Consider the following 55,513-nt stretch of genomic DNA (forward strand, 5'->3'; position numbering starts at 1 on the left):
TGCGCCGAACGACTTGTCGATGACGACGTTGCGGCCCTTGGGGCCGAGCGTGACCTTCACTGCGTCGGCGAGGATGTTGACGCCGCGCAGCATGCGCTCACGGGCATCACGGGAAAATTTTACGTCTTTGGCAGCCATTTTTAGCTCCTGGCAGGGGCTTGAATTGAGCCCGAAGATTTAAGTGACGGTGAGGCCGATATTCAGCCGATGATGCCCATGATGTCGGATTCCTTCATGATCAGAAGGTCTTCGCCATTGAGCTTGACTTCGGTGCCCGACCACTTGCCGAACAGGATGCGGTCGCCGGCCTTGACGTCCAGCGGGACGAGCTTGCCGGCTTCGTCACGGGCGCCGGAACCAACGGCGATGATCTCGCCTTCCTGCGGCTTTTCCTTCGCCGTATCGGGGATGATGATCCCGCCGGCAGTCTTGGATTCGGATTCAACCCGGCGTACGACCACGCGGTCATGAAGCGGGCGGAACTTCGACTTTGCCATTTTTTATTCCTCGATGAGAATGGTGAGAACAGTTCCTCCGTCCGGCGGCGCCGGACCTGGTTAGCACTCACCAATGGCGAGTGCTAACGTGGCGGTGAGATAAGCCGGTGGCTTGCGAGAGTCAAGGCGCCGAGTGAGCCGATCGACGCCCGGCGACGAACTATTGGCGCCTCGGAGAACCAAGCACCAGAAGCGGGCATCGTTCCGCCAGCGGATAGGATCCGCTCGGCACGACGCGCACTTCGTCGAACCAGTCGTTCGCCTGGTCGACGAGCATGGCAAGCGTCGCGAAGCAATAAGTCGTTTGGGAACCCGCATAGACGTCGATGGTGCCGATGGAGGCCATGCTCCACCCCGTCCGCGCGGCAAGGGCGGCGCGGTCCGGGAATATCTCGTCAAAAGCGTCGCGGATCACCTGCACATTTATGGCGCGATCGGAATCGCTGGTCGTACTCGCCATAGCGATCCGCCATTTGAGCGCATGGAAATTCTCAATTCCGCCGGCCAAGGCTTGGGCCTTGATGTCCTGCAAATCCTCGAACGTCTCAGGGCCGGCGAAAACGCGGATCGCCGCGCGGCTGCCGGGCTTCAGCACTCTGGCAACCTCGCCCAGGAGGGCGCGGCGAGCGCGTGCGGAATCGACGACCGTCAGACAACCGTCGCCTATGACCGCGCCGACGCTGGCGCGGCCGAGCGGAAGGTCCAGCCAGTTCCCGGTCGTTGCCTTGCGGCAGGCGCTGTCGCCCGGCCATACGCCCGAAACCATGGCGGCGGATCCGTCGACGGCCAGCATCGTCTTGCCGAGGCCGGCCAGTTCCGGGGTAACGCCCAGCAGGAGAACATCGGCCTCGTCCAGATCAAGCTCGCGCTCGACAATGCCAACTGTCTCCGGAGTTGGCCGGAGCGGCGCCTCCAGGAGCATCCAGTGACGGTGATAACTGTCCCAATGATTGGTCATGTGTGCCCGTCGGACCTAAAAAGGCTGGCGTCAACTGCTCATAGCCGCTTAATGGAAGTGGGTATGGAAGCCAAGGGGGTAGCCGTGGCGCGTATCGTCGTCATAACGCATGAGCACGATCAGTTCCTTGGCAAGCGCGATATCCTGCTGCGCAGGGGCAGTCCCTATTTGCTTTTCGACGTTCTGGGAGAATTGAAAAGGCGCGGCCATTCGGTCCGGATTCAGCAAGGTCTGTCGAAGACACACAGCGCCGACGTCGCGGTTCTGCATGTCGATGCGACGATAACGCCCGCAGACTATCTCGACTATGCACGGAGTTTCCCATTCTGCCTCAATGTCGGGACGGCCGACATATCCAAACGACGGATCAGCGGAGTGTTGGTGAACGAGGGAGACGCCTGGCCAGGCCCGGTCATCGTCAAAAGCAATCTCAACAATCAGGGCATTCCGGAGAGGTTCCTCAATCGGCGAGCGCGGCGCGCGAGGAAACCACCGCCTTTTCCGGACATGCCAGTCCTGCAGCCCTATGAGGTCTACGGATCTCTCGGCGATGTTCCGGATGGCGTCTTCGAACGCGACGATCTGGTCGTGGACAAGTTCATTCCGGAGAAAGAACCCGATGGTTTCGCGGCGCGGTTCTGGGTGTTTTGCGGAGAGAGCGAACGTTGCACCCGCTACGTCTCGCCAAACGCCCTGGTCAAGGCGTCCGAGACGATCCGTCGTGAGCCCGTGCCTGTTCCCCAGGAAATGCGCCAGCTGCGACGCGAACTCGGTTTTGACTACGGCAAGTTCGATTTCGTCATACATGAGGGCAGGGCGGTGCTGCTGGATGCCAACAAGACCCCCGGCCGCCCAAAAAACCTCGTGAAGATGTTCTCGGCCGGAGCCTCTCATCTCGCAAACGGCTTCGAGGATCTGATCCGGCGAGTCTGATGCCTGGATACTTGACTAAGTCAAATAAATGATTGATCGTGTGCGGGCAGGAGGATGCCATGACGATTCATCATCAACCCGGCAAGGAGCGGATCGATGCGGTGCGGGGCTTCAACCGCTTCTACACCCGCCAGATCGGCCTGCTCGACGAAGGCCTGCTGGAAAGCGCCTTCTCGCTGACCGAGGCTCGGGTGCTCTATGAGCTGGCGCATCGCGACGGGCTGACCGCCACCGATCTTGCGCGCGATCTCGGCCTCGACCCCGGCTATCTCAGCCGGTTGTTGAAAAAGTTCGAGGAGCGCGGCCTGGTGGAGCGCGCAGCGACTGAAGCCGATGCGCGGCGCTCGTCGATCGCGCTGACGCCGGCGGGAAGGACGGCCTTCGCGCCGCTGAACCAGGGTTCGCACGATCAGGTCGCGGCCTTGCTCGACCGGCTTTCCGCTCCGGAACAGGACAGGCTGGTCAAGGCGATGCAGACGGTGCAGCGGCTGCTGGGCGAATGTACGGAGCCCAAAATTCCCTACATGCTGCGGCCTTTGCAGGTCGGCGACATCGGCTGGATCATCCATCGCCAGGGCCTGCTCTACGCGCAGGAGTATGGCTGGGACGAAACCTATGAGGCGCTGGTCGCCGAAATCCTTGGCGCCTTCGTCAAATCCTTCGATCCGAAATGGGAGCGCAGCTGGATCGCCGAGCGGGACGGGGACGTCGTTGGCTCGGTCTTCGTCGTGCGCAATTCGGACGCGGTGGCGAAGCTGCGCCTGCTCTATGTCGAACCCTCGGCGCGCGGTCTCGGAATCGGCAAGCGACTGGTCGAGGAATGCATCGGCTTTGCCCGTGCGAAGGGATACAAGACGCTGACACTGTGGACCAACGACGTGCTCACCTCAGCGCGCCGCATCTACGAGGCATCAGGATTCAAGCTGGCCGACGAGGAGCGCCACCACGCCTTCGGCAAGGATCTGGTCGGCCAGAACTGGAACCTGGAGCTGTAACGTCTTTCCCTTCTCCCCTTGTGGGAGAAGGTGGATCGGCGCGCAGCGCCGAGGACGGTTGAGGGGTGCTGGACGGAACGCCATCGGCGCCAGGCTGGAGCACCCCTCATCCGTCGCCTTCGGCGACACCTTCTCCCACAAGGGGAGAAGGCAAAAACCGGGCGGAGCGCGCCTCGACAATGATCTCCAACACAAGCTGGAAGCATCATTTGTCTGAAGCAATTGCCCTTGGCTGGCCGCGCTTCACCCCTTCACCGGTATCCAGATTTCAAGCCCGCCATTGCCGCTGCGCGGATCGAATTCGGGGCCGTAGCGCTCGAATTCGGGCGCATCGGCGATCTCGTGCCCGGAGGCCGGCAGCCATTTGTTCCAGATCGTGTTGACCGTGCGGCGGATGGTCGAGATGTGGTCACGATGGGCGAACACGGCGTATTTCTGCGCCGGCACGCGCACGCGCGAAAACTCCCTCGGCAGGTCCGAAAAATCGGACACCTCGACGCCGGCGATGTAGTCGAAATTGCCGGCGTCGTCGCCGTTGACGCAGACGCCATAGGCGACGTCGCCGATCTCGCCTGGAATGTTGCCGATATAGGGGCCAAACCGCTGCCACAGCATCGGGATGCCGGCGCTGGTCTCGCAGCTGTAGCGTTCGCCGAGACCAGCGATGAGAAACGGCCGGCTGGTCTCAAAGCGCGGCGGCTCGAGATTGGTGAGGAAGGACTGGTCCATCAGGATCGGCTCCACGAGAGCGAGATTGTCGAGCGAGCCTTGCGCGCGCACCAGTTCCGGCGTGGTGCCGAATTGGTCGCGGAAGGCACGGGTGAAGGCCTCATGCGAAGCATAGCCGGTGTCGAGCGCGAGCGAGAGGATGTCGGGTGCGCCGGCGGCGAGCTTGCGCGCCGCTTCGGTCAGCCGGCGAGAACGCATGTAGCCCATCACCGAACGGCCGGTCGCCGCACCGAAAGCCCGCGTCACGTGAAAGCGCGACACCCCGCTGCTCTTGGCGACATCGTCGAGCGAGACGGATTCCGGCAGATGGCTTTCGACGAACCACAGCGCTTTCTCGGTCGGATTCATATGGCTCCTCGCAGTTGGCCCAGTCTTCGCATTTGGCCCAGTCTTCGCATTTGGCAAAGTCATGTTGCCGCTTCCTGGTGGAGGCAGTTTGATCGAAATTGCGCACTGCGCAAATCGACAGCGATGTGGTCGGCAACTCGAAGGCTTCGGGCGAAAGAGCTTGACAGCAGCAAGCGGCGTCTTTTAAGAGTAACGTTATTACATAACTAGACTCATATGGCCCTCCTGATAAGACCTTTGCTCTCGCGGTTTTCCGTATCCCCGGAAATTTATTGCGCTGCGGTCGGCGGAAACCTAGGGTGGCTGACTGATGGTCCCCGAGTCGAAAGGCAAGGGGTGAAAAGGGAACACGGTGAGATCTTCGGATCGAGGCCGTGGCTGCCCCCGCAACTGTAAGCGGTTAGCAAAATCCGAAATGCCACTGGCCGGCAAGGCTGGGAAGGCAGGATGGCGCAAAGACCCGCGAGCCAGGAGACCTGCCATCAGCATGAGTTGACCGGACGGGGTGTGCCGGGAGGAGACGTGGGCATCGGTCTTGTCGGCCGGTCCGTCCAGCTTCCTTCCGTCGCCATTGAGAAAGTGACGGTAAGTTGGACGCCTCCCAGCCTCTTCTTGAAGCGCGTGAGCTGAGCGCGACGGCGAATGGCCAATGCCTGGTCAGCGCGGTCAGCCTTTCGGTGGCGGCGGGCGATCGCCTCGCAATCATCGGTCCCAACGGCGCCGGCAAGACGACGCTGTTGCGCATGCTATGTGGCACCCTGCGGCCAAGCGCGGGAGATGTGAGATTTTCCGGACGCCGGCTGGAGACGTTTTCGGCCGCCGAGCGGGCGCTGCACATGGCTGTCGTCGGCCAGACCGATCAGCCTGATCCGCGGCTTGCCGTGATCGACTACGTCGAGCTTGGCCGCGTCCCGCATGCCGGCTTGCGACGGAGGAGCGAGCAACGCGACATCGCCGTCGAAGCGCTTCGCAGAACCGGTCTGCTGCCGCTGCTCGGCCGCACGATCGGCTCGCTGTCCGGTGGTGAGCGGCAACGCGCCCAGCTGGCACGCGCCGTTGCCCAGGAGCCAAAAATCCTGTTCCTCGATGAACCGACCAATCATCTCGATCCGCGCGCCCGCAGCGAGCTTCTCGAACTCGTGTCGCAGTTTGGCATGACCGTCGTGGCGGTGCTTCATGATCTGTCGCTGGTCACGCCATTTGCCACCAGGGTCGCGGTGATGAACGAGGCCCGCCTGCAGGCGTTTGCCGGTCCGCGCGAGGCGCTGACCAAGCAGTTGATCCGCCAGATTTTCGGCGTCGACGTGCTTCGGCTGCGCCATCCCACCGAAGACCGCGAACTCACGGTATTCGACGTTCCGAACCGTGCCTCTTCACATTCCGATTTGACCAAGGAGCAATATTCGTGAAACGCCTCGCATTGTCTTTCGCCTCCCTCCTGTTTGCCCAGACCGCCTTCGCTTTCCCGGTGACCGCCTTTGCTTTCCCGGTAACAGTTGACAGCTGCGGCACGCCGCTGACGTTCGACGCCGCGCCGAAGCGCGCCGTCATCCAGGATCTGAACATGGCCGAGATGGCCTTCGCGCTGGGGCTGCAACCGTCGATCGTCGGCCTGACCGGCATCACCGGATGGTACGAGGTCGGTCCGGAATTCAAGGCCGAGCAGGGCTCGATCCCGGAACTCGCGCCGAAATATCCGACACTTGAAAACCTCGTCGCCGTCGAGCCCGATTTCTTCTTCGCCGGCTGGTATTACGGCATGAAGCCGGGCGGCGAGGTGACGCCCGATACGTTGGCGCCGCACGGTATCAAGACGCTGGTGCTGACGGAAAGCTGCGTCCATCTCGACAACAACCGCCCTGCCGCCTCGATGGACCTGCTCTACGACGACGTCGAAAAGCTGGGCAGGATTTTCGACAAGGAAGCCGAGGCGAAGAAACTTGTTTCGGACTGGAAAGCGCAACTCGCCGATATCACGGCGAAGGTTGGCGACCACAAGGGAACGCGCGTATTTCTTTACGACTCCGGCGAAGACAAACCCTTCACATCAGGCAAGTTCGCCATCCCCAGCGCCATGATCGCCGCTGCCGGCGGCGACAACATCATGGCCGACATGCAGACGAGCTGGGGCAACACGGATTGGGAAACGGTCGCTTCCCGCAATCCGCAGTTCCTGATCCTGCTCGACTACCAGGAGGGTGGCGGCTACAGGAAACTGCTCGATTTCCTCAAAGTTCATCCGGCGATGAAGGAGACCGACGCGGTCAGGAATGAGCGCTTCGTCGCGCTGCGGTATGCCGAACTGACGCCCGGGCCTGCCAACATCGAGGCGATCGGCAAGATCGCCAGGGCGATGCACCCGGAAGCTTTCTGAGCTTGCGCCACAGGGCGTTCGAATTGGCCATGACAGCAGGAGCAGCAGCGATCGCCGCTCTTGCTCTGCTGTCGATCGCCTATGGATCGACGGTCATAGCGTTGAGCGACGTGGTTGCTGCGCTCGGACATGCGGCCGGAGTGGCCGCAGACATCGTGCCCGGCCCGGTCGGCAAAATCGTTGTCGATCTCAGGCTGCCGCGCACGATCATGGCCATCTGTGTCGGCGCCGGGCTGGGCGTCATCGGCGCGCTGCTGCAGACGGTAACGCGCAACGACCTCGCCGATCCGTTCCTGTTCGGCCTGTCGTCCGGTGCCGCGGCCGGCGCGGTTTCCGTTATCACCATTTTTGGCGACCATTTCGGCATCTGGACGTTGCCGGTCGCTGCCTTCACCGGCGGCATTTTGGCCGCCGGCATCGTGCTGTTGCTGGTTTCGCGGGTGAGGGGGCAAGGCCCCGAACGGCTGATACTGGCCGGGCTTGCCGTCTCGTTCATGTTCACCGCCTTGACCAACTATCTCGTCTTTGCCGGCGACCAGCGCGCCGCTCACTCGGTGCTGTTCTGGACGATGGGCGGGCTCGGGCTGGCGCGGTGGGACAATGTCGGACTGGCTGCTCTGGGCGCAGGCACCATCCTAGTCTTCGGACTTTGGAACCACCGTCGGCTCGACGCTTTCCTGGCCGGCGAAAATGCCGCCGAAACCCTCGGCGTGCCGGTTGCGCGGATGCGCAGGACGACATTTTTCGTCGCCGCTTTCTCGACGGCGATCCTCGTCTCGGTGGCAGGCGTCATAGGTTTCGTCGGCCTGATGATCCCGCATCTGTCCCGGCCCCTGGCCGGCCCGTTGCATCTGCGCCTGATTGCAAGCTGCGCCCTCTTTGGAGCGGTGCTGTTGCTGGCAAGCGACCTTCTCGCCCGCACGCTGCTGCCGCCGCAGGAACTGCCGATCGGCATCATCACCAGCTCGGTCGGCGCTTTTTTCGTGGTCACGATGCTCATTCGCAATCGTTCCTGATGTGACTGCCATCCACACTTGCCGGCTTCTGGCATAATGCCGCATCTTGAATAGTAAGCACGCTTATAATATATGCCGCTCATGGTTTCCGACGGCATCGATAGATTGGGCTTTTTGATCCACGACGTGCAGCGCCTGATGCGCAAGCGCTTCGAGGCGAAGGCCAGCGGGCTCGGCCTTTCCTCGGCGCAATGGCGGCTGATGGTCCGCGTCGCCAAGGAAGAAGGCATCACGCAAGCGCGGCTCGCCGAGCTTCTCGAGATCGAGCCGATCAGCGTGTCGCGCCTGGTCGACCGCATGGAGGAGAGCGGCTGGATCGAGCGCCGTTCCGACGCCACCGATCGCCGCGTCCGCATGATCTTCCCGACCGCCAAAGCGAGCGAGGCCTACGCAGAGATCAAGAGCCTTGCTGGCGAAGTCTATGAGGAATCGCTTACCGGCGTGTCGCTCGAAGATCGCCGCATCCTGATCAAGGGTCTGGAGGCGATGGCCAAGAACCTGGCGGACGGCGAGACGGCGTCCGGCGAAAAAGTCAAAGGTGCAGAAGGCGCAGCAGCATGAACGCGGTAGCCAAGGTAGATGAGAATGCAACCAAGCTGGAGGTGGAAGCTCCGGCGCAGCCGGCGGCGGCTCCGGTGGCGGTCGCTCCGCAGCTAGCACCGGCGCCGGTGGTGCCGAAGAAGAAGCGCCGTGTCGGCCGCTTCCTATTGATGTTTGCGCTCCCCGTGGCACTGATCGCCGGCGGCAGCTACGTCTGGGTGACCGGCGGCCGCTACCAGGAGACCGAAAACGCCAATCTGCAGCAGGCCAAGGTCTCGATAGCCGCCGATACGGCGGGTCGCATCGTTCAGGTCGATATTTTCGACAACCAGTCCGTCAAGCAGGGCGACGTGCTGTTCGCCATCGATCCCGAGCCCTACCGGATCGCATTGGCCCAGGCCGACGCGGCGGTGGCCGGCGCGCGCCTCAATGTCGAGCAGCTGCGTGCGGCCTACAGCCAGGCGCTGGCGCAGGAGAAGTCCGACGCCAGCCAGGTCGACTACGCGCAGTCGCAATACGACCGAGCCGCCGACCTTGCCCGCAAGGGCATCAATGCCAAGTCCTCGCTCGACGAGGCCAGGAACGATCTCGACAAAGCCAAGCAGCAACTGGCCGTGGCCGAGCAGGGCATCCTCAGCGCCAAGGCGGGCCTTGGCGGCAATCCCGATATCGAGACCGATAAGCATCCGACCGTGATGGCGGCGCTCGCCGCGCGCGACAAGGCTGCCTACGATTTGGCGCAGACCACTGTCAGGGCGCCGGCTGACGGCATCGTCAGCCAGGCTGCCTCGTTCAAGGTCGGCCAGTATGTCGGCTCTGGCACGCCGCTGTTTTCGCTGGTCGAGACCGGCGACACCTGGATCGATGCCAATTTCAAGGAAACGCAGCTCACCCACATGAAGCCGGGCCAGAAGGCCGAAATCGTGGTCGAGACCTATCCAGGCAAGACGTTCGAGGCCACCGTCAAGGCGATCGGCGCCGGCACGGGAGCCGAGTTCTCGCTGTTGCCCGCCCAGAACGCCACCGGCAATTGGGTCAAAGTCACCCAGCGCATTCCGGTGCGCCTGGAACTGGCCGATGCCGACGCCAAGATGGCGCTGCGCACCGGCATGAGCGCGACCGTCACGGTGGACACCGGCGTTTCCCGCGGGCTTCCCAGCATCTTCGGCCACGCCACGGCGAGTGAGGCACAATAGACCGCCTCGTTCCATTGGACGATGAGGTCTGAGACGCAACAAGTAGAATGCAGGCCGCGCACGGAGAGGAACGCAGCTGACAGGATTGGTCCGACGGGAGATGCACCAGGGGTTAGGGTTTGGATCGGGCTGCGTTGCGGCCTGAGCGAAGCCTGAACAACGCGACGCAGACTCGTTTCGGTCCTCAGGTTTCCGGGCGGCAGGCGCCGTTTTATCGAGACGCTCGGTCGATGTAACCCCCACATCGATAGTCGCGTCCCACCCCGATGAGGGTCTCTCCATACGGAAGGCCGCGCCGCCCGGAAACCTCGCGCATCGGCCCGAAAATCGGAATCGATTTTCGGAAAGCACGATGCGCTGACTCAAAGTACTAGAGCGTACTTTGTGCGTCCAAATGGACGCACGTCGCTCTAGTGTACATTTTTTTGTTACCTGCCGGAAGTTCCACATCATGAGCACGCCAGAACCCTTTCGCGAAGTGCCGCACCGCGGCCTGATCACCGTGGCGCTCATGCTGGCGACGATCATGCAGGCGCTCGACACCACGATCGCCAACGTCGCGCTGCCGACCATGACCGGCGATCTCGGCGCGTCCCCCGACAACATCAACTGGGTGCTGACCTCCTACATCGTTGCCGCGGCAATCATGACGCCGGTGACCGGCTGGCTGGCCGACCGCTTCGGCCGCAAGGAGCTGTTCCTGACGTCGGTGGTCGGCTTCACCATATTCTCCATGCTGTGCGGCATCGCCTGGAGCCTGGAGACCATGGTGTTCTTCCGGTTGATGCAGGGCGTGTTCGGCGCGGCAATCGTGCCGCTGTCACAGACCTTCCTGCTCGACATCAACCCGAAGGAGCGCCACGGCCAGGCCATGGCCATCTGGGGCGCCGGCATCATGCTGGGGCCGATCCTGGGCCCGACGCTCGGTGGCTGGCTGACCGAGAATTTCAACTGGCGCTGGGTGTTCTTCATCAACCTGCCGGTCGGCATCATCGCCTTCCTTGGCATGGCCGCCTACTTGCCGGCCGTTGCAAGGCGGATACGCAGCTTCGATTTCTTCGGCTTCGCCATGCTCTCGCTCGGCGTCGGAGCGCTGCAGCTGATGCTGGATCGCGGCGGCGAGGTCGACTGGTTTTCCTCGGTCGAGATCTGGATCGAGCTCGGTCTTTCGCTGACCGGCTTCTGGGTGTTTATCATTCACACGGTGACGGCGGAACACCCCTTCATCGATCCCAAGATATTCCTCGACCGCAATTTCGTGACCGGGCTGGCGTTTATCTTCGTCATGGGCGTGCTCATTTTGGCGAGCATGTCGCTGCTGCCGCCAATGCTGGCGACCATCTTCGGCTATCCGACCCTCACAATCGGCATCGTCTTGGGGCCACGCGGTGTTGGCACGATGATTGCGATGCTCCTGGTCGGCCGCATCATGCACAAGGTCGATGCCAGGATCCTGGTCGTCATCGGCTTTTTGCTGACGGCGCAGTCGCTCTACACCATGTCCAGCTTCTCGCCGCAGATGGACAACTGGCTGATCCTCAGCTCCGGCGTCATCCAGGGGCTGGGAATGGGCATGGTATTCGTGCCGCTGTCGACCGTGGCCTTCGCCACGCTCGACGTGCGCTATCGCACCGATGCCACGGCGTTGTTCAGCCTGGTGCGCAATCTTGGCTCATCGATCGGCGTGTCGGTGGTGACGGTTCTGCTGGTGCGCAACACCCAGGTCAACCATGCCGAGCTTTCGGCCTACATCAATCCGTTCAATCCCAACCTCTGGGCGGCATCGCCGGCAGCGGCGGGCGGCGATCCGACGGCGCTTTCCCAGATGGATGGCATGGTCAATATCCAAGCGATGATGATCTCTTACGTCAATGACTTCAAGCTGCTGATGATGATGACGCTGCTTGCCATACCGTTCGTTTTCCTGCTGCGCAAACCAAAGGCTGGTCCGACCGCCGGTCCCGCCGCGCATATGGATTGACGGCTGGTCGACGTGCCGGTCACGCCTCCTACTTGCCCAGAACAAGGCTCCAGTAGCGCAACGAGCTGTCGCGGCCGTCCCGCACATAGGCCAGACCGAAGCGGGTGAAGCGCGGGTCGAGCATGTTGCGGCGGTGGCCGGCCGAATGCATCCAGATATCGAACAGCTTCTGCTGATCGAAGCGACCTTCGGCGATGTTTTCGGCGGCCGCACCGGTGATGCCGTTGCCCTTGACGCGCGAGGCAAATCCCTTGCCCCAGCCGGTGGTGTGGGTCATGCGGCCGCCTCGTGCCATATAGCCGGCCTGCTGCAGGGCTGCCTGTTCGAGCTGAGGATCGGGGACAAGCGGCCCGAGGCCGGCTGAGGCGCGAATGCTGGTCAGGGTGCCGCCGGCGGAAGCAGAGACACCGGCGCCTTCGCCGGTGGACAGGACAGTGGCGCAAGCGGCAAGGCCGGCCAGCGCGGCAAGACCGGCAGCTCCAAGCAGCATTCGCCTGTTAAGGTTTGATCGGACTTCGCAATTTTCGATTTTCGCAATGGTCATGTCCGCTGACATAGCGGTGATCATGGCTTTTTGGCGGGCAGCGCAAAAATATCGCTTAGTGGTGAAATCTGATGCGTGGTGCCGACACGGAATATCAGTTTGCCCCATCGCTGACCTCCGTAAATGGCCAAGCGTTGGAAAGGAGTGCCTCTCAGTTTAAGGTTCTATCGTTCCCTGCCGCGCCGCCCAGTCGAACGGGTAAAGGCAATAGAAATAGCCGGCGCGTTCGGTGGCGATATATTTCAGATGGGTGCCGTTGGGCAGCCAGACGATGTCGCCGGGATTGCACTCATAGCGGCCGTCGTCCAGTTCGATCGTCAAGGTGCCTTCGTGGATGAACAGCACCTCGTCGTAGGTCACGGTCCAGTCGATCGAGGCGTTCTCGAGATATTCGATGCCGCCGCCCATGGTCCGACTGATCTCGGCATTGATGACGCGGGCAATCGAGGATGTGCCGGTCGGCGTTACCGATGGCTTCAGGGTCAATTCGCTGTGCTTGAAGATCTTGGCCTTGGACATCGTTCATCCTTTCCTTGCGCGGAGGTTGGCTTTCGAAGGGGTGACGCCGGACGGGGCCAGTCCCGCGAGCCATCTGGTCACGAGGTCCGGCTTGCGGCCGGCATGTTCGAGATCGTCGCGCCGCCGCACCGCGCCACGGACGAAATGCGCGCCGACGAAACGGAATGGTTCGGGAGGGAAGCCTCGCGTCACCGGGCGCACGAGCGCTGAATGGGTGAGTTCGGATTCGCCGCCGGTCAACAGGCTGGTCAGGATCTTGCCGCCGAGATAGGCCATCGTCGTGCCGTTGCCGGAAAAGCCGTAGCCGTAGACGATGTCGCGGTTGGCGGGCAGGGCGCCGAACAGCGGCACGCCGCTGACGGTCCGATCGATCGGGCCGTTCCACGATGTCTCGAGCGGAAACTCGGCGAGCGCCGGGTGACCGTCCCGCAACGCGCGGCGCATGTCGGCGACCCTTGGCGACAAACCATGAAAACGCTGGTCGACGATGCCGCCGAGGCCGATGAAGCCGCCACTGACGCCGACGGATAGCCGGCCATCGCGCGTCGGCGACCAACCACCAACGAAGACGCGGGAGTCGATCATCAGCGGCGCGCGGCGGTAGCCGACCTTTTCGAGAAGGTCTGGAATGGGTTTCGACATGGCGTCGTCGCTGGAGATGTTGAAGATTGCCGGGGCCAGTTCCGGAATGGCGCCAGACCACGCATTCAGGGCAAGCACGATCTTGCCGCAGGACACAGTGCCTTTCGCCGTTTCCACCTTGAGTTTGCCGCCTCGTAAAAACCGCGTCATCGGCGACTTTTCATAGATGCGCACGCCGCGTTTTAGCGCTGCCCGGCGCAGGCCGCGCACCAGGAATCCCGGATGCACGGTTGCCGACGAAGCATCGAACGCGCCGCCGAGGTGGCTCGTCGTGCCGGTCATCGCCGCGATCTCGTCGCGCGAAACGCGCCGCGCCGGCACGTAGCCATGCGCTACCAGCTTGTTCAACGCGTCGTCCCAGGCACCAAGCTGGGCTTGGCACGTCGCGCCCCAGATCCAGCCGATACGATCGAACCAGCCGTCGATTCCTTCGGCCTTGCAAAAAGCCTCTATGCCGCCAATTGCGGCTTCGGATGCTTTGATGATCGAAAGCGCATCGTTTCCGCCGCGCAGGGCTGCAAGCGCGCTGTATTTCGTCCATGCCGAAAGCACCATGCCGGAATTGCGGCCGCTCGGGCCACCACCACAAATGTCGCGCTCAATAATGACAATGTCGAAGCCCGGATTGTGCTCCTTGAGGCGAATGGCGGTCCACAGTCCGAGATAGCCGCCGCCGACGATGCAGATGTCGGCCTGCGTCGCCTCTTCGAGCGGAGGCGCAAGGTCCGGGTCCTCCGCCAGCGCCTGCCGCAGCCAGTGGCTGCGCCAGCCGATGTCCTTTTCCGGCAGCTGCATCACGATGCGCCTCCCGCGGACAGGCGGCGCTCCACCAGCCTGACCCAAAGGCTCGCGCCGATCGGCAGGATCGCGTCGTTGAAATCGTAATTGGTGTCGTGCGCGGCGGCCTGGTGCGAATCGTCGGCCTGGCCGAGTAGGAAATAGCAGCCGGGCCGCTGCTGCAGCATGTAGCAGAAATCTTCCGAGCCCATCTCGGGAGGCGGATCGACGACGAGACGTTCCGGTCCCATCACCTCGCTGGCAATCGCGATCATCGCATCGGCTTGCGCCGGAGTGTTGATCGTCGGCGCGAAGGGCGACTCGTAGCGGATGTCGACGCTAGCGCCAAAAGCTTCGGCCTCGTTTTTCGCGATGCGGCGGATTGCCGTCTCCAGCGTCATTTGAACCTTATGGTCGAAGGTGCGCACGGTGCCGGTCAGAAACGCAGTGTCGGGGATGGTGTTGAAGGCTTCGCCGGCGCGCAGGCTGCCAACGGTGACGATTGCCGGAGAGTGCACATCGGTCAGGCGGCCGGGCAGAGCTTCTATCGCCAGCAGGATGCGCGCGGCGCTGGGAAGTGGATTGATCGCAAGATGCGGCATCGCCGCATGGCTGCCCCTTCCGTGCACGACGATCTCGAAGCGATCGGCCGCCGCGGCCACCGTCCCGCGGTGGACGGCGATCTCGCCGAGCGGCCGTTCGGAATTGTGCAGCGCGTAGACTTCGTCGCAGGGGAAACGCTCGAAAAGGCCTTCGTTCAGCATGGCGACCGCCCCACCTCGGCCCTCCTCGGCCGGCTGAAAGATGAAATGCACCGTGCCGGCGAAGTCAGGCGAGCGGGCAAGCGCCGAGGCTGCGCCGAGCAGCATCGTCGTGTGACCGTCATGGCCGCAGCCATGCATCTTTCCGGGAATGCGGGACGCATGCGGCAGCGGCCGGGCCTCGGTCATCGGCAGGGCGTCCATGTCGGCGCGGATGCCAAGGCTGCGACCGGTGCCGAGCCTGCCCCGGAGCGTGCCGACGACGCCTGTCCGGCCGACGCCTTCGGTCGTCTCGATGCCCCACGACCGCAGTTTGTCCGCCACGAAACACGCCGTCTCGAACTCCTCGAAGCCGAGTTCGGGATTGGCATGCAGATGCCGCCGCCACGCCGTCATCTCGGTCTCGAGTTGCTGCACCGACGGAACGAGTTTCATGCCGAGACCTTTGCGCGGAGAGTTTGTGAGCGGCTCTGCAGGATGGCAATGACACCAAGCAGGACCGCTGAGAAAGCGATCAGCAGCACGGCAACGGCCGCAATGGCAGGACTGATGGACTCGCGAACGCCGGAGAAGATCATGCGAGGCAAGGTTCGCTCCGCGCCCGTCGAGAGGAAGCTTGCGACGACGACTTCGTCGAAAGAGATGATGAAGGCGATGATGGCCCCCGTAATGACGCCCGGCGCTATCAGCGGCAGCACCACCTTGAAGAAGGTGCGCATGGTGCCGGCGCCGAGCGATGCCGCAGCGCGAAGCAGCGTCCGGTCGAAGGTCGAAAGGCTGGCGACGACGGTCGTCAGCATCACAGGCACGGCCATCGCCGTATGCACCAGAATGATCGATAGCTTGTTGCCAACGAGTCCGAGCGTGGCGAAGAATGAGAAGGCAGCGACGCCGACGATGACGACCGGTGTCACCAAGGGCGCGGCGATGATCGCGTAGATGATGCGCTTGCCGGCAAAATCGCTCCACGCGAGCCCGATCGCCGCCGGTATGCCGAGCAGCGACGCCAGGACCGTGGTGGATAGCCCAATGACGACCGAGTTCCACAGCGCGTTCGGCCACCGCTGGTCGACCCACAGTTCGGCATACCAGCGCAGCGACCAGCCCGGCGTCGGAAACGCCAGCGAATTGCTTGATGTCAGCGACATAGGGACCACGATCAGCAGTGGCAGGATGATGAACGCCAGCAACGTCGCCGCATAGGCATACATCAGCCATTTCCGGAAGCGATCGGCGCTCATGCGACATGCGCCTTGCGGCGGAAGAGGGCGGACGCCGTCCAGAAGAGGAACGCGAACAGCACGAGGATCATCAGCAGTTGCAGCGAAAGCGCCGCGCCCATGCCCCAGTTCAGAGTGTTGTTTGTGTAGAAAGCGATGTAGCTGGAGATCATCTGGTCGGTCGGCCCGCCGACAAGCGTCGGGGTAATGTAGTAGCCGAGCGCGAAGACAAAAACGATCGCCCCGCCGGACAGGATTCCGGGCAGGATCAACGGCAACTGGACGCGGCGCCATGCCGTGAGCCACGGCGCGCCCAGCGACAGCGCCGCGCGCATGTAGGTGGTCGGGACCCGCCGCATGACGGCTACGACCGAGAGGACCATCATGGGCAGCAGAACCTGAACCATCGCCAGGTAGAGCGAAAAGCGGGTGTAGATGAGGTCGAGGGGTTCGCCGACGATGCCCAGTGCGAGCAGCGTGGAATTCACGGGGCCGTTCTTCTGCAGCACGATGATCCAGATGACGGTACGCACCAGCAGCGATGTCCAGAGCGGAAACAGGATCAGCGCGAACATCAGCTTCGACCAGACTTGCGGCGCGCTGACGATCGCTTGCGCCAGCGGCACGGCGAGCACCGCGCAGATGACGGTCACCACGATGCTGATCCAGATCGTGCGCAGCAGCGCGTCGACGAAGATGGCGCGGTCGTCAGAAACGGCCTCGATCGTATTGTCTGCCCCTCGCTTCAGGTCGAGGCTCGCAAGCAGATAATAGTCCGTTCGCGCGCTTTGCTGACGCGCTATGACCTGCCAGAGATCGACATTTTTCCAGCCAGCCTGTTTGGAGAGCACCTCGTCGCGCACGGGGCGCATGTCGAGCTTGCCGTCGGCCGCATCCTTTGCCGTCTTGATGACGAGGAAACGGCTGCCGACGACGCGCTGGTTGACGAGTTGCGCAAGGACGCCTTCCTTCCCGGCGCGCCGAGCGTCGGCGAGGTCCTCGACGAGTGCTGCAAAGACAGGTTCGTCAGGCAGGCCGCTCTCCGCTTTCCAGTCGGCCAGAGCGGCAATTGTGCGCGGCAGGTTGTTCGAGAAATCCGAGTTGTCCACGGCCAGAGCGAGGAAGCGCGCCACGGGCCACAGAAACAGAATGACGACGAACAGAACAAGCGGAGCCGTCAACAGGGCCAGCATGCCGCCCCGTTGGCGCCGCTTCATAGCCGGCTTTGTCCCGACCACCATGCTTGGCTTACTTCGCGAGCCAGGCCTTGAAGCGTTCTTCCAGCGCTTCCTTGTGCTCGGTCCAGAAGTCGTTGTCATAGGATGCCCCGTGCTGCAGGTGCTCCGGCGACGTCGGCAGGTTGGCTTTCCAATCCGCGGGAATGAGATCGGCGGCTTCCTTGCGGCCGGTGCCATAGGCATAGAGCTTCGAGAAGCCGGCCTGATTTTCCGGGATGGAAAACCACTTGAGGAGATCCAGCCCGCCCTGCTGGTGCGGCGCGCCCTTCACCACGGCCCAGTAGTCGGTGCCGTAGAAGAAGCCGGCGTCCCATGCGATCGCGTAGGGCTTCTTCTCGTTGATGACTTCGTTGGTGATGCGCGCATTGAACCCATCGCTGAGAGCCACTTCGCCGCTGTCGAGGTTCTGGATGCCCTGCGTTGTGGTGGACCACCAGACGGCGTGCGGCTTGATCTTGTCGAGCATGGCGAAAGCCCGGTCGACGCCTTCCGGCGTGCCTAGCACCTTGTACATGTCCTCGCGCTTCACGCCGTCGGCCATTAGCGCATTTTCAAGCGTGAACTGCGCCTGCTGGTAGAGGCCGCGCTTTCCCGGAAATTTCTCGACGTTCCAGAAATCCGCCCAACTCTTCGGCGCGGCGTCGCCCTTGTAGACATCCGTGTTGTAGGCGAGGATCGTTGCCCATGTGTCGGACGCGACGCCGCATTCGTGCAGGGTGCCCGGCAGATAATTGGCCGCGTCGCCTGTGATTTCCGGCGTCAGCGGAACGAACAGGCCTTCGGCGCAGCCGACTTCCATGGCGGGCGCTTCGACCGAGACGACGTCATAGGTGATGTTGCCCGCCTGCACCTGGGCGCGAACCTTGGCGACTTCGCCGCCCCATTCTTCCATGACGATCGGAGTTCCGGTCTGCTCGGTGTACTTGTCCCAGACCCCGTCCTTGTAGGCCTTGTCCCATGTACCACCCCAGCCGACCACTGTGACGGGATCGGCCGCGGACGCGGCAAAAGTCGAGGTCGCGAAGCAGATCGCGGCGGCAGATACGATTTGCAGATAAGTCCTCATTGCAGTTCCCCTTTCTTATGGTTGTGGATTTGATCAAATTTCAAACGCAAAATGGATTGATTAGCAACAGGAATTTGCGATAATGTCCGAGATAGTTGAAAATTTATCAGGATTTGATCGAATGCTGCAAGGCAACAGAGACGTGCGCTCCAATGTCAGCCTCGCAGCCGTTCTGGACGAGGCGCGACAGCGTTTTGCGGATGCCAACCCGAACAGCCTGGCGCGTCAGAATGAGGCCGCGGCATCCTTGCCGGGCGGCAATACGAGGGCTGTGCTCTGGTATCCGCCATTTCCCGTCTCGTTTGTTTCCGGCGAAGGCTGCAGGGTCACGGATTTCGACGGCCATACCTATGTCGACCTGGTTTCGGAATACAGCGCCGGCTTCTACGGCCACTCCGACAAGGCGATTTCTGCAGCTCTTGTGGACGTTATCCAGGGCGGCATCCTGCTTGGTGCGCCCAACCGCTACGAGGCGCGCCTTGCAGCGGCCGTGGTCGACCGTTTTCCCGCCATCGAGCGCGTGCGCTTCTGCAATTCCGGCACTGAAGCCAACGTCATGGCGATTTCGGCGGCCCGCGCCATCACGCAACGCTCGAACATACTCGCCTTCCGCGAGGGCTATCATGGCGGCGTATTGACCTTTGCGCATGGCGGCTCGCCGCTCAATCTGCCGTTCCCCTTCATTTTCGCCGACTATAACGACATTGCCGGTGCCGCGGCGCTTGTCAGGGAGCAGGGCAGCGACCTTGCCGCCGTCATCGTCGAGCCGATGTTGGGCGGCGGCGGCTGCATCCCGGCGACGCGTGAGTTCCTGGAGGCGCTGCGTGCGGCGACGAAAGAAACTGGCGCGCTGCTGATTTTCGACGAGGTGATGACCTCGCGGCTCGACTATCGCGCGCTCCATGGCGCGCACGGAGTTTTTCCCGATTTCGTGACGCTCGGAAAATATATCGGCGGCGGTGCCAGTTTTGGCGCCTTCGGCGGGCGCGCCGACCTCATCGATCGCTTCGATCCGGCCTCGCCTGGTGCGTTCTCGCATGGCGGGACTTTCAACAACAACATTCTGAGCATGGCTGCTGGCTACACCGGCTTGACGCAGGTGCTGACGCAAGAGGCGAGCCGCGCGATCAACGCGCGCGGCGACAGGTTGCGTGAAGCGATGAACGTCTCACTTGAAAGGCAAGGCGTCGAAGGTATCGTCATTGGGCGCGGGTCGTTGATGAACCTGCATTTCGTCAAGGGGCCCGTTGAGACGCCGGCGCCGCTCGACAACGCCGATCCATCGGTGATTGCCCTGTGGCATGTCGAGATGTTGTTGCGCGGATACTACGTGACCCCGCGCGGCATGCTGGCGCTGTCGCTACCATTCGGAGACGCCGAACTCGCCGGCTTTACCGCCGCCTTCGACGATTTCCTGTCGAGCAACCTCAAAGTACTGCCGCGCCGGACCAACTGATGCTCGATCGCAAGAACATCGACGTGGGCTCCGCCGCGCAAAAGACCGCTCATGTTCGTGTGCATGCGGGCTTGAAGGAAGCGCTAATGAACGGCGATTTCCTGCCCGGCCAAAGGCTGGTCGTGCGTCGGCTCGCCGAGCAATACCGGACCAGCGCCATGCCGGTGCGCGAGGCCTTGCGGCAACTCGTCAGCGACGAGGCGATGTTCGACCACCCAAACCGGGGCGTCATCGTCCCTGAGGCCACGGTGGCACGTATCTCGGATCTGGTGCGTGTGCGCTGCAGCGTCGAGGGCACGGCGGCCGAGTGGGCGGCGACGACCATCACGCCCAACGAGCTTGATGAATTGGCGAAGCTGAACAGCCTGATGCGCGACTGCGTCGAGAGGAACGTCATGGCTGACTATCTCGGCTTGAACAGGCGCTTCCATTTCACCATGTACCACGCCGCGCGATCGCCTGTCGTCCAGCAGATCATCGAGAAATTGTGGCTGCAGGCAGGACCGTTCCTGAACATCGTCCGCTCGGACGTGACCTATGGACTGGGCCTGGACCATCACGACGACATGCTCGCCGCCTTGCGCCGCGCCGATGGCGCAGCTGCGCGTAAAGCCTTGGTAGCCGATCTGCGCGAAGCCGCCGACATCATTCTTCGCGCCGCGGCAGCGGCTGAGGCTCAGCCTGCCCGCCTGCGCCGGACATCGGCCCGTCGTGAGCCGAAGGCGCAGGCCCGGTGATGGACGAATCTCAGCGTGGCCCGGTTCATGTCGAGTTTCGCGGCGTCAGCAAGCGCTACGGGCAGACGGTCCAGGCGGTGCGCCAGCTCGACCTCGAAATCATGCGCGGCGAATTCCTGACGCTGCTAGGGCCTTCCGGGTCTGGCAAGACGACCGCGTTGATGATGCTGGCGGGGTTCGAGGATACGACCGAGGGCGAAATCCTCATCGATGGGCAGCGCATCGACAATGTTCCTGCCAATCGTCGCGGCATCGGCATGGTATTCCAGAACTACGCGCTGTTCCCGCACATGACGGTCGCCGAAAACCTGGCTTTCCCGCTCGAAGTCCGCAAGCTCGGCCGCGAGCAGGTCACGCGACGCGTCAGGAACGTTCTGGACATGGTTCAGCTGCCCGAATTCGGCAATCGGCGTCCGGCGCAGCTTTCGGGTGGACAGCAACAGCGCGTCGCCGTTGCCCGCGCTTTGATTTTCGAGCCAAACCTTGTCTTGATGGACGAACCGCTCGGCGCCCTCGACAAGCAGCTGCGCGAGCAGATGCAGTTCGAGATCAAGGACATCCATGCCCGGCTTGGCGTCACTTTCGTTTATGTGACACACGACCAGACCGAAGCGCTTACCATGTCGGACCGGATCGCCGTGTTCAGCGCCGGCCGCATCGAGCAACTTTCGACGCCGCGCGAACTGTATGAGCGTCCGGCGGCCAGCTTTGTCGCAAGCTTCATCGGTGAGAGCAACCGCATGTCCGGCACCGTGCTTACCGGCGGTGAAAATGGTGGCGTGGCCGTCCATCTCGATGACAGCGATGTGGTGTTGAACGCCATGTCCTACGGCGCGACGCTCTCCGCGGGCGCCAGGGTGACGCTGTCGATCAGGCCGGAGCGCATGTCCATGTTGCAGGATGGCGCCACCGCCCTCAACGTGATTGCGGCGACCGTCGTCCAATCCGTCTATGTCGGCGATCACATCCGGCTCGTCGCTGTGACGGCGAGCGGCCTGAAATTCATTGTCAAGCTTGCCGCATCGTCGTCTCAGCTCGAACTCAATGCGGGCGAGGCGGTTCGGTTGGGCTGTGGTCGCGAGGATTGCCTCGCGCTCGATAGATAACAACAAAAGGCAGACAAGGGAGACTCCAACCATGAAGAAATCGCCGAAAGTCGTCATCACCTGTGCGGTCACCGGCTCGATCCACACACCGACGATGAGCCCGTATCTGCCGATAACGCCGTCCGAGATCGTCGATGCGGCCGTCGGCGCCGCCGAAGCCGGCGCCTCGGTGATCCATCTGCATGCCCGCGACCCCGAGACGGGCAAACCGACGCCCAATCCCAAGCTCTTCATGGACTTCCTGCCGCGCATCAAGCAGCAGACCGACGCCGTGATGAACATCTCCACCGGCGGCGGGCTGAAGATGACCCTTGAAGAGCGCCTTGAGGCCGCGCACGCTTCGAAGCCGGAACTCTGCTCGCTCAACATGGGATCGATGAATTTCGCCCTGCACCACATCGCGCCGAAATATACCGAATGGAAGTACGACTGGGAGAAGGGCTACCTGGAAGATACGAAGAAGGGCATCGTCTCCAATACGTTCGAGCAGATCGAGCGCATCATCGTCGAGGTCGGCCAAGCCTATGGCACGAAGTTCGAGTTCGAGTGCTATGATGTCAGTCACCTCTACACGCTTGCGCACTTTCTCGACCGGAAGCTGCTGAAACCGCCGCTTTTCGTTCAGACGATCTTCGGACTTCTGGGTGGAATCGGCGCCGACCCAGAAGACATGATGCATATGCGCAGGACGGCGGAGCGACTGTTCGGAGACGACTATCTCTGGTCGATCCTTGCCGCAGGCAAGCACCAGATGAGCCTCTGCACGATGGGCGCGATCATGGGCGGCAATGTGCGCGTCGGTTTGGAAGACAGCCTTTATGTCGGCAAGGGCGCGCTCGCCAGGAGCAATGCCGAGCAGGTTGCCAAGATAAAGCGGATCCTCAACGAATTGTCGCTTGAAATCGCAACGCCGGACGAAGCTCGTCAGCTGCTGGATCTCAAGGGCGCAAACGAGGTCGGGTTTTGACGGCCCCCGGCATCGAAACCTATGTCGGCGTGGTGCATCCTTGGATGTGCGACGCCATGGGCCACCTCAACGTCCGTCACTACGTTGCCATGTTCGACGACGCCAGCTTCCAGCTGCTCGGCAGGATTGCCGATCCCCGCCTGACGCCGACACTCGGCTGGGCGGATGTCAGGATGGAGATCGACTACGCGCACGAAACCGCGGTGGGAACGCTGGTCACCGTCCGCACCGTTGTCGAAAAGGTCGGGAAGTCGTCGCTGACCTATCTGCATGAAATGCGCGGTACGCTGGACGAAGTACTGCATGCGCGCTCGTTGACCATTACGGTACGATTCGATCTGAAGTCACGCAGCAAGATCGACCTGGATGCGGATGCGCGTCATGCGGCCACGAAACTCCTGAGGGTTGAAGGCGATACACGCCGGTGACGGTGAGCAAAGTGTCGTGACGGCACAGTTCGGCAATGACGGCCTCTGGCGCTACCCGCGCTTCTGGCGCTGCCTGCGCATTCCGGTATCCGACCCGGCCGGCAGATCCTACCCAAAGCGGTTGCCCAGCCTCAGGCTATCAAGCGTCAGATTTTCACCACTAGGCCGCCTTCACCAGCCTGGCTTCCGCCGCCGACCCGACCCGGCCGGCCCGATCGTCCTCGGTAACTTCCCACCAGTCGCCCAGCGCGTCGATGAGCGGCACAAGCTTCAGGCCGGGCGCCGTGAGGTCGTAGTCCACGCGTAGCGGATAGCCGGCATGCGCCGTTCGCCGCACGATCCCGGCCTCTTCCAGCTTGCGCAGTTCCAGCGCCAGAATGCGGTGCGATACGGTCGGGTTGTCCCGCCTCAGATCGCTGAAGCGCTTGGTCCCGTCTTTCAGATAGTAAAGCAGCAAAGTGGGCCAGCGACCGCTGAGCACACGCATGGTTTCTTCGATCGGGCAGCGTGAGACGACATCTTTCATGGCGGGGACCTGGTTACAGAATAGTGCGTAATTTACATGGGGCGACCAGCGTTTAGGGTCAAGTTTCGCTGCGCAGCGTGATCCCTAAATCATGGAAGAGATAAAGAAATGGAACCTATCCTCCTTTACGGCATCCCGGCGGGAAGTTCGATGGGGCTTGTCGCTGCTTTTGAACGCGTCGGACAGCCCTACCGCCTGTGCCGCGTCGACATGCTCGCTGAAATGAAGAACGACGCCTATGCCAGCATCAACGGCCGTCAGGAAACGCCGGTGTTGATCACGGACCAAGGCAAGGTGCTCACCGAGACCATGGCGATTGCCGCTTGGCTCGAAGCCCGCGACACGCAACGTCGTATCAGCTTCGACCCTCGCTCGCCGGAAGCCGACCGGATGCATCAGCTGATGGCTTTCGTGAACACCGGCTTCACCGCCGCTTTCACCCCACTCTGGGCCGCATATGAAATGGAATCGGCCGAGCCTGTCCTGCTGGCGACCTTGCGCGACTTCGGCCGCAAGGCCGTTACCGAACGCCATGACCGGCTTGAGGCGATGATCGCCGACACCGACTTTCTGGTCGGCGACCGCCTGACGCTTGCCGACACCACGCTGATTGGCGTGGCACGTTGGGCGGGATTCCACCAGGCCGTCGACGCGACGAGCTACCCCAAGCTGGCTGCGTTGCGCGGCAGGATCGAAGCCGATCCGGCCGTGCGATATGCGCAAGCCATCGAGGATGGCGAAAAGCTCGCTGGTTCGGGCGCCTGCCTCGGCCATGTTCCATTGGCCGAGGGGATCGAACGCTTCGCTGCCTAGTTTTGTCACGCGTCTCACCGCGCGGCGCCAAAGTGTGGCGCCGCGCGGTGACCGGCTGTGGCTTGGTCGGGCAGGGTGGAGAATCCGTCAAGTCAGGTGATCAGGTGGGATGCGTTGACACGCATCCAGTGGGCCAGCGAATCCAGCGTGCCGCGCAAGGTTCTGCCCAACGGCGTTATCTCATACTCCACGCGCGGCGGCATCTCGGCATAGACCCTCCGATAGACCAGGCCGCGATGTTCGAACAGGCGCAGCTGCCGCGTGAGCTCCTTTTGCGTAATCGGCGCGACGGCCCGCTGGAGCTCGCCGAAGCGGATCGGGCAACCGGTGACGATCAGGCGATAAAGAATGGGAATGGCCCATTTTCCCGAAACCAGATTGACGAAATCGATCATCGGGCAACGATCGGTCGCGCCATTTCCGCCTTCGATTGGCGGGACCTCGATGGCTTTTGCCTGTGCCATGAAATTATTTCCTTTAGTACCCATTCGGTGCCTACTATACAAAGCATACTATCATGCAAACAATGCCGTTCTCATCTCATTGGGAAGGCAAATCATGGGTCGCTTAAAAGGCAAATATGCCCTCATCACCGGGGCAACCAGCGGCATCGGTCTCGAAACCGCGCGCCAGTTTCTGGCCGAGGGCGCTACGGTGGCAATCACTGGCAGAAACCCGTCCGGGCTCGACGCTGCGCAGCGCGAGCTGGGCGGATCGGCGCAGGTGATCAGGAATGATGCCGGCAATCTCGCCGATCAGCGTGCGCTTGCCGCCGAGCTTGCGCAGCGCTGGCCTCGGCTCGATATACTCAACGTCAACGCCGGCGATGTGATGCACCAGCCGCTGCAGGATTGGGACGAGGTGGTCTACGACCGTCTGATGCAGACCAACCTGAAGGGGCCGTTCTTTCTGATCCAGGCCCTGTTGCCGATGTTTTCCAACCCGTCGTCGATCATTCTGTGCGGCTCGGTCAGTGCCCATATCGGCCTGCCCCAGAGCAGCGCCTACGCCGCCAGCAAGGCGGGTCTCCTGTCATTGGCGCGCACCCTCTCGGGGGAGATGATCGAGCGCGGTATTCGCGTCAATGGCCTCAGCCCCGGCCCGACCGAGACGCCGGCCCTGGGCAAGCTGGGTCTGCCCGAAGCGGAAGAGAAGGCGCTGGGCGATCGGATACGCGCGCTGGTGCCGATCGGCCGGATGGGCAAACCCTGGGAGCTCGCCAAGGCGGCGGTGTTTCTGGCCTCGGATGAGTCGAGCTTCGTCGTCGGCACGGAACTGCTCGTCGATGGCGGCGTCGGAAATCTCTAGAGCATTTTGCAGCCAAGTGGTTACACTTGGCGTCGCACAAATGCGGCTGAAACACAGATAAAGCGGGATGCCCCGTTCAACCCAAATGCATCCCGCTCTAGCCGGATTTACCATCGCGACCGTCGACTTGGCGACAATCACCCCTAAATCGACTATCATAGTGCTTGTACGAGAAGTGGCAGCTACGGGCGGCCATCCTGGCGGTGACCGCCCCGACACACGGGAGAATGGTCATGGCAAGCTTTCATGTCATGTCGGACGCACGTGGAATGCACGTGCAGCCCACGGTGCGCCGCATCACGACGGCGGACCTGATGGATGTGCTGCGGCTCGGCGTCGAGGATTTCTGGGCCAAGCCATCGCATTACGTGTTCCTGTGCCTGATCTATCCGGTGGTCGGATTGATCCTGGCGCAGTGGACGACATCCGGGTCCTATGCCGTCCAGCTCCTCTACCCGCTGATGTCCGGCTTCGCCCTGCTTGGACCCTTCGCCGCGATCGGGCTCTACGAGATCAGCCGCCGCCGCGAACTCGGCATGGACACGTCCTGGTGGCACGCGCTCGATGTGCGTCACTCGCCGGCGCTGCCCGCGATCGCGGTCATCGGCGTCATGCTGGTGGCACTGTTCCTGCTCTGGCTGTTCACCGCGCAATCGATCTACACCAGCCTGTTTGGCAATCAGCCGCCCGCCTCGATCGGCGGCTTTGTGCGCGAGGTGCTGACGACGACCAAAGGCTGGACGCTGATCCTGCTCGGCAATGCGGCTGGGTTCGTTTTCGCCGTGATCGTGCTGGCGACGACCGTCATCGCCTTTCCGCTGCTGCTTGACCGCGATGTCGGCGCTGTCTCGGCAATCGAGACCTCGGCACGGGCGGTGATGGCTAACCCGCTGCAGATGGCGCTGTGGGGCTTGATAGTCGCCGTGCTGCTGGTCATCGGCTCGATCCCGCTGTTTGCCGGACTCGCCGTCGTCATGCCCGTGCTTGGCCATGCGACGTGGCATCTCTATCGCAGGGTGGTCGAGCCGGAGCGGGTGCAGCAGGACCGGCGGCCGATGTAAGCAAGCGCAGCGGTGCCGCCGCTCTATCTTTTTGTTTGAGCATCGGATTTTCCCAAAACCGGTATCCACCCTCGGGTCAGGCCCGAGGGCATGCTTTTGGATCCGATGCTCAAGTCAACGCTGCGCGTCGGTCGCCATCTTCAGGGCCAGCACGGTCAGCACCGTGCCCATCATCCAGCGTTGGATCACCAGCCACAGCGGCCGGCCGGCGAGGAAGACGGCGATCGAGCCGGCGGTGACCGCGATGATCGCGTTGACGGTGAGGCTTATCGCGATCTGGGTGGTGCCGAGCACCAGAAGCTGCGACAGCACGTGGCCCTTACCGGGGCTGATGAACTGCGGCAGCAGCGACAGATAAAGCACCGCCACCTTCGGGTTGAGCAGATTGGTCATCAGGCCCATGGCGAACAGTTTGCGCGGCCTGTCCTTCGGCAGTTCCCGAACCTGGAACGGCGAGCGTCCGCCTGGCCTCACTGCTTGCCAGGCAAGCCACAAGAGGTAGAGCGCGCCGGCAACGCGCAGCACGTCATAGGCGTATGGCACGGCAAGCAGCAGCGCGGTGATGCCGAATGCCGCCGACAACACGTAGAAGACAAAGCCGAGCGCCACGCCACCGAGCGAAATCAGGCCGGCCTTCGGCCCCTGTGACAGCGACCGCGAGATCAAATAGATCATGTTCGGGCCAGGCGTCAGCACCATGCCAAGGCAGACCAGCGCGAAGGCGAGATGGTTGGCGGCGTCGGGCACGGGCGCATCTCCGGTGGCGGTGGGGACACTCACCATGTCCGTTCGACCGCCGCAAGGGCAAGGTGGCGATAGCCTTTGCGCCAGCGTTGACAATTGGCGAAAGGGGCAATGTTGCCGATCTCCCCCCGTGCGGGGGAGATGCCCGGCAGGGCAGAGGGGGGTGCTGTCCCGCCGGCCTATCAGGCAATCGCATCAACGCCACAAGGCCGGTCTCCAGTTGGAAATGGATTCCACAAAAAGTCTGTGATCCTTCCCACCCCCTCTGGCCTGCCGGCCATCTCCCCCGCAAGGGGGGAGATCGGCAGCTTCGGCGAAGTCATCCTCAGCCGACGATACGCAGGTTCGACAATTCGTTGGCGATTTCCTTGAAATTGTCTGACAGAGTCGCCCCGGTAGCGTTCCAGAACAGCTTGGCCGGCTTGGTCGGATCGGTGGGATCCTTGCGGAAGCGCGAGTCCGAGGAGCATGCCTTCAGGGCGTCGAGCGCTTTCTTGTCGCCGGCGTCGGTGGTCGACAGGTCGAGCGCAACGGTCATGACGAGAACGTTCGAATTCTTTGCATTGGCGCAAAGGGTCTGCATCTGCTCGTCCAGCGCGGCCGTGTAGTTGCCGCCAGTAAAGGTCGTCTTGCCGATGTCGGTGCTTGTGTTCATGAACAGGCGCGTCACGCTTCCCGACCCTGGATATGTGAGGCCGGTGTAGCCGTAAGCGGCATAGGTCGACCTGTTATTGGCATAGTCGCTGTCGCTGACGGCGCTGTAGGTGTTGGCGCCGTCGGTCAGCACGATGACCACTTTGTCGTTGCCCTTTTCGGCGTTCGGTCGGCCTTCCGTGAAAGGTTCGTTGCTCGACACCGTCCGCCAGCCCCAGGCAAGGCCTTCCGGCACGTTGGTGTTGCCGTTCGGTGCCATGGCGTCGATGGCGTCGTTGATCTCCTCTTTCTGGGCAAGCTGGCTTACGTCTTTGAGCGTCGTGACCGGGTTGGTCGTGCAGGACGCATTCGGGCCGTCGCCCGCGGCAGCCGACTTCGAACCGTAAGGCTTCACCAGGAAATATTTGCGCATGTCCGACTGCCGCTGCGAGGCGGTTGGGCTATCGCTGTAATACGGCCAGTCGGCCCACCAGTTGTTGCCGTAGCTATAGGACAGGTAGGTCGCGTCGTTGACACCGTCTCGGTCGAAATCGAGCCAGAGGGTGCCAGCTTCGTCCGGCGCAAACATCGGCACGAACAGCGTGGCAGGCGCGGCGGTGGTCGGCGTCGTGTCGTCGTTATTATACGGGTACGGCCTCGCCTCCACGCAACCCTGCCAGCTCGCATAGCGGCTGGTGGTGTAGATGTATTCCGGGGTGGTCCAATGGCCGCTGCTGCAGTTGCCTTTTTTGTTATAGGTGTCGCAGATGTACTGTTTCGTGTTAGGCACTTCTTCGCGGCCGGACTCGACCGTGATGTCGGCGTAAAGGCTGAAGCGGGTCAGTGGTTGATCCTGGGTGTCGCCCCAGCCGGTGCCGCGCTTGTACCAGACGCCGTTGAGCTTCTCGGCGTATTTGTCCGGATTGTTGGCGGGGGTCATCGTCGTCCAATCGAAATCCTCGTGCTGGATCGGGGAGATGCCGTCCTGATCCATCCAGCCTTCTTGGTCATGGGTGGGCCCGACATTGACCGAAGCAGCGAACGGCACGAGGGAGAACTGCACCGGTTTGCTGACCTGCTTCATCTGCTGTGCCTGCAGCGCCAGCGTGTCGACAAGCTGCTTGGCGGCAGTCTTCAGCAGGTCTATTCGCTTCACGCCGGTGCCGGAACCGAGGTTGTTCATCGAGCCGGAATTGTCGAGCACAAGGGCTACTTCCAGCGTGTTCTTGAGGCGGATTTCCGAGCAAGCCGTGAAGGCTGTGCCGCTCCCACCCGTCAGCATGGCGGCAGCCGGTAGAAAATAAGGCGTATACGTCAGGGCGCTGCACAGCTTCAGCGTGCCGCCACCCGCATTGTTGTTGGGCAGGGTGACGGTAAGCGACGTATTCGCCGGATCGACGGGACCAAGATTGGCTTCGAAGAAGGTCTTGGCAAAGGCCACGGTGTCGGCGTCGCTTGCGCCGGCGACGATGTGCTGAGCGGTGGCGAGGCCGGCGGCGTCAAGGGCGTTCAACGTACCGTGCTTCTGGCGGAGCAGTTCCGAGTAATCGACGCTGAGCGCCAAGCCCCCCATGAGCGGCACAATCGTGATGGCCGTCATGAGCGTATAGTTGCCACGCCGGTCCCTACCGAATTTACGGAACATTGCCTTCAGAACCCCGCCAGAACCCTTTGTCGGCGAACGATGCCACCAATAGTTAAATTTCAGATTGCTAAAATATGTCCAAGATCGGCACAGTTTTTTAAAGCTCGTTAACCATGCCGCAGATGGCGGCAGTGCTGCCCACGATTGGACCCCGGGGAAGACTCCGCAATGGGCTAAACCTCTGGAAAGAGGCGGCTTTTATGCTTTGTGCGCCTGCCTTGATCATCGCCAGGCAATCCTGAACGTTGCGAAAGCTGGTGACAGGATCAAGCGCTTCGGTTAATGCGGGCCTGCCGCACGGACCGTCGGTAGCGGCCGATCATGACTTGGGAAAAATAGTATGGCGGATTCACCCGACATCATCGGCTCGCTCGCAGATTTGTCGGGAGCCTATTCGGCCATCCTGTGCGATGTCTGGGGCGTGGTTCACAATGGCGAACGGCATTTTCCGGCCGCGGCTCTGGCGCTGGCCACTGCGCGCGAGGCGAAAATACCTGTCGTGCTGATCACCAATTCGCCGCGGCGAAGCACCGACGTGGTGGCGCAGATGAATGCGATCGGTGTTCCCCCAAGCGCCTATGACCGCGTCGTCACGTCCGGCGACGTGACACGCGACCTGATCATCGAGGGGCCGCGAAAAATCTTCCACATCGGCGGTGATCGCGATCTCACGCTCTATGACGGTCTTGATGTCGAGCTCGTCGGGGAGTTCGAGGCGTCCGGCGTGGTCTGCACCGGGTTGTTCGACGACGAGGTGGAGAAGCCGGAAGACTACACCGAACTTCTGCGGCGGTTGCGCGCCAGGAACCTGCCGTTCATCTGCGCCAATCCCGACATCGTGGTCGAGCGCGGCGAGCGGATGATCTGGTGCGCGGGGGCCTTGGCCCGCGACTATGCCCAGCTCGGCGGGCGCACGCTGATCGCCGGAAAACCATATGCCCCGGTCTATGACGTCGCGATGAAGGAGATCGCCGAACTGCTCGGCGGCCCGATCGAGCGCTCGGACGTGCTGGCCATCGGCGATGGCATGATGACCGACATCAAAGGTGCTGCCGACAACGGCTTCGACGTGCTCTACGTATCGGGCGGCATCCATGCCCGCGACTATGGCGATCCGCTACAACCGGATCCGGCCAGGCTAATTGCCTTTCTGGAAAAGCACGGCTACCGGCCGGTCGCGGTCATTCCGAGACTGCGGTAGGGTCGCTCGATGACGGAAGCCTCGAAATGACGCAAGCCTTCGAACGCGTTTCTGCAATCTCGCCGCTGCCGGCCCATTTGCGCGGCGGCGTGGTGGCGATCGGCAATTTCGACGGCGTTCACCGCGGCCATCAGGCCGTGCTCGAGCGCGCGCTTGCCGAGGCCCGCCAGCGCGACGTGCCGGCTCTGGTGCTGACCTTCGAGCCGCATCCGAGAAAGGTGTTCCGGCCTGATATACCGCTGTTCGTGCTGACGCCGCCGCCGATGAAGGCACGACTGCTGTCGTATCTAGGCTTTGCCGCACTCGTCGAACAGCCGTTCACGCGCGACTTCGCCGCGCTGTCGGCGGAAGCGTTCGTGACCGACGTGCTGGACAGGAATCTCGGCATCGTTCACGCCGTGACCGGCTTCGACTTCCACTTCGGCAAGGACAGGCAGGGCGGCCCGGCCTATCTGATGGCGGCCGGCGAACGCCACGGCTTCGGTGTCACGCTGGTCGACGCGTTTCGCGACGAGGGCGCCGAGGTGGTGTCGTCGAGCCGCATTCGCGCGCAGCTCGGCGAGGGCGAGGTGGCCGAGGCCGCCGGCCTGCTCGGTTATCGCTTCACGGTCGAGAGCGAGGTGATCGGCGGCCAACGGCTTGGCCGGACGCTGGGCTTTCCAACCGCCAATATGAGGCTTTCGCCGGAAGCCACTCTGAAGGAAGGGATTTATGCCGTCCGCTTCCGTCGCGCCGACGGCACGCTTCATGACGGCGTTGCCAGCTTCGGCCGCCGCCCGACCGTCGACGACAACGGCACGCCGCTTCTGGAAACCTTCGTTTTCGATTTTTACGGCGACCTCTACGGTGAGATATGCGCGGTATCCTTCTTCGGCTTCCTGCGCGCCGAGGTGAAGTTCGACGGGCTCGACGCGCTGGTCGCGCAGATGAAACGCGACGAAGCGGAGGCGAGGGCGCTGCTGGCCGGCGTCAGCCCGCTTTCCGAGCTCGACGCGGCCATTGCTTTCTAAAGCATGATCCCAAAAAGTGGGAACCGGTTTTCGGACAAGATCATGCTAAAACAAGAACCTATTTCTTCAGCGCCAGGCCGACGGCAATGAAGGCCCAGCCCTGGAAGATCAGGTCGATAGCGAGAAACAGTCCCAGCACCCATACGCTGTTGACTGGCCAGCCCATGGCGATGACCAGGCCTGCCAGCGCGCTGATGACACCCGCCGCAACGAGCCAGCCCCAACCCTTGGCCGGTCTGTGCTTGTACCCGACCCAGGCCCTGAGCACGCCTGAAGCGAGAAGGGCGACCGCCAGCAGGAAGGTCAGCACCGCCGAGGCCAGCAGCGGATTATAGAAGGCGAAGAACCCGGCGACTGCATAGAGAAGACCGCTGAGCAGCCAATAGAAGAACCGGCTCCATGTCTTCACACCGAAGGCATGCATGATCTCGATGACACCGGCCATCAGCATCAGCCAGCCGACGACGTAGACCGAGGCGACCGTGGCAATGAACAGATTGCCGAAGGCGATGCCGCCGAGGATCAACAGCAGCACGCCGAGCCCGACGAACCACCCCCATTTCGCCTGTGTCTGCCCAATCGCATCCTTTAAAACATCGCCTTGCAGGGTCATTGCCGCCATCTCCATCGAAGTTGCCTGGCATCTTGCCAATTGGAGGGTAGCGCCGAAGGCCTTGCCCGTCCAGCGAGCAGCGTGCGCCAGACGCATGCCAAAAAAGCGAGGAAGCGTTTCGAATTTAAATCAAAGTTTACTGAACCGGCGCCATGGCTCTTGGCCAGGCCGGTTGTTCCTGCCGGTGTTCCGTGCGTATGGAGTGACGATGCGTTCTGTCAGGGTGTTTCAGCTGGTCTTGGCCACCTTCATGCTTGGCGCGCCCGGTGCCGCCGAAGCAGGCGAGGGCGCCTTGGGCTGGCTGTCCGGCGACTGGTATCTGACGGTCGGCGCCACCGGCATGGTCGCGCCGGATTTCGAGGGCAGCAAGAAATACCTGCTCAGCGCCTCGCCGATCATCTCGCTCGGCAAGGCGGGTCCCGCGGCCCGCTTCACCTCACGCAACGACAACATCTCGCTGGCGCTGATCGACGATGGCGGCCTGCGCGCCGGCCTGACCGGAAAGATCCTGTTTTCGCGCGATGGCGGCGACGCCGACGAGCTGAAGGGCCTCGACCCGGTGCGCTGGGGCGGCGAGGCCGGCGGCTTCTTCGAATTCTATCCTTTTGACTGGTTGCGCGCTCGCGCCGAATTGCGGCACGGCATTCGCGCCCATAGCGGCTTTGTCGCCGACATCGCCGCCGACGCCTTTTATGATGTGACGCCGGAGGTCAGGATTTCGGGCGGGCCGCGCGTTTCGTTCGCCTCATCGGACTATTTCGACGCCTATTACGGCGTCAATGCCGAGGAAGCCGTGGCTTCGGGCCTCAGCGAATACCATCCGGGCGGCGGGGTGAGATCGGCGGGCCTTGGTGGCGCGGTGACCTGGAAGGTGACCGAGCCGATGACGGCCAGCCTGTTCGGCGAATATTCGCGCCTGATGGCTCCGGCGGTCGATTCCAGCCTGGTCAAGGAGCGCGGCGACCGCAACCAGTTCACGATCGGCGTCTCGACGACCTACCGGTTTGATTTCTCGATGTGAGTGCTTTGTTCCGGCAATCGCCTATTGGCCGGATGCATCCGGATGCATTGTGACGGCACAAGCTGCAAGGAAGGCACCGAGAGTTCGGGCTTTTCAATGTCGCCTGTCTCGGTTAAAAGCCCAGCCATGACGAGCTTTTCGCGCCTTCTCGCGATTGCGATACGAATTACGAGCCCGGTGTTCCGGGCGGCCTGACCGCCGCCGGAGCCGCCGGGAATCTTGCGTGCGGCCTCTCGCGCTTTTTCCAGATCATGATAGTTCAACACCCGGGCTCTTTTGCCGCCGGGCAATGCATATGGCAGACCAATGACCGACACCCCAACGACCGACGCCGTCGAAACGATCGACTATTCCAAGACGCTTTATCTGCCGCAGACGGACTTCCCGATGCGCGCCGGCTTGCCCGAGAAGGAGCCGTTGCTGGTCAAGCGCTGGCAGGACATGGACCTTTACCGCAAGCTGCGCGAAAACGCCGCCGGCCGCGAAAAATACGTGCTGCATGACGGGCCGCCCTACGCCAACGGCAATATCCACATCGGCCACGCGCTGAACAAGATCCTCAAGGACGTCATCACCCGCTCGTTCCAGATGCGCGGCTATGACTCGAACTATGTGCCCGGCTGGGATTGCCACGGCCTGCCGATCGAATGGAAGATCGAGGAGCAGTACCGCGCCAAGGGCAAGAACAAGGACGAGGTGCCGGTCAACGAGTTCCGCAAGGAATGCCGCGAGTTCGCCGCGCACTGGATCAAGGTGCAGGGCGCAGAATTCCAGCGGCTCGGCGTCGTCGGCGATTTCGACAATCCCTATACGACGATGGCGTTTCATGCCGAGGCGCGTATCGCCGGCGAACTGTTGAAATTCGCCACGTCGGGCCAACTCTATCGCGGCTCCAAGCCGGTGATGTGGAGCGTGGTCGAGCGCACCGCGCTGGCCGAGGCCGAGGTCGAGTACCAGGATTATGAGAGCGACACGATCTGGGCGAAGTTTCCGGTCGTCAGCCTTGCCTGGCAAGTTACTAACGTCACGGATGGGCAGCCCGCAAGACTAAATCCAGAGCTTACCGGGACGTCACTGGACTTGCTGGAGGCCCACGTTGTCATCTGGACGACGACGCCGTGGACGATCCCCGGTAACCGCGCCGTCAACTATTCGCCACGCATCAACTACGGCCTCTACGAGGTGACGGCGGCAGAGAACGCGTTCGGCCCGCAGCCCGGCGAAAGACTGATCTTTGCCGACGCGCTGGCGGAAGAGTCCGCTCTCAAGGCCAAAGTGACGATGAATCGCCTCCGTAGCGTTTCGGCCGAAGAGCTTGGAATCCTTACGCTTTCTCATCCCTTCAAAGGTTTGAATGGCGGCTACGAATTCCCCGTGCCGATGCTCGCCGGCGACCATGTCACCGACGAGGCCGGCACCGGCTTCGTCCACACCGCGCCGGGCCATGGCCGCGAAGACTTCGACGCCTGGATGGATGCTGCGTCGGACCTGCGCCAGCGCGGCATCGACACCGCCATCCCGTTCACCGTCGACGATGCCGGCTTCTTCACCAAGGATGCGCCGGGCCTTGGCCCGGACCGCGAGGGCGGAGCTGCGCGCGTCATCGACGACAACGGCAAGAAGGGCAATGCCAACCAGGCGGTCATCGACGAGCTGATCAAGCGCAACGCGCTGTTCGCGCGCGGGCGATTGAAGCATTCCTACCCGCATTCGTGGCGGTCGAAGAAGCCGATCATCTTCCGCAACACGCCGCAATGGTTCGTCTATATGGACAAGGAACTGGGCGACGGCACGACGCTGCGCAGCCGTGCCTTGAAGGCGATCGACGACACCCGCTTCGTGCCGGCCGCCGGCCAGAACCGCATCCGCGCCATGATCGAGGAGCGCCCCGATTGGGTGCTGTCGCGCCAGCGCGCCTGGGGCGTGCCGATCGCCGTCTTCGCCGATGCCGACGGCAACGTCCTGCGCGACGAGGCCGTCAACCAGCGCATCATGGATGCCTTCGAGAAGGAAGGCGCCGACGCCTGGTTTGCGGCCGGCGCCAAAGAGCGTTTCCTTGGCAATCACGATGCCTCGATATGGCAGCAGGTTATGGACATCCTCGACGTCTGGTTCGATTCCGGCTCGACCCATGTCTTTACGCTCGAGGATCGTCCGGACCTGAAGTGGCCGGCCGACGTCTACCTGGAAGGCTCCGACCAGCATCGCGGCTGGTTCCATTCCTCGCTGCTTGAAAGCTGCGGCACCAGGGGCAGGGCGCCTTACGACACCGTCGTCACCCATGGCTTCACCATGGACGAGGAGGGACGGAAAATGTCGAAGTCGCTCGGCAACACCGTGGTGCCGCAGGACGTCATCAAGCAGTCGGGTGCCGATATCCTGCGGCTATGGGTGGTGACGACCGATTACTGGGAAGACCAGCGGCTCGGCAAGAATGTGCTGCAGACCAACATCGACGCCTACCGCAAGCTGCGCAACACCATCCGCTGGATGCTGGGCACGCTTGCCCATGACGATGGCGAGGAAGTGCCGCTGGACAAGATGCCGGAGCTGGAGCGGCTGATGCTGCACCGGCTCTCCGAACTCGATGAGGTCGTGCGCGCGGGCTACGACGCGTTCGAGTTCAAGCGCATCACCCGCATGCTGCTCGATTTCATGGTGGTCGAGCTGTCGGCCTTCTATTTCGACATCCGCAAGGACGCGCTGTACTGCGAGGCCCCGTCCAGCGTGAAGCGCAAGGCCTCCGTTCAGGTGGTGCGCCATCTGTTTGACTGCCTGGTGAAATGGCTGGCGCCGATGCTGCCCTTCACCATGGAGGAAGCCTGGCTCGACCGTCATCCTGACGCCGTTTCGGTTCATCTCGACCAGTTTCCGCAAATCCCGGCCGACTGGAAGAACGAGGCGCTGGCGGAAAAATGGCGCAAGGTGCGGCAGGTCCGTCGTGTCGTCACCGGCGCGCTGGAGATCGCACGCGCCCAGAAGGTCATCGGCTCGTCGCTGGAAGCGGTGCCGGTCGTCACGCTCGACGATGCGGCGCTCGAAGCGGCGATATCAGATGTCGACATGGCCGAGATGGCGATCACCAGCGATCTGGTCATTGCGCATGGCAGCGCGCCTTCTGGCGCCTTCACGCTGGACGACGTCAAGGGCGTCGCCGTCGTGGTCGAGAAGGCCGAGGACCGGGGCCTGGTCAAATGCGCGCGCTCATGGCGCTATACCGCAGATGTCGGCAGCGACGCGGAATTCCCCGATGTTTCGGCCCGGGATGCCGCTGTGCTGCACGAGTTGAAGTCGCTTGGTCGTATATGATGCATGTCGCCCAAAAGTGTGAAGCGGTTTTGGGATAACGACATGCACAGCCGCCATATCGATGCATGTCGCCCAAAAGTGTGAAGCGGTTTTGGGATAACGACATGCACAGCCACCATATCGGTGCACAAATGCCACGGCGGGCGGCTGATCGGCCCCCGCGCGTTGCCCTTAACGAGTGGTTGAGGTAAACACGCGAAACTCCGGACGACAAATTGTCGCCGGATTTCCGTCGGAAGAGCATAAGCGATGGGACCGGACCTTTTGGCCGGTGCGATCGAGAGGCTGTCTAGAGTGGGACTTTTTGGCATGACCGAAAGAACTTGCGCGCGCGTTGCGCTGCTGGCGCCGCTTGTCGTATCCGGCCTGGCCCTGTCCGGCTGCATGGGCTCGCCGACCTACGGGACCGACAAGCCCGCCGCTGCACAGCTTGCCGGCGATCTCACCAGCGCTTTTTCAGTCGTGCCGAAGAACAAGGACAGGATCGACTACAAGCCGCGTCCCGAGCTGGTGAAGCCGGCGCCGGGGCAGAAGGAACTGCCGCCGCCGCAAGACAGTATCGCGACGGCGAGCGCCGATTGGCCCGAATCGCCGGAGCAACGCCGTGCTCGCCTGCGCGCCGACGCTACGCTCCATCAGGACGATCCGGATTACCAGGCGCAGATCGTCGATGACGTCCAGACGGATCCAACGGCGATCAAGGCTGCGATGGCGCAGTCGGGATCCAGCCATCCGCCGGCCTGGACTCCGGCGGATTCGGACAAGGGCCGCGCCGCCGAGGTCAAGCGCCGCCTCGCCCAAGGCAAGCAGGGCGACCCGAACACCCGCAAATATCTGAGCGAGCCGCCCGTGCAATACCGCGCCGCTGCCGGCACCGCGCCTGCGGGCGACCTCGGCGAGGACGAGTACAAGAAAGAACGCCGCCTCAAGAAGGAAGCGGCCGCCAAGAACAAGAGCGGCGGCATGTTCGACTGGCTGCCGTGGTAAGCTGCTAGGGAAAGCTGGCGCCGCTACGGTTCGCGTCGCTCCCTGAAAAAATCCTTCAGAAGCAGCGCCGCGTCGCTCTCGGCCATGCCTGGGTAGATGTCTGGCACATGGTGGCAGGTCGGTGAGGCGAAGAAGCGGACGCCGTTGACCACAGCGCCGCCCTTCTCGTCGGCGGCGCCGAAATAGAGCCGGCGCAGCCTGGCGAAGGAAATGGCGCCGGCGCACATGGCGCAGGGCTCCAGCGTCACATAGAGATCGTGGCCGGTGAGCCGCTCGCTCGACAGCTTGCTGCAGGCTTCGCGGATCACCAGCATTTCGGCATGGGCCGTGGGATCGGCAAGCTCGCGGGTGCGGTTGCCGGCACTGGCAACGACCGTATCGCCGCTGGCGATGACCGCGCCGACCGGCACTTCGCCGCGCAAGGCGGCAGTTTCGGCCTCTTTCAGCGCCAGCGCCATGAAATCCGGCCGCCTCAAGCGGTTTCCATTCCTATTATCTCCTCGCTACTCAGGCGCGATCCTGTTATCTACCCGCCCAAACGAGCAAAGGCCACATGGACGACAAAAACAAGAAATTCCCGGGTCAAAAAGGCCCGCGCAAGAACGGCCCGAAACCGTCGGGCCCGCGTGGTCGTGACGCCGCTGCCGGCAAAGGCGGTAAGCCGTCTTTCGGCGCGAAAAAACCTTACGCGCCACGCGGCGACCGACCGATGGCGGCTGACGGCGAGCGGCCGAAGCGCGACTTCAAAAGCGGCGATAAGCCGTTCAGCAAGGGACCGCGCCCTGAAGGCAAGCCCTATGAAAAGCGCGAGGGTCCACGCAAGCCCTACGCGCCGCGCGGCGACCGGCCGATGGCGGCTGATGGCGAGCGGCCAAAGCGTGACTTCAAAAGCGGCGATAGGCCATTCAGCAAAGGGCCGCGTCCGGAAGGCAAGCCCTATGAAAAGCGCGAGGGGCCGCGCAAGCCATATGCGCCGCGGGGCGACCGCCCGATGGCGGCCGAAGGCGAGCGGCCGACGCACGACTTCAAGGGCGGCGACAGGCCGTTCGGCAAAGGGCCGCGTCCGGAAGGCAAGCCTTATGAGAAGCGCGAAGGTCCGCGCAAGCCCTACGCGCCGCGCGGCGACCGGCCGGCGGCTGCCGAAGGCGAGCGTGGCGAAAGGCGCTTCGACCCCCCCAAGGGAGACTTCAGTGATCGCCCCAAGCGCGACTTCGGCGATCGGCCCAAGCGCGATTTCGGCGGTGATCGACCCCAGGGGACATCAGGCGGTGGTTTCAAGCCGCGCCCGCGTCCCGCCGAGGCGACGGCAGAGGCTGGCGAGCGCATTGCCAAGCGGCTGGCCCGCGCCGGCCTTGCCTCGCGCCGCGATGCAGAGGAGCTGATCGCAGCCGGCCGCGTCAAGGTCAATGGAAGGGTGCTGTCCTCGCCCGCCTTCAATGTGATGCCCGGCGATATCATCCATCTCGACGGCATGGAGATCCCGCCGATCGAGCGCACCCGGCTGTTCCTGTTCCACAAGCCGGCTGGCGTGGTCACCACCAACCGTGATCCCGAGGGCCGCAAGACCGTCTTCGACGTGCTGCCGGCCGACCTGCCGCGGCTGATGACCATCGGCCGGCTCGACATCAACACCGAAGGGCTGCTGTTGCTTACCAATGATGGCGGCCTGTCGCGCGTGCTCGAATTGCCGGCCACCGGCTGGCTCAGGCGCTACCGCGTGCGCGTCCACGGCAAGGTCGAGGAAAGTGCGCTCGCCGGCTTGCGCGAAGGCATCGCCGTCGACGGCGTCTTCTACGGCGCCATCGAGGCGACGCTCGACCGCGAGCAAGGCACCAATGCCTGGCTGACTCTCGGCCTGCGCGAAGGCAAGAACCGCGAGGTCAGGAACATACTGGGCTCGCTTGGTCTCGACGTGACACGGCTGATCCGCATTTCCTACGGGCCGTTCCAGCTCGACGACCTGCCCGAGGGTCATGTGCTGGAGATCAAGGGCCGCGTGCTGCGCGACCAGCTCGGCGAACGCCTGGTCGAGGAGTCCGGCGCCAATTTCGACGCCGAGATCACCAAGCCGTTTTCCAACAAGCCGGTACGGCGTGAAGCGGTGCGGGAAGAGGAACCGGAGCGGCCGAAATTCACCCGCGACGGCGAACGCCGTCCGATCGGCGAAGGCGGATTGATCAAGAACCGCAAGCGCCGCGAAGGCAGCCGCGACGAGGCGCTGGGCAAGCTGTCGACAAGTCCAGGCAGAAGCTTTGGGCCGGAAAAGAGCTTTGGTGAGCGTGGCCCCAAATCTGAACGTAGCGGGCCAGGCGGCTTTGGCGGCAGACCGGGCGGCGGGAAGAAGTCCGAACGCGAGCAGCGCCCGATCGAGCCGCCGGGCCAGCGCAAGGCCAATGTCTGGATGGCGCCAGGCGCGCGGCCGATCGGCAAAGGCAGGGCGGAGGCCGATGCCGCCAAGGCAGCCGAAACCAAGGCACGCAAGGCCTCGTTCAAGCCGTCCTATGGCAAGCCCGCCAGTGGACCGGGAGGTGGAAAACCCGGAGGCGCAAAGCCGTTCGGCAAGCCGCGTGGCGAACGCCCAAATTCCGGCAAGAGTGATGGCGACCGGCCGCGCAGTGGCCCTGGGGGATCAAGGGGAGGCAATGCGGATCGTCGGCGGTGAATTTCGCGGGCGTCCGCTGGCGACGCCCCGTTCAAGCGCCATCCGCCCGACGACCGACCGCACGCGCGAGGCTGTCTTCAACGTGCTGGCGCATCGATTCCCCGATAGGCTGGACGGGGCCCGTGTGCTCGACCTGTTCGCCGGCACCGGCGCGCTCGGCCTCGAGGCGCTGTCACGCGGTGCGTCTTACGGCGTCTTCATCGAAGAATCGGCCGAAGGGCGCGGCCTGATCCGCACCAATGTCGAGGCCTTCGGCCTGACCGGGCGCACCAAGATATTCCGCCGCGACGCCACGGCTTTGGGCGAGGCGGGCACGATGGCCGCGTTCGGCCTGGTGTTCGCCGATCCGCCCTATGGCAAGGGCCTGGGCGAGCGTGCCTTGCGCTCGGCCAAGGCTGGCGGCTGGCTCGCGCCCGGCGGGCTCTGCGTCGTCGAGGAGGCGGCGGTGGCGCCCTTCGAGGCAGGGCCGGGCTTTTCGGTTGTCGACGAGCGCAACTACGGCGAGACCGTCATCCGCTTCATCGAAGCCGCCTGAGTTCGGCCGCCTTTGCGCGCGAAAATGACGAACAAATCACTTTGCCTGTTTCGCAATCCCCGCCTATCGTCCCACCCCATGACACCTGGAGCCATTGATGACATCTCAGGCTGAATGGCTGCGCGGAACGCTCTTGGCGCTGGCTCTCGTGATGACCGGCCCGGTTCTGGCCGACACCAAGCCGGACGACGGCAAGGTAACGGATTTCCTGCTCGACAACGGCATGGAGATTGTCGTCATCCCCGATCACCGTGCGCCGATCGTCACTCATATGGTGTGGTACAAGATCGGCAGCGCGGATGAGCCGCCGGGCAAGTCCGGCATCGCCCATTTTTTCGAGCATCTGATGTTCAAGGCGACGACCAATCATGCCGCCGGCGCGTTCGACGGCGCCGTCTCCGCCATCGGCGGTTCCAACAACGCTTTCACCTCATATGACTACACCGCCTTTTACGAGACGGTGGTGCCGCAGGCGCTCGAGCAGATGATGGACTTCGAGGCCGATCGCATGCGCAACCTCATCCTCAACGACGATGTCATCGCCACCGAGCGCGACGTGATCCTCGAGGAACGCCGCTCGCGCATCGACAGCAATCCGCAGGCAGTGCTCGGCGAGGAGGTCGACGCCACGCTCTGGCAAAACCAGCCCTACCGCATTCCGGTGATCGGCTGGATGCAGGAGATGGAGAAGCTGAACCGCACCGACGCCAAGGCTTTCTACGACAAATATTACACGCCCAACAACGCCGTGCTGGTGGTGGCCGGCGATGTCGAGCCGGAGGTGGTCAAGGCGCTGGCCGAAAAGACCTATGGCAAGATAGCGCGTGGTCCAGACCTGCCGCCGCGTATCCGTCCGGTCGAACCCGAGCAGAACACTAGGCGCACGGTGACGCTCACTGACGCGCGCGTCAGCGTGCCCAACTTTTCGACGCAATGGGTGGTTCCCTCCTATCACACTGCAAAGCCGGGCGAAGCGGAAGCGCTGGACCTGCTGGCGGAGATCCTCGGCGGCGGCAGCCGCAGCCGGCTCCACCAGCAGCTGGTCGTCAAGCAAGGCATCGCCGCCGAGGCCGGAGCCTTCTTCCAGGGCACCATGCTCGATGCCAGTAACTTCACCGTCTATGGCGCGCCGCGCGGCGACGCCAAGCTGGCCGACGTCCAGGCGGCAGTCGAGGTCGAGGTCGCCCGCATCGCCAAGGACGGCGTCACACCAGGCGAGTTGGAGAAGGCCAAAGATCGTTTCGTTCGCTCGATGATCTTCGCCCGCGACAAGCAGGATTCGATGGCCAACATCTACGGCGCGACGCTCGCCACCGGCGGCACCGTCAGGGATGTCGAGGAATGGCCGGGCCGCATCCGCAAGGTCACCGCCGACGAAGTCAAGGCGGTTGCCGCGCGCTACCTCAATCTCAACCATTCGACATCAGGCTATCTCTTGCCGCAGACACAGGCAGGGAATTGATTGATGATGAGCTTGAGCTTCATGCGCTGCCCGATCTTGCCTTCTCCCCTTGTGGGAGAAGGTGGCCGAGCGAAGCTCGGCCGGATGAGGGGTGTTCCAGCTTGGCGTCGACGGCGCTCCGTCCAACACCCCTCAACCGTCTTGGCGCTTCGCGCCAATCCACCTTCTCCCACAAGGGGAGAAGGTAAGGCCCGGCGTGCCGTCGCACCTGTACTCACTTTACTTCTCTCCCTGCTCTTCCTCGTCCTGCCGGCGCTTTCCGCTCGCGCGGCCATGAGCATCCAGGAGGTGACCTCGTCAAAGGGCATCACTGCCTGGCTGGTGGAGGACTATTCCGTGCCGCTCGTCGCCATCCGCTTCGTCTTCGACGGCGGCACGACGCAGGATCCGGCTGGTAAGGAAGGTCTCGCCAATCTGATGAGCGGCCTGTTCGACGAGGGCGCCGGCGATCTCGACAGCGAGGCCTTCCAGATAAAGCTGGACGACGTCGGCGCCGAGATGAGCTTCGAAGCGGCGCGCGACGGCACCTACGGCTCGATGCGCATGCTGGCCGAGCAGCGGGACGCGGCGTTCGACCTGTTGCGGCTGGCGGTCACAGAGCCGCGTTTCGACCAGGCGCCAATCGACCGCATCCGCGCGCAAGTGCTGTCCGGCATCATCGCCAACGAGCTTGACCCCGACACGGTCGCCCAGCGCAAATGGCTGGAAGCATTATACCGCACCCATCCCTATGCGCGACCCGACCAGGGCACCAGGCAAAGCATCGCGACGATCGCACCGGGGGATCTGATCGCCTTTCACAAGGCGAATTTCGCCCGCGACGGGCTGCATGTGGCGGTGGTCGGCGCTATCGATGCCGAGACGTTGAAGAAAAAGCTCGATATGGTCTTCGGCGGCCTGCCGGAACACCAGGCGCTCAGCGCGGTCGCCGATACGGATCCGAAACTCAACCAGCAGCTCGAGGTCAATTACGACCAGCCGCAGACTTCGCTGCAACTGGCCTATCCCGGCGTCAAGCGCAGTGCGCCGGATTTCTTCGCCGCGGTGCTGATGAACGAGATCCTCGGCGGCAGCGCCTTCACCTCACGGCTGTTCGACGAGGTGCGCGAAAAGCGTGGCCTGGCCTACAGCGTCAGTTCCGACCTGGTCGATCATCAGCATGCCAACGCACTGGCCATCACCACTGCGACCCGCTCGGACCGGGCGGCGGAGACGCTGGCTGTCGTGCGCGAGGTGGTGAGGCGCATGGCTGAGGAGGGGCCGACCGAAGCGGAACTGGCGGCGACCAAGAAATACATGATCGGCGCCTATGCAATCAACAATCTGAACTCCTCCGGCGCCATTGCCGCGACGCTGCTCGAACTGCAGCTCGACAAGCTCGGCATCGATTACATGCAGCGGCGCGCCGCCTTTATCAACGGGGTGACGCTGGACCAGGTCAAGGCGGTGGCGAAAAAGCTGCTCTCCGCCGAGCCGGCCATCATGGTCGTCGGGCCGAAACTCGGCGAGGCCAAGAAGGAATGAGCCCAAATGGGGGGCAAAGGATGAGCCCGAGCTTCGGCATCGCCTTTGGCGGCGGCGGCGCACGTGGTCTGGCGCATATCCATGTCATCGAGGCGCTGGACGAGCTGGGCATAAGACCGGTTGCCATCTCAGGCTCGTCGATCGGCGCCATCATGGGCGCCTGCATGGCGTCGGGCATGACAGGCAAGGACATGCACGCCTATACGCGCTCGATCCTCAGCCGCCGCGCCGAGGTGGCGACGCGCATGTGGCGGGCGCGGCCCGGCACCTTCGCCGAGGTGCTGCAAGGCGGGCTGCGGGTCAGCCAGTTCAATGTCGAGCGCATTCTCAAGGCATTCCTGCCCGACGCCATTCCCGAAACCTTCGCCGAACTGTCCATACCGCTGAAGGTGACGGCGACGGATTTCTTCGGCCATAAGCTAGCCGTGCTCAACGACGGCGACCTGCACTCGGCGCTGGCCGCCTCGGCGGCTATTCCCGCGGTGTTCCGCCCGGTGATGCGCGACGGCACGCTGCTGATCGACGGCGGCATCTACAATCCGGTGCCGTTCGACTTGATCGAACTCGACGCCGACATCATCATCGCCGTCGACGTGGTCGGCGCACCGACCGAAGCCGGGCGCAAACATCCAACCTCCGTCGACCTGATGTTCGGCGCGACGCAATTGATGATGCAGTCGATCATCGCCGCCAAGCTGATGCAGAGCCGGCCCGACATTCTGATCCGCCCGGCAGTGTCGAAATACCGGGTGCTCGATTTCATGAAGATCGACGCCTTGATGGCCGAAACGGTAGCGATCAAGGACGAGCTGAAGCGCGAGATCGAGAAGGCGGTGGAGGCGCGAGCCAAGGTCGACGCGGCCAAGCGCACCAAGCAGGTGGGTGGGTGAGGGAGTGGCGCGGAAGGTCGGATGCTTGATGGCCTCAGTCGAACGAGCGCATGCGTTTGACCATTCGGGACATCCGCACTCCGACAAGCCCAGCAGATCTTCCGCGCTATGACTATTTCGCTGCGGCCTGAACCGTTCGCGGATCGATCGAACGGTTGAGGATCAGCGCCCCGGCATCGCTTTCGCACGCCGCTATCTGTGGCTGCTGCCGCACGCCTGGGCAGATCGCCGCCAGACCCTCCATCGTGAGCACGTCGGGTATTCTGGTGTGGCTGACGCAAAGCGCGCCGTCGGCACTCCACGCCGCCTCGAACGACATATCAGGCGCGGCCTCGTCCTGCTGAATGCCCTTGCGATCATAGATGACGATCGGCGTCCCGTTGCGGGTATGGCCGACGCCATCGCCGCAATAATCAGCGCGGATCATGCGGGTGCATGCTTGATGATGATCCCACAGCGATGTGCCGTCCGACGACGTCTTCCAAGGCCGATATCCAAAGCGCACGCATTTCGCCTGGGCGCCGCCAGTGCAGGTAATGCTGAACGCCGTGTCGGACGGCAAATGGCGGCCGTCCTGCGTCCAGGTGCCGGCAAGCGGAAAGCCCATGCGCCGGCCCTCTATGTCCGGCTCGCAGATGTTGCGCCATGCACCGCTTGCCGCGTCGCGGGCCGACATGGTGTAGAGCATGATCTCCCCATCCGGGTTCCTCGGATCGATCTCGACGGCGTCGATGCGCAGCGGCACCCGGTCCTGTCCATCGCCAATCGTCAGAACGGCGCCGACGAGATCCTCCTGAGCGACAACGCGACCATCTGCCGTCGTCACCTCAAATCTGGTGCCGACAACGGAGATCGAGCTGATCGCCTGTCCGGTCCCGGCCTCGGCGGGAGGCATGGCGGCCATGCTGGAAATGGCTGCGGCGACAGCGACCAACGCGTGGCGGCCGATTTGAACGAGGCGGTTTCTGTGGGCTGACATTGTTGGCTCCTGACGGCATATCTGGCAGGTGAAGCGCGGCCAATGAGAACGGACAGCACAACGCCATCCGTTCTATTGACGACGGGCGCCGGGGTGCGGACCTCAACGCCTCGGCGAAGGAGTCGGCCGGTCAGGGTTAGTCCCGGCGTCGCTGCCAGTGCCGTGCTGGGCAGACGGAAGGCCATTGCTTTTCTTACCAATGGTCGAGGATTGGACATTGCCGTGCTGAACAGCCGGCAAATTGCCGTTGTTCGAGTGGACGACGGAGCCGCCGGCCGGAGCGAGGCTTTTCGCCAGAACGATGCCGTCGGCATGCACGCCGTTGAGTGCAAGAACGCCGAGGCCGTTGCTGGTCACCGCGTTGCTGGTCACAGCATTGAGCTGCAGGCCGTTCAGCGATTTGCCGTTCATGCCTTCCGGGCCTCCGGCGCTAGCCGGTGCGGCGAGGCAGGCCATTGCCGAGGCAGCAGCCAGGTAAGTCTTGAAGCGATTCATCTTGATTTCCCTTTTCGTTTTCAGCGGAGCCGTCCCATCGGGTTCGCTCCATGGGCGCGGCTTTTCGCTCCCGACTGTTTCGGACGAATGCCGAAATCCGTCCGAATTGTTTCAGTTGTTGCGATCCGGGCAGTGCGCTTGATCAGCGAACGTCCGCCTTGTCGTGATGCAGACGGGCATGACGCCCCGCGTCTGCATCCCCTCAAATGAACAATCGCGGCGTGCGCCCGGTGCGGCGACACAAAGGAAACCTTCAGCCGGCAAATCGGCAAATCAGTGCAACATCCCTGCCTCATCGGTGACGCCAGAACGAGGAGATCTCTGGCGATGCAACCTGCGCGAAAAACCGATGACAGACTGAACGGCGAGGCGACGGCTGCCCGAACGGCACGTCTGGCGGTGCTGGCGGGCACCCCGGGCCTGCTTTTGACGGCATATGCGGCGGCGACATCCACATCGCTGACCATTCGCGCCGATCTCGCGCTGACGCTGATGGACATGCTGGTGCTGGTCTCCGTCCTGGTTGTGGCTGGCGGCAGCAAGAAACTGGGCATGAGCACGCGGCGAGCGGCCATGGCTGAAACGCTCGTCAACGCGCTTGCTGCCGTCGGCATGTGCCTTTCAATGGCTGTCGTCGCCGGCGTCGCGGTCCAGCGCATCGGGGCCGGCGGTGTCGAACCGCATGGCTCCGGCGTTGTTCTCGCCATGGGCCTGAACGTGGCCTACGCGGCGATCAATTTCTGGATTCTGCGCCGGTGGAAGGCCCGCAACATGGTTGCCGCCTCCGCGCTGGCCCGCGCGCAAATCTGTCTGTTCTCGGATAAGCTCTCGTCGAACCTGCTCATCGCCGCGTCGCTCGCAACAGCCATGATTTGGGAAGGCACGATCACTGCCCGCTTCATCGATCCGGTTGCCGGGCTGCTGATCGCGACGATGACCGCGCGCTGGACCATACCGGTCGCGCGCGACACGGCTCGAAGCCTGCGAAGGGAATTTCGCCGGGCGCGCAAGCCGATCGCGTAAGCTGTGAACCGTCACAGCTGGACGGCTCAGCCTCTTTGAAGCGCCGTATCTACCGGCGCCGCGCGTCGTCCTGGGCAGGCTCGTAGACATAGCCTTCGCCGCGAACCGTCACCAGAACGGTCGGAGCGTCGGGCTCGCTCTCGAACTTCTTGCGCAGTCGGGTGATGCGGATGTCGATGCTCCGGTCGCCCGGCTCGAGGTCGCGGTTGTGGGCCAGCCTGCACAGCTGGTCGCGCGACAATATCTGCCGGGGATGGCGCGCGAAGACGCACAGCAGGTCGAATTCCATGGACGTCAACTGCACGTCGGCGCCATCCAAATCGACCATCGTGCGGCCGTCCATATCGAGGATGCAGCCACCGAAACGGATGCGATTTTCCGGGGTCTGTTCTTCCTCGCCCAGGCGCCGGATGACGCTCCTGACACGCGCCAGGAGTTCGCGCGGCTCGAACGGCTTGGCCATATAGTCGTCGGCGCCGGCGGCAAGACCTTCGAGCCGATGCGGCAGGTCTCCGACCGCGGTCAGCATCAGGATGCCGACGCGGCTGCCCTTGGCGATTTCGCGGGCGAGGTCGTAGCCGCTTTCGCCGACGAGATTGACGTCGAGAATGACGAGGTCGGGGCCAAAGCGATCGAGCTCGGTCAGCATTCCCGCCCCATCCGGAACGGATCGAACGTCGAAGCCGTGCATGAGCAGGTAATCCGACAGCATCTCGCGCAAGGGCGCTTCGTCGTCGACAATGAGCAATTTCTGTTTTGTCACGCTTTAGCCTCTTCCATTGCGCTGGTCTCCATCGCCCTCAGGCGCTCCATCACGAGCCTGCGAAAGGTCTGCGGATTGATTGGTTTCTCGATCACCGGCGCGCCCGTCTCGCCGATGAAACGATCGATCTCGGGCGCCAGCGTGTCGCCGGTCACGAACAGAAGCCGATTGGCGAGTCCGGGACGCAGTTGCTCCAGCGCGCGATAGAGGCCGGGGCCGTCGAGGCCGGGCATGCGTATGTCGCTGATCAACAGATCGATTCCATCCGCGCGCACAGCCTTGAGGGCGGCATTCGCATCGTCGGCAATGGTGACGTCGTGGCCGTCGCGGCGCAGCATCTCGGCGATCATCGAGGCAATGTCGGCATCGTCGTCGACCACCAGAATTCGTGCCGCCGATGGCGCAGGCGGCGCTCTTCCGGCAGCCTCGGGCGCAGGAGCCGTCTCTGCCTTGCCGCTCGGAAGCCGGACCGTGAACCGTGCGCCGCCGCCCTGCGTCGAATCCAGCTCTATGCTGCCGTCGTGTGCCGTCACGATGCCCTGGCAGACAGACAGCCCGACCCCGGTGCCTTCGCCGGCCATTTTGGTCGTGTAGAAAGGCTCAAAAGCGCGCGCGCGCACAGTCTCCGGCATGCCTGGGCCATTGTCAGCGACAACCACCTCGACGGCATCGCCTTCCCCTGACGTGACGATGGTCAGCCGCCGCGGGTGCGGGACCTGCAGCAGAGCTTGCTGCGCATTGACCACCAGGTTGGTGATGACCTGATGAAGCTGGTCCCTATCACCCCAGATATTGGGGAGCGGTTCCGCCAGCTCGGTGCGGATCTCGACCCCAGCCGAACGCAGGCTGTAGGCGGCGAGCTCCAGCGAAGCGACCACGACTTCATTGATGTCGACGGCGCCCCGTGTCGGCGGCTTCTTGCGGGCCATCGCCAGAAAGGTGCGGACGATTCGCGAGCATCGCTCGGCCGCCGCGTGGATCTTGTCGGCGCGTCCCACTGTCGCCTTGTCCGTCGAGAATTCCTTTAGCATCGAACTGTAGCCGATGACGACCGACAGCGGATTGTTGAGTTCGTGCGCCACGCCGGCCAGCAGCGAACCGAGAGCGGAGAGCTTTTCCGACTGGTACAGCGTTTCGCGCTGGCGGGCGATCTCCGCCTCGGCTTCGCGCTGGCGGGTAATGTCGGTGACGGCGGCAAGCATGGCCGAACGGCCGGCCTGCGTGATCAGCCGCGCCGAAACCAACGTATCCATTCTTGAGCCTTGCATATTGGTCATGCCGGCTTCGAATGCATCGACGATGCCGTCTCTTTGCAAAAGCCGCAGGAGATGGTCTCGCTGCGAGAGGTCTTCCCAGGTCGACGTCGCTTCGGCTCCGGTCTGGCCGACTTCGATGCCGAGCGTCCTGCGCGCCGGTTCGTTGACGAACAGGATTTCGGGGCCTTCTATTGCCGAGATGGTGATCGGCAGCGGCACGCCTTCGGCTATGGCGCGAAACTGCGCCTCCCGTTCGGCCAACAGTTTCTCGGCTTCAATTCTGGCTTGCTCGGCCAAGACGCGGTCGGAGATGTCGCGGCCGACGGACTGCACTTCGACAAGGCGCCCGTCGCTGTCGAAAATGCCATGATCGTTCCAGGCGAGCCATCGGCGCACGCCATCCGGCATCGCATTGAGAAGTTCCATGCTGGCATCCGGCGCCTGCGGGGTGAGGCGGGCAAGGTGGTCCAGGAACCTGCGCCGTTCGTCGGGCGGCAGCACATCGAGTTCGCACCAGGACGGGTCGAGAAGCTGTTCACGGGTCATCCGGCACGCCCGGCAATAGGCGTCGTTGACGAAGCTCAAATGACCCTCCGGCGACATCCGGACGACGAACTCGGTCTGCAGCTCGACCACGCTGCGATAGCGCTGCTCGCTGGCCTCGAGTGCCTGACGGGCGAGTTTCTGCTCGGCAACATCGCGACCGATCGACTGTATTTCGATGAGCTTGCCGCTGGCGTCGAAGATGCCGCGATCGGTCCAATGAATGTGGACCTCGCGGCCATCGCTCAGGGCGCCGGTCTCTTCCACTTCGCAAACGGGCCGTTCCGGGGTCACTCGACCGATGATCTCGTCGAAGCTGCCGAAATCGGCGGAAAACGAGTTGAAATAGTGCCAGTCCGGGCTCAGCAACTCCTCACGCGTCCTGCCGACGAGGCGGCAGTAGGCGTCATTGGCGAAGCTCATGCGCCCATCGGGCGCGACCCGGATGATATATTCCGTCTGCGCCTCGACAACATTGCGGTAGCGCTGCTCACTGTCGGCCAACTCGCGCAGCGCCCTGCGGTTTTCGGCGAAGATGCTCGAAGCCATGTCTATCCAGGGCTGCCAAAGCGCCGAGATTTTGATCGCGGCCCCGGGGTCGGTGCTTTCGCCGGCGGCGCCGGAGCGGACATGCTCGACAAGCGAGATCGCCGGGCCGACGACCTCCCTCAGAAGCATTCGGTGCAAAGCGAATGCCGAGACAAGCAACCCGACCAAAATGATCGAATAGGGAAAAAATGACTGTTGCAGGGTGTAGGACTGGTAGAGGCCGATGCCGGCGACAAGCAGGAGGAGAGGCAAAACGCAGGCCGCCATCAACGACGCGTAATGCCTGGACAGCTTCGAGGAGGTCGTCACGCGAGGTCTCCACAGACGGATGCGCCGTCACGACGGTTGCTGTTCCGTGCGGGCCAATGGACTGAACGGCCCGCGGCCTGTCAAGCCGCCTGCTCGGCCATCCGCCTGGGACGTTCGACAAATAACCGCGGGATGTTTCACGAAGATGCCGCGAACCGAATCTCCCGGCCTCTATTGTTTCAATTGTGTCGAACCAGCCCGAAATCGGCAGCAGACGGGGCACATTGACCCGGGGTTAATGCGCCCTGTAGATTTGGAGCGTCGCTCGCCGCGGGGGAACGCATGGCCGACATCATTGTCGTAGACGACGAGACCGACGTTGCGTTCATGATCGCCGACTATTTGCAGGCGAAAGGCTACCGCATACGCACGGCATCCGGCGGTGCCGAATTGCGCGAGACGATCGCGGCAGCGAAGGCGGATCTTGTCGTGCTCGACCTCAATATGCCGGGCGAGAACGGTTTTAGCCTGGCCCGCTGGCTGCGCGAGCATCACGACACCGGCATCCTGATGCTGACCGGCGCCGATTCGGTCTTCGACAAGGTGGCGGGTCTCGAGGTCGGCGCGGACGACTATCTGGCAAAGCCCTTTGCACCGGTCGAGCTGGAAGCCAGGATCGCCGCGGTGTTGCGCAGGCGCAGGCCGAAGGGATTGAACAATGCCGACGCTTTGCCGGCCGGGCATTTCGCCTTCGGAACCTATGTGTTCGACGCCCGCGCGAGAAACCTCGTCGACACCAACGGCGTGGCCATTCCGCTGACGCCGATGGAGCTTGATCTGGTGGCCGCCTTCGCCACCCGGGCCGGCCAAGTCATTGGTCGCGACGAATTGCTCGACCTTGCGCCACCCAGGGGCGACGAGCCCTTCGACCGCAGCATCGACAGCCGTATCACGCGGCTGCGCCGCCGGCTCGAAAAGGACCCGGCCAAGCCGGAGCTGATCAAGACGATCCGCGGCGTTGGATACCTGTATCCAAAGCGGTGAATGACTGTAGTTCAGGGAACAGGCTGCCCCCCGGGCGGAACGATCTGCATGACAAGGCGCATCAGATCGGCCTGACGGGAGACCCCGGTCTTCTGGAAGATATTGTCCAGATGCGTCTTGGTGGTCGTGCTGGCAATGTGAAGGCTGGCGCCGGTCTCGGCCAGGGTGTGCCCGGCGAGAAGGCTGGCGAGCACGCGCGTTTCGGCCAGCGTGAGCCCAAAGGCTGTCGCCAGCATGTCGGCGGCGTCATGCTCGTCCGGTGCATTGCCGATGAACACCGCGGCTACCGCCGCGGGGTCCATGCCGGCGCGCAGATCGCCACCGGCCATAGGCAGCACGCGGGCGAAGACGGGCGGCAGGCCGGGTTCGGTGAGGAGGACGGCAACCCCTGTCTTGCCGATGCTCGCATCATCCTGAGCCGCAAGCATGATGGCGCTGTGAAGCTCCTTGGAAGCCGACGGGATCTTCGCTTGCAGGATGCCATGGACATCGTGGATCGGGCCACCGCTGCGCAGCATGTGCTTGGCCGCGTGATTGGCGTGCAGGATCGCGCCACGTCCATTGGTGAGGACTACGGCGCATGTGAGCGCATCGAGCGCCTCGGCCATCCGTGCGCGCTCGATCGTGCCCATGTCGAGCATGTTGCTGATCATCACGGAGCGGCGCACATGCGGCAGCAACAATCCGCCAAGCTTGATTTCACGCCCGGTGATAATGCCTTGCCGCTTATGCCGGGCAATGGCGAAGCCGGCAAGGCGGGTAGGGGTGTGGATCAGGAAAAACGACATGACGTCGATCAGGCCTTGCGGCTTCAGCCACTCCTGAAAATATCGGGAGGTCTCCAGGTATGTTTGAGGGATATGGCGTGAGACCACATGCGGCACATCGAGCGAAGGCCACGTCGAGAGATCCTCGATCAGCCGGGCGTGGATCTCGGGGATATGTTTCGCCTGTTGCTCCAGCCAGTATGGCTCTATTCCCACGGTCCTGTGGATCAGCAGCCGGTCGTTGGTGAGGTCGTCAAGGTGCAGGACCGCGGTCTGGGCGTTGAGCGCATCTCTGATCCCGGCAAGCGCGTGCTCCCATCGCTCCGGGTCGAGTGCGCAATCGTAGATCGAGCCGATCAGCTTCGACAGCTCATGATGCGACAATGCCTTGGCCATCGACGGCCCCCCGCATGTCGACAGCGCGTCCGACGCGGAAAGCCGCGCGCTCTCACAGTGCTCTCGCCTCTCCAAACTTTAGCGATCGCTTAAATTCCGATTATCTCCCCCAAACAGGGGATGCGCAAGCAACCGGGCAGTGAAATGCTTGCGCCCCAGAAGAAAAGGTCACACGGAACTGTGACAACCAGTGGGGTTCAGCGCCGTTCCCGGCTCGCGAGCCTTCGCCACAGTGATGCAGCCGGGGGGACTAATCAAGAATTCTGCCTGCGTGCGCCGACTATCACGGCGCGCGACATCTATTGCTGAAACCTTGAGCCGGGTTCGGCCCGGACAATTCGGGATGGAGCAGCATTATGTACAAGTACATTGCTTTTGCAGCATTTTGCATGGCGGCGATGCCCGCGCATGCCGGCGAGCTTGGAGCCATGAAGGCCGAAAGCATCGATCTCGCCGGCTTTCTTGGTGTCGTCTATTACACGCCGGAGGAGGACGGCTATCGGGTGGTCACCACAATTGCGCAGGGCGAGGCTGGCTTGCCCGTGCGTTTCGTGGCGACACTGACCGAGAATCAGAAGGTCGCGCTCTCGGTGCCAGGCAAGCTGGGAGAGTCGGACCAGATCGTCGAGATATTGCGCGTTGGCGGTAAGCTTGTCGTCAGCCCGCATCCGATAGACGGGATCGTGGTTTCTTCTCCGAAGCTCGCCGTTGACTGATGACCGCCGTCGAGCGATCCGGGGGCAGGCGCGTTGCGGCGGCGCTGGCTGCATCATCGTAGCCGCCGACCAACCGCAATCCGGGGCACGTTGCATCGATAGGAGGACCAACCATGAAACGGCATTCCCTCAGCGCCCGCCGTATTGGCCTGCTTATGTTCTCACTGTGTGCTTTCGGACTGACGACGTCAGCCTCAATGCCCGCAGACGGCAAATTCGCCGTCGAGCCGGTGGTTGAGAAAAAGGTGAGGGAACTGCCTTCCGGACCGTTGTACTGGCGGCTGGAAAATTTCCCAACGCTGGCGCAGGCCCAAAGCGCTGCGGGCCCGACCTCGCTTGCGGCGGAGGTCGCAGGCAAGGTCTGGCTGTTCACGCTTGGACCGAAGGATGGCTCTACGACCGGCGGAACCAAGGTCGTCGAGATCGGACCGGTCCCTCCGATCAGCGCAAGCGAGTATTTGCTGCGCGTCAACCGCGCCGGTGGATCACCCGGCGTCAAGACGCCGATCCATACACATCCGGGACCGGAGGCCTTCTATGTGCTGGCCGGCAAGCTCGGCCAGAGAACACCCCACGGGGTGGCCTATGCCGAAGCCGGCACGACGATGGTCGGACACGGGGCCGACACGCCGATGGAGGTGTTCAACGCCGGCACAAACGATCTCGATGAGCTGGCCATCTTCGTTGTCGACGCCAATCGGCCGTTCTCGTCGCCGGCCAATTTCGACTGAGACGTTTCGAGAAGTGGCGCGAATGTTTGGGATGAGCGGAGGCGCGCCAAACCCAGCGAAAATCCGCACGGTTCCAACTATTTTGGATTTTCGCTTGCGCTCGCGACAGCGCGCAGCGGCGATTAGTCGAAGTCAGTCACTCTTCGCACGCGCGTCCTTGGCGATGTCTCCATGGCTCATCCCGTCTGTCGTCGTCTTTACCGTTGCCGCCGGCTTCGGCGCGCCTTCGCAAGCTGAGCTGGCCGCGGGCAAGTTCTACGAAGTTGTCGGCGCTAAGGTCGACGCGCGAACCTACAACGGCTTCCGTCGCTACCATGGCAGCTGCAATCACTGCCATGGCCCCGATGGCATGGGCTCGACGTTCGCCTCGGCCCTTGTCGACCGGCTGCCCACCATCGAGGTCTTCCGCCGCAACGTTCGCGACGGCGTGCGCATCGGCCCTTCGGTGATGAAGGGCTTCGCCGACGACCCCAACGTCGCACCCTACATCGACGACATCTATGCCTACCTGCAGGCCCGCGCCGACGGTGCGCTTGGCCGAGGACGGCCGGAGAGGCTTGAAAATTAGTATCGCTGGCTGCTAACCGCAGGCGCTTCACCAAAGGACAGTGAGACGGTTATCGAGCGCCACATGAGTGCCGAAAGGCGAGCACTCGCGCTCGAGCATAGCCGCGAGCCAGACGGCATTTTCGGGCGAGGCGCGGTTTAGCCGGAATTTGCGGAGCTGGAACGGCACGACGTCGAGCGAAACAAGCGTGCCGTCCGGTATCGCGAGCCGCGGCAGGTACATCAGCGCAAGTTGACCGCGAAAGGTTTCGTAGCCCGTAATTCCCTCATAGTCGGTGAGGAAGTCACCGCATCCATAAAGGATCAGCCGGCCGTCATGGATTTCGATCGGCTTGGGATGGTGGGAGGAGTGCCCATGCACGACGTCGAAACCTGCAACATCGATAAGAGCATGGGCAAGCGCGCGTTCTTCCGCGGGGACTTCGTAGCCCCAGTTGCCGCCCCAGTGGATCGAGGCCACCGC

The 55,513-nt window shown here is 63.0% G+C and carries 54 protein-coding genes and 1 riboswitch (1 of these 55 cut by a window edge); of the genes, 31 read left to right on the forward strand and 23 right to left on the reverse strand.

What is annotated here, in order from left to right; genetic code table 11:
* Nucleotides 1-200: 200 nt before the first annotated feature.
* A complete protein-coding gene (gene groES, locus CIT25_RS16420; RefSeq protein WP_006203049.1) occupies nt 201-497 on the reverse strand; it encodes a co-chaperone GroES in 297 nt (98 codons plus the stop codon).
* 160 nt (nt 498-657) lie between these two features.
* The gene (locus tag CIT25_RS16425) at nt 658-1,455 is read right to left on the reverse strand and encodes a class I SAM-dependent methyltransferase (RefSeq protein WP_095485603.1); all 798 of its coding nucleotides are present in this window, start codon (nt 1,453-1,455) and stop codon (nt 658-660) included.
* A 63-nt stretch (nt 1,456-1,518) separates the two neighbouring features.
* Between CIT25_RS16425 and CIT25_RS16430 the strand changes: the two genes are divergently transcribed.
* On the forward strand, nt 1,519-2,388 hold the full coding sequence (locus tag CIT25_RS16430) for a hypothetical protein (RefSeq protein ID WP_245329875.1): 870 nt from the start codon (nt 1,519-1,521) through the stop codon (nt 2,386-2,388).
* Nucleotides 2,389-2,447: 59 nt separating this feature from the next.
* On the forward strand, nt 2,448-3,383 hold the full coding sequence (locus CIT25_RS16435) for a bifunctional helix-turn-helix transcriptional regulator/GNAT family N-acetyltransferase (RefSeq protein WP_095485604.1): 936 nt from the start codon (nt 2,448-2,450) through the stop codon (nt 3,381-3,383).
* A gap of 243 nt (nt 3,384-3,626) precedes the next feature.
* Here the strand turns inward: CIT25_RS16435 and CIT25_RS16440 are convergent, their stop codons facing one another.
* Nucleotides 3,627-4,460, reverse strand: a complete 834-nt coding sequence (locus tag CIT25_RS16440) for an AraC family transcriptional regulator (protein WP_095485605.1) — start codon at nt 4,458-4,460, stop codon at nt 3,627-3,629.
* 294 nt (nt 4,461-4,754) lie between these two features.
* Nucleotides 4,755-4,958: riboswitch (cobalamin riboswitch) on the forward strand.
* Nucleotides 4,959-5,050: 92 nt separating this feature from the next.
* On the opposite strand from CIT25_RS16440, the gene CIT25_RS16445 reads away from it, so the two are divergent.
* The 6 genes from CIT25_RS16445 to CIT25_RS16470 all read left to right on the forward strand — a co-directional run bounded on the left by CIT25_RS16445 (nt 5,051) and on the right by CIT25_RS16470 (nt 11,567).
* Nucleotides 5,051-5,869 carry an ABC transporter ATP-binding protein gene (locus CIT25_RS16445; protein WP_095485606.1) on the forward strand — a complete coding sequence of 273 codons (819 nt, stop codon included), beginning with the start codon at nt 5,051-5,053 and terminating at the stop codon, nt 5,867-5,869.
* A complete protein-coding gene (locus tag CIT25_RS16450; RefSeq protein WP_425351745.1) occupies nt 5,866-6,834 on the forward strand; it encodes an ABC transporter substrate-binding protein in 969 nt (322 codons plus the stop codon). Before CIT25_RS16445 ends, CIT25_RS16450 begins: the two co-directional genes overlap by 4 nt.
* A gap of 29 nt (nt 6,835-6,863) precedes the next feature.
* Complete coding sequence (locus tag CIT25_RS16455; RefSeq protein WP_095485821.1) at nt 6,864-7,850, forward strand: FecCD family ABC transporter permease; 987 nt, start codon at nt 6,864-6,866, stop codon at nt 7,848-7,850.
* 81 nt (nt 7,851-7,931) lie between these two features.
* Nucleotides 7,932-8,411, forward strand: coding sequence for a MarR family winged helix-turn-helix transcriptional regulator (locus tag CIT25_RS16460; protein WP_095485822.1), 480 nt, complete (start codon nt 7,932-7,934; stop codon nt 8,409-8,411).
* Nucleotides 8,408-9,586, forward strand: coding sequence for an HlyD family secretion protein (locus CIT25_RS16465; protein ID WP_095485607.1), 1,179 nt, complete (start codon nt 8,408-8,410; stop codon nt 9,584-9,586). The genes CIT25_RS16460 and CIT25_RS16465 overlap by 4 nt, the downstream gene beginning before the upstream one ends.
* A gap of 451 nt (nt 9,587-10,037) precedes the next feature.
* Complete coding sequence (locus CIT25_RS16470; RefSeq protein ID WP_095485608.1) at nt 10,038-11,567, forward strand: DHA2 family efflux MFS transporter permease subunit; 1,530 nt, start codon at nt 10,038-10,040, stop codon at nt 11,565-11,567.
* A 28-nt stretch (nt 11,568-11,595) separates the two neighbouring features.
* Here the strand turns inward: CIT25_RS16470 and CIT25_RS16475 are convergent, their stop codons facing one another.
* The 7 genes from CIT25_RS16475 to CIT25_RS16505 all read right to left on the reverse strand — a co-directional run bounded on the left by CIT25_RS16475 (nt 11,596) and on the right by CIT25_RS16505 (nt 18,334).
* On the reverse strand, nt 11,596-12,111 hold the full coding sequence (locus tag CIT25_RS16475) for a CAP domain-containing protein (RefSeq protein WP_095485823.1): 516 nt from the start codon (nt 12,109-12,111) through the stop codon (nt 11,596-11,598).
* A gap of 156 nt (nt 12,112-12,267) precedes the next feature.
* Entirely contained in the window at nt 12,268-12,630 is a 363-nt protein-coding gene (locus tag CIT25_RS16480) for an AraC family ligand binding domain-containing protein (protein ID WP_095485609.1), read from the reverse strand.
* 3 nt (nt 12,631-12,633) lie between these two features.
* Nucleotides 12,634-14,067 carry an NAD(P)/FAD-dependent oxidoreductase gene (locus CIT25_RS16485; RefSeq protein WP_095485610.1) on the reverse strand — a complete coding sequence of 478 codons (1,434 nt, stop codon included), beginning with the start codon at nt 14,065-14,067 and terminating at the stop codon, nt 12,634-12,636.
* Entirely contained in the window at nt 14,067-15,245 is a 1,179-nt protein-coding gene (locus CIT25_RS16490) for a M20 aminoacylase family protein (RefSeq protein WP_095485611.1), read from the reverse strand. Before CIT25_RS16490 ends, CIT25_RS16485 begins: the two co-directional genes overlap by 1 nt.
* Complete coding sequence (locus CIT25_RS16495) at nt 15,242-16,051, reverse strand: ABC transporter permease (protein ID WP_095485612.1); 810 nt, start codon at nt 16,049-16,051, stop codon at nt 15,242-15,244. Before CIT25_RS16495 ends, CIT25_RS16490 begins: the two co-directional genes overlap by 4 nt.
* A complete protein-coding gene (locus tag CIT25_RS16500; RefSeq protein ID WP_158302572.1) occupies nt 16,048-17,247 on the reverse strand; it encodes an ABC transporter permease in 1,200 nt (399 codons plus the stop codon). Before CIT25_RS16500 ends, CIT25_RS16495 begins: the two co-directional genes overlap by 4 nt.
* 31 nt (nt 17,248-17,278) lie before the next feature.
* A complete protein-coding gene (locus tag CIT25_RS16505; RefSeq protein ID WP_095485614.1) occupies nt 17,279-18,334 on the reverse strand; it encodes an ABC transporter substrate-binding protein in 1,056 nt (351 codons plus the stop codon).
* A 121-nt stretch (nt 18,335-18,455) separates the two neighbouring features.
* On the opposite strand from CIT25_RS16505, the gene CIT25_RS16510 reads away from it, so the two are divergent.
* Genes CIT25_RS16510 through CIT25_RS16530 form a run of 5 tightly spaced genes read left to right on the forward strand, consistent with a single transcriptional unit; the run spans nt 18,456 to nt 23,028 of the window.
* Nucleotides 18,456-19,790, forward strand: a complete 1,335-nt coding sequence (locus tag CIT25_RS16510) for an aspartate aminotransferase family protein (protein WP_095485615.1) — start codon at nt 18,456-18,458, stop codon at nt 19,788-19,790.
* Complete coding sequence (locus tag CIT25_RS16515) at nt 19,790-20,527, forward strand: GntR family transcriptional regulator (RefSeq protein ID WP_095485616.1); 738 nt, start codon at nt 19,790-19,792, stop codon at nt 20,525-20,527. The genes CIT25_RS16510 and CIT25_RS16515 overlap by 1 nt, the downstream gene beginning before the upstream one ends.
* The gene (locus CIT25_RS16520) at nt 20,527-21,633 is read left to right on the forward strand and encodes an ABC transporter ATP-binding protein (RefSeq protein WP_095485617.1); all 1,107 of its coding nucleotides are present in this window, start codon (nt 20,527-20,529) and stop codon (nt 21,631-21,633) included. The genes CIT25_RS16515 and CIT25_RS16520 overlap by 1 nt, the downstream gene beginning before the upstream one ends.
* Nucleotides 21,634-21,664: 31 nt before the next feature.
* Nucleotides 21,665-22,600, forward strand: a complete 936-nt coding sequence (gene kce / locus CIT25_RS16525) for a 3,5-dioxohexanoate:acetyl-CoA acetone transferase (protein ID WP_095485618.1) — start codon at nt 21,665-21,667, stop codon at nt 22,598-22,600.
* The gene (locus CIT25_RS16530; RefSeq protein ID WP_167391065.1) at nt 22,597-23,028 is read left to right on the forward strand and encodes an acyl-CoA thioesterase; all 432 of its coding nucleotides are present in this window, start codon (nt 22,597-22,599) and stop codon (nt 23,026-23,028) included. Before kce ends, CIT25_RS16530 begins: the two co-directional genes overlap by 4 nt.
* A gap of 160 nt (nt 23,029-23,188) precedes the next feature.
* On the opposite strand, the gene CIT25_RS16535 is transcribed toward CIT25_RS16530, so the two are convergent.
* Nucleotides 23,189-23,554, reverse strand: a complete 366-nt coding sequence (locus tag CIT25_RS16535) for a winged helix-turn-helix transcriptional regulator (RefSeq protein ID WP_095485619.1) — start codon at nt 23,552-23,554, stop codon at nt 23,189-23,191.
* A 108-nt stretch (nt 23,555-23,662) separates the two neighbouring features.
* Between CIT25_RS16535 and CIT25_RS16540 the strand changes: the two genes are divergently transcribed.
* Nucleotides 23,663-24,367, forward strand: coding sequence for a glutathione S-transferase family protein (locus tag CIT25_RS16540; protein ID WP_095485620.1), 705 nt, complete (start codon nt 23,663-23,665; stop codon nt 24,365-24,367).
* Between the two features lie 92 nt (nt 24,368-24,459).
* On the opposite strand, the gene CIT25_RS16545 is transcribed toward CIT25_RS16540, so the two are convergent.
* The gene (locus tag CIT25_RS16545) at nt 24,460-24,831 is read right to left on the reverse strand and encodes a winged helix-turn-helix transcriptional regulator (protein ID WP_095485621.1); all 372 of its coding nucleotides are present in this window, start codon (nt 24,829-24,831) and stop codon (nt 24,460-24,462) included.
* Between the two features lie 94 nt (nt 24,832-24,925).
* On the opposite strand from CIT25_RS16545, the gene CIT25_RS16550 reads away from it, so the two are divergent.
* Together CIT25_RS16550 and CIT25_RS16555 are read left to right on the forward strand one after the other, a co-directional pair.
* Nucleotides 24,926-25,675, forward strand: coding sequence for an SDR family oxidoreductase (locus CIT25_RS16550; RefSeq protein ID WP_095485622.1), 750 nt, complete (start codon nt 24,926-24,928; stop codon nt 25,673-25,675).
* A 233-nt stretch (nt 25,676-25,908) separates the two neighbouring features.
* Complete coding sequence (locus CIT25_RS16555) at nt 25,909-26,736, forward strand: DUF2189 domain-containing protein (protein ID WP_095485825.1); 828 nt, start codon at nt 25,909-25,911, stop codon at nt 26,734-26,736.
* Between the two features lie 114 nt (nt 26,737-26,850).
* Here CIT25_RS16555 and CIT25_RS16560 read toward each other — a convergent pair whose 3' ends face one another.
* On the reverse strand, nt 26,851-27,435 hold the full coding sequence (locus tag CIT25_RS16560) for a LysE family translocator (RefSeq protein WP_425351746.1): 585 nt from the start codon (nt 27,433-27,435) through the stop codon (nt 26,851-26,853).
* 370 nt (nt 27,436-27,805) lie between these two features.
* Nucleotides 27,806-29,758 carry a pilus assembly protein gene (locus tag CIT25_RS16565; RefSeq protein ID WP_095485623.1) on the reverse strand — a complete coding sequence of 651 codons (1,953 nt, stop codon included), beginning with the start codon at nt 29,756-29,758 and terminating at the stop codon, nt 27,806-27,808.
* Nucleotides 29,759-30,098: 340 nt separating this feature from the next.
* Here CIT25_RS16565 and CIT25_RS16570 point away from each other — a divergent pair, with 340 nt between their 5' ends.
* A complete protein-coding gene (locus tag CIT25_RS16570; protein ID WP_095485624.1) occupies nt 30,099-30,959 on the forward strand; it encodes a TIGR01459 family HAD-type hydrolase in 861 nt (286 codons plus the stop codon).
* Nucleotides 30,960-30,985: 26 nt separating this feature from the next.
* Nucleotides 30,986-31,969, forward strand: coding sequence for a bifunctional riboflavin kinase/FAD synthetase (locus CIT25_RS16575; RefSeq protein WP_095485625.1), 984 nt, complete (start codon nt 30,986-30,988; stop codon nt 31,967-31,969).
* 58 nt (nt 31,970-32,027) lie between these two features.
* Here the strand turns inward: CIT25_RS16575 and CIT25_RS16580 are convergent, their stop codons facing one another.
* On the reverse strand, nt 32,028-32,582 hold the full coding sequence (locus CIT25_RS16580; RefSeq protein WP_095485827.1) for an HdeD family acid-resistance protein: 555 nt from the start codon (nt 32,580-32,582) through the stop codon (nt 32,028-32,030).
* 208 nt (nt 32,583-32,790) lie between these two features.
* Between CIT25_RS16580 and CIT25_RS16585 the strand changes: the two genes are divergently transcribed.
* Complete coding sequence (locus CIT25_RS16585) at nt 32,791-33,603, forward strand: MipA/OmpV family protein (protein WP_095485828.1); 813 nt, start codon at nt 32,791-32,793, stop codon at nt 33,601-33,603.
* Here the strand turns inward: CIT25_RS16585 and CIT25_RS36285 are convergent.
* Entirely contained in the window at nt 33,579-33,866 is a 288-nt protein-coding gene (locus CIT25_RS36285; RefSeq protein WP_126107026.1) for a hypothetical protein, read from the reverse strand. The two genes, CIT25_RS16585 and CIT25_RS36285, sit on opposite strands and share 25 nt — an antisense overlap.
* A gap of 43 nt (nt 33,867-33,909) precedes the next feature.
* On the opposite strand from CIT25_RS36285, the gene ileS reads away from it, so the two are divergent.
* Together ileS and CIT25_RS16595 are read left to right on the forward strand one after the other, a co-directional pair.
* Nucleotides 33,910-36,912, forward strand: coding sequence for an isoleucine--tRNA ligase (ileS, locus tag CIT25_RS16590; RefSeq protein WP_095485626.1), 3,003 nt, complete (start codon nt 33,910-33,912; stop codon nt 36,910-36,912).
* 309 nt (nt 36,913-37,221) lie between these two features.
* Nucleotides 37,222-37,899, forward strand: a complete 678-nt coding sequence (locus CIT25_RS16595; protein ID WP_095485829.1) for a metal ABC transporter substrate-binding protein — start codon at nt 37,222-37,224, stop codon at nt 37,897-37,899.
* Nucleotides 37,900-37,922: 23 nt separating this feature from the next.
* Here CIT25_RS16595 and CIT25_RS16600 read toward each other — a convergent pair whose 3' ends face one another.
* The gene (locus CIT25_RS16600) at nt 37,923-38,375 is read right to left on the reverse strand and encodes a nucleoside deaminase (RefSeq protein ID WP_095485627.1); all 453 of its coding nucleotides are present in this window, start codon (nt 38,373-38,375) and stop codon (nt 37,923-37,925) included.
* A gap of 77 nt (nt 38,376-38,452) precedes the next feature.
* Between CIT25_RS16600 and CIT25_RS16605 the strand changes: the two genes are divergently transcribed.
* The 5 genes from CIT25_RS16605 (at nt 38,453) to CIT25_RS16625 (ending at nt 44,972) form a co-directional block, all read left to right on the forward strand.
* Entirely contained in the window at nt 38,453-40,561 is a 2,109-nt protein-coding gene (locus CIT25_RS16605; protein ID WP_095485628.1) for a pseudouridine synthase, read from the forward strand.
* Nucleotides 40,542-41,096, forward strand: a complete 555-nt coding sequence (rsmD, locus tag CIT25_RS16610) for a 16S rRNA (guanine(966)-N(2))-methyltransferase RsmD (RefSeq protein WP_095485629.1) — start codon at nt 40,542-40,544, stop codon at nt 41,094-41,096. Before CIT25_RS16605 ends, rsmD begins: the two co-directional genes overlap by 20 nt.
* A 97-nt stretch (nt 41,097-41,193) precedes the next feature.
* Nucleotides 41,194-42,558 carry a M16 family metallopeptidase gene (locus CIT25_RS16615; protein WP_095485630.1) on the forward strand — a complete coding sequence of 455 codons (1,365 nt, stop codon included), beginning with the start codon at nt 41,194-41,196 and terminating at the stop codon, nt 42,556-42,558.
* 273 nt (nt 42,559-42,831) lie between these two features.
* Nucleotides 42,832-44,082, forward strand: coding sequence for a M16 family metallopeptidase (locus tag CIT25_RS16620; protein WP_164547231.1), 1,251 nt, complete (start codon nt 42,832-42,834; stop codon nt 44,080-44,082).
* Nucleotides 44,083-44,102: 20 nt separating this feature from the next.
* Nucleotides 44,103-44,972: a patatin-like phospholipase family protein gene (locus tag CIT25_RS16625; RefSeq protein WP_095485632.1), complete on the forward strand. Its 870-nt coding sequence runs from the start codon at nt 44,103-44,105 to the stop codon at nt 44,970-44,972.
* 112 nt (nt 44,973-45,084) lie between these two features.
* Here the strand turns inward: CIT25_RS16625 and CIT25_RS16630 are convergent, their stop codons facing one another.
* Both CIT25_RS16630 and CIT25_RS16635 read right to left on the reverse strand, forming a co-directional pair.
* Entirely contained in the window at nt 45,085-45,951 is an 867-nt protein-coding gene (locus CIT25_RS16630; protein WP_095485633.1) for an ADYC domain-containing protein, read from the reverse strand.
* Nucleotides 45,952-46,053: 102 nt separating this feature from the next.
* On the reverse strand, nt 46,054-46,446 hold the full coding sequence (locus CIT25_RS16635) for a hypothetical protein (RefSeq protein WP_095485634.1): 393 nt from the start codon (nt 46,444-46,446) through the stop codon (nt 46,054-46,056).
* A 327-nt stretch (nt 46,447-46,773) separates the two neighbouring features.
* Between CIT25_RS16635 and CIT25_RS16640 the strand changes: the two genes are divergently transcribed.
* A complete protein-coding gene (locus CIT25_RS16640) occupies nt 46,774-47,469 on the forward strand; it encodes a cation diffusion facilitator family transporter (protein ID WP_095485635.1) in 696 nt (231 codons plus the stop codon).
* Between the two features lie 49 nt (nt 47,470-47,518).
* Here CIT25_RS16640 and CIT25_RS16645 read toward each other — a convergent pair whose 3' ends face one another.
* Both CIT25_RS16645 and CIT25_RS16650 read right to left on the reverse strand, forming a co-directional pair.
* Complete coding sequence (locus CIT25_RS16645; RefSeq protein ID WP_095485636.1) at nt 47,519-48,232, reverse strand: response regulator; 714 nt, start codon at nt 48,230-48,232, stop codon at nt 47,519-47,521.
* On the reverse strand, nt 48,229-50,889 hold the full coding sequence (locus CIT25_RS16650) for a hybrid sensor histidine kinase/response regulator (RefSeq protein WP_158302573.1): 2,661 nt from the start codon (nt 50,887-50,889) through the stop codon (nt 48,229-48,231). The genes CIT25_RS16645 and CIT25_RS16650 overlap by 4 nt, the downstream gene beginning before the upstream one ends.
* A gap of 282 nt (nt 50,890-51,171) precedes the next feature.
* On the opposite strand from CIT25_RS16650, the gene CIT25_RS16655 reads away from it, so the two are divergent.
* Complete coding sequence (locus CIT25_RS16655) at nt 51,172-51,873, forward strand: response regulator transcription factor (protein WP_095485638.1); 702 nt, start codon at nt 51,172-51,174, stop codon at nt 51,871-51,873.
* An 11-nt stretch (nt 51,874-51,884) separates the two neighbouring features.
* Here CIT25_RS16655 and CIT25_RS16660 read toward each other — a convergent pair whose 3' ends face one another.
* Nucleotides 51,885-53,036 (reverse strand): helix-turn-helix transcriptional regulator, encoded by a 1,152-nt coding sequence (locus CIT25_RS16660; RefSeq protein WP_095485639.1) that lies wholly within the window; start codon nt 53,034-53,036, stop codon nt 51,885-51,887.
* 356 nt (nt 53,037-53,392) lie between these two features.
* Here CIT25_RS16660 and CIT25_RS16665 point away from each other — a divergent pair, with 356 nt between their 5' ends.
* From CIT25_RS16665 to CIT25_RS16675, 3 genes are all read left to right on the forward strand, one after another.
* Entirely contained in the window at nt 53,393-53,752 is a 360-nt protein-coding gene (locus CIT25_RS16665) for a hypothetical protein (RefSeq protein ID WP_095485640.1), read from the forward strand.
* 113 nt (nt 53,753-53,865) lie between these two features.
* The gene (locus CIT25_RS16670; protein ID WP_095485641.1) at nt 53,866-54,483 is read left to right on the forward strand and encodes a cupin domain-containing protein; all 618 of its coding nucleotides are present in this window, start codon (nt 53,866-53,868) and stop codon (nt 54,481-54,483) included.
* 163 nt (nt 54,484-54,646) lie between these two features.
* Nucleotides 54,647-55,051 (forward strand): cytochrome c family protein, encoded by a 405-nt coding sequence (locus CIT25_RS16675; RefSeq protein WP_095485642.1) that lies wholly within the window; start codon nt 54,647-54,649, stop codon nt 55,049-55,051.
* Between the two features lie 27 nt (nt 55,052-55,078).
* On the opposite strand, the gene CIT25_RS16680 is transcribed toward CIT25_RS16675, so the two are convergent.
* Nucleotides 55,079-55,513: the 3' end of a CapA family protein gene (locus CIT25_RS16680; protein WP_095485643.1), read on the reverse strand. It continues 693 nt past the right edge of the window; the window shows 435 of its 1,128 coding nt (coding positions 694-1,128); its start codon lies off the right edge, out of view; its stop codon occupies nt 55,079-55,081.

This window comes from Mesorhizobium mediterraneum (assembly GCF_002284565.1).
In the GTDB taxonomy this organism is placed as follows: domain Bacteria; phylum Pseudomonadota; class Alphaproteobacteria; order Rhizobiales; family Rhizobiaceae; genus Mesorhizobium; species Mesorhizobium mediterraneum.

What these genes read in the sequence shown, in the direction of transcription:
- CIT25_RS16560 (WP_425351746.1), bottom strand. Translation starts at nt 27,435, where the DNA reads ATGGTGCTGACGCCTGGCCCGAACATGATCTATTTGATCTCGCGGTCG.
- CIT25_RS16635 (WP_095485634.1), bottom strand. Translation starts at nt 46,446, where the DNA reads ATGAATCGCTTCAAGACTTACCTGGCTGCTGCCTCGGCAATGGCCTGC.
- CIT25_RS16675 (WP_095485642.1), top strand. Translation starts at nt 54,647, where the DNA reads ATGTCTCCATGGCTCATCCCGTCTGTCGTCGTCTTTACCGTTGCCGCC.
- CIT25_RS16455 (WP_095485821.1), top strand. Translation starts at nt 6,864, where the DNA reads ATGACAGCAGGAGCAGCAGCGATCGCCGCTCTTGCTCTGCTGTCGATC.
- CIT25_RS16620 (WP_164547231.1), top strand. Translation starts at nt 42,832, where the DNA reads ATGAGCATCCAGGAGGTGACCTCGTCAAAGGGCATCACTGCCTGGCTG.
- CIT25_RS16440 (WP_095485605.1), bottom strand. Translation starts at nt 4,460, where the DNA reads ATGAATCCGACCGAGAAAGCGCTGTGGTTCGTCGAAAGCCATCTGCCG.
- CIT25_RS16575 (WP_095485625.1), top strand. Translation starts at nt 30,986, where the DNA reads ATGACGCAAGCCTTCGAACGCGTTTCTGCAATCTCGCCGCTGCCGGCC.
- CIT25_RS16665 (WP_095485640.1), top strand. Translation starts at nt 53,393, where the DNA reads ATGTACAAGTACATTGCTTTTGCAGCATTTTGCATGGCGGCGATGCCC.
- CIT25_RS16520 (WP_095485617.1), top strand. Translation starts at nt 20,527, where the DNA reads ATGGACGAATCTCAGCGTGGCCCGGTTCATGTCGAGTTTCGCGGCGTC.
- CIT25_RS16510 (WP_095485615.1), top strand. Translation starts at nt 18,456, where the DNA reads ATGCTGCAAGGCAACAGAGACGTGCGCTCCAATGTCAGCCTCGCAGCC.
- CIT25_RS16490 (WP_095485611.1), bottom strand. Translation starts at nt 15,245, where the DNA reads ATGAAACTCGTTCCGTCGGTGCAGCAACTCGAGACCGAGATGACGGCG.
- CIT25_RS16485 (WP_095485610.1), bottom strand. Translation starts at nt 14,067, where the DNA reads ATGCAGCTGCCGGAAAAGGACATCGGCTGGCGCAGCCACTGGCTGCGG.
- CIT25_RS16515 (WP_095485616.1), top strand. Translation starts at nt 19,790, where the DNA reads ATGCTCGATCGCAAGAACATCGACGTGGGCTCCGCCGCGCAAAAGACC.
- CIT25_RS16555 (WP_095485825.1), top strand. Translation starts at nt 25,909, where the DNA reads ATGGCAAGCTTTCATGTCATGTCGGACGCACGTGGAATGCACGTGCAG.
- CIT25_RS16480 (WP_095485609.1), bottom strand. Translation starts at nt 12,630, where the DNA reads ATGTCCAAGGCCAAGATCTTCAAGCACAGCGAATTGACCCTGAAGCCA.
- CIT25_RS16425 (WP_095485603.1), bottom strand. Translation starts at nt 1,455, where the DNA reads ATGACCAATCATTGGGACAGTTATCACCGTCACTGGATGCTCCTGGAG.
- CIT25_RS16545 (WP_095485621.1), bottom strand. Translation starts at nt 24,831, where the DNA reads ATGGCACAGGCAAAAGCCATCGAGGTCCCGCCAATCGAAGGCGGAAAT.
- CIT25_RS16465 (WP_095485607.1), top strand. Translation starts at nt 8,408, where the DNA reads ATGAACGCGGTAGCCAAGGTAGATGAGAATGCAACCAAGCTGGAGGTG.
- CIT25_RS16505 (WP_095485614.1), bottom strand. Translation starts at nt 18,334, where the DNA reads ATGAGGACTTATCTGCAAATCGTATCTGCCGCCGCGATCTGCTTCGCG.
- CIT25_RS16565 (WP_095485623.1), bottom strand. Translation starts at nt 29,758, where the DNA reads ATGTTCCGTAAATTCGGTAGGGACCGGCGTGGCAACTATACGCTCATG.
- CIT25_RS16570 (WP_095485624.1), top strand. Translation starts at nt 30,099, where the DNA reads ATGGCGGATTCACCCGACATCATCGGCTCGCTCGCAGATTTGTCGGGA.
- CIT25_RS16585 (WP_095485828.1), top strand. Translation starts at nt 32,791, where the DNA reads ATGCGTTCTGTCAGGGTGTTTCAGCTGGTCTTGGCCACCTTCATGCTT.
- CIT25_RS16500 (WP_158302572.1), bottom strand. Translation starts at nt 17,247, where the DNA reads ATGAAGCGGCGCCAACGGGGCGGCATGCTGGCCCTGTTGACGGCTCCG.
- CIT25_RS16670 (WP_095485641.1), top strand. Translation starts at nt 53,866, where the DNA reads ATGAAACGGCATTCCCTCAGCGCCCGCCGTATTGGCCTGCTTATGTTC.
- rsmD (WP_095485629.1), top strand. Translation starts at nt 40,542, where the DNA reads ATGCGGATCGTCGGCGGTGAATTTCGCGGGCGTCCGCTGGCGACGCCC.
- CIT25_RS16640 (WP_095485635.1), top strand. Translation starts at nt 46,774, where the DNA reads ATGCAACCTGCGCGAAAAACCGATGACAGACTGAACGGCGAGGCGACG.
- CIT25_RS16470 (WP_095485608.1), top strand. Translation starts at nt 10,038, where the DNA reads ATGAGCACGCCAGAACCCTTTCGCGAAGTGCCGCACCGCGGCCTGATC.
- CIT25_RS16625 (WP_095485632.1), top strand. Translation starts at nt 44,103, where the DNA reads ATGAGCCCGAGCTTCGGCATCGCCTTTGGCGGCGGCGGCGCACGTGGT.
- CIT25_RS16655 (WP_095485638.1), top strand. Translation starts at nt 51,172, where the DNA reads ATGGCCGACATCATTGTCGTAGACGACGAGACCGACGTTGCGTTCATG.
- groES (WP_006203049.1), bottom strand. Translation starts at nt 497, where the DNA reads ATGGCAAAGTCGAAGTTCCGCCCGCTTCATGACCGCGTGGTCGTACGC.
- CIT25_RS16580 (WP_095485827.1), bottom strand. Translation starts at nt 32,582, where the DNA reads ATGACCCTGCAAGGCGATGTTTTAAAGGATGCGATTGGGCAGACACAG.
- CIT25_RS16550 (WP_095485622.1), top strand. Translation starts at nt 24,926, where the DNA reads ATGGGTCGCTTAAAAGGCAAATATGCCCTCATCACCGGGGCAACCAGC.
- ileS (WP_095485626.1), top strand. Translation starts at nt 33,910, where the DNA reads ATGACCGACACCCCAACGACCGACGCCGTCGAAACGATCGACTATTCC.
- CIT25_RS16615 (WP_095485630.1), top strand. Translation starts at nt 41,194, where the DNA reads ATGACATCTCAGGCTGAATGGCTGCGCGGAACGCTCTTGGCGCTGGCT.
- CIT25_RS16435 (WP_095485604.1), top strand. Translation starts at nt 2,448, where the DNA reads ATGACGATTCATCATCAACCCGGCAAGGAGCGGATCGATGCGGTGCGG.
- CIT25_RS16605 (WP_095485628.1), top strand. Translation starts at nt 38,453, where the DNA reads ATGGACGACAAAAACAAGAAATTCCCGGGTCAAAAAGGCCCGCGCAAG.
- CIT25_RS16460 (WP_095485822.1), top strand. Translation starts at nt 7,932, where the DNA reads ATGGTTTCCGACGGCATCGATAGATTGGGCTTTTTGATCCACGACGTG.
- CIT25_RS16475 (WP_095485823.1), bottom strand. Translation starts at nt 12,111, where the DNA reads ATGACCATTGCGAAAATCGAAAATTGCGAAGTCCGATCAAACCTTAAC.
- CIT25_RS16595 (WP_095485829.1), top strand. Translation starts at nt 37,222, where the DNA reads ATGACCGAAAGAACTTGCGCGCGCGTTGCGCTGCTGGCGCCGCTTGTC.
- CIT25_RS16495 (WP_095485612.1), bottom strand. Translation starts at nt 16,051, where the DNA reads ATGAGCGCCGATCGCTTCCGGAAATGGCTGATGTATGCCTATGCGGCG.
- CIT25_RS16630 (WP_095485633.1), bottom strand. Translation starts at nt 45,951, where the DNA reads ATGTCAGCCCACAGAAACCGCCTCGTTCAAATCGGCCGCCACGCGTTG.
- kce (WP_095485618.1), top strand. Translation starts at nt 21,665, where the DNA reads ATGAAGAAATCGCCGAAAGTCGTCATCACCTGTGCGGTCACCGGCTCG.
- CIT25_RS16540 (WP_095485620.1), top strand. Translation starts at nt 23,663, where the DNA reads ATGGAACCTATCCTCCTTTACGGCATCCCGGCGGGAAGTTCGATGGGG.
- CIT25_RS16660 (WP_095485639.1), bottom strand. Translation starts at nt 53,036, where the DNA reads ATGGCCAAGGCATTGTCGCATCATGAGCTGTCGAAGCTGATCGGCTCG.
- CIT25_RS16535 (WP_095485619.1), bottom strand. Translation starts at nt 23,554, where the DNA reads ATGAAAGATGTCGTCTCACGCTGCCCGATCGAAGAAACCATGCGTGTG.
- CIT25_RS16430 (WP_245329875.1), top strand. Translation starts at nt 1,519, where the DNA reads ATGGAAGCCAAGGGGGTAGCCGTGGCGCGTATCGTCGTCATAACGCAT.